Annotated in this window: 52 protein-coding genes, 1 rRNA gene, 2 pseudogenes, 1 riboswitch and 1 other annotated feature; of the genes and pseudogenes, 46 read left to right on the top strand and 9 right to left on the bottom strand. The window is 37.6% G+C overall.

The window, feature by feature from the left end:
• The first annotated feature begins 580 nt into the window (after positions 1–580).
• The 6 genes from N7Z68_RS22320 (at position 581) to N7Z68_RS22295 (ending at position 4,573) form a co-directional block, all read left to right on the top strand.
• Positions 581–955 carry a hypothetical protein gene (locus N7Z68_RS22320; protein ID WP_275120659.1) on the top strand — a complete coding sequence of 125 codons (375 nt, stop codon included), beginning with the start codon at positions 581–583 and terminating at the stop codon, positions 953–955.
• Positions 956–996: 41 nt separating this feature from the next.
• Complete coding sequence (locus N7Z68_RS22315; RefSeq protein ID WP_275120658.1) at positions 997–1,539, top strand: GNAT family N-acetyltransferase; 543 nt, start codon at positions 997–999, stop codon at positions 1,537–1,539.
• Between the two features lie 149 nt (positions 1,540–1,688).
• A complete protein-coding gene (locus N7Z68_RS22310; protein ID WP_275120663.1) occupies positions 1,689–2,123 on the top strand; it encodes an HIT family protein in 435 nt (144 codons plus the stop codon).
• A 106-nt stretch (positions 2,124–2,229) separates the two neighbouring features.
• Positions 2,230–2,751 carry a hypothetical protein gene (locus tag N7Z68_RS22305; protein ID WP_275120657.1) on the top strand — a complete coding sequence of 174 codons (522 nt, stop codon included), beginning with the start codon at positions 2,230–2,232 and terminating at the stop codon, positions 2,749–2,751.
• Between the two features lie 343 nt (positions 2,752–3,094).
• The gene (locus N7Z68_RS22300; RefSeq protein WP_275120656.1) at positions 3,095–3,733 is read left to right on the top strand and encodes a hypothetical protein; all 639 of its coding nucleotides are present in this window, start codon (positions 3,095–3,097) and stop codon (positions 3,731–3,733) included.
• A 153-nt stretch (positions 3,734–3,886) separates the two neighbouring features.
• Entirely contained in the window at positions 3,887–4,573 is a 687-nt protein-coding gene (locus N7Z68_RS22295) for an alpha/beta fold hydrolase (RefSeq protein ID WP_275120655.1), read from the top strand.
• A 78-nt stretch (positions 4,574–4,651) separates the two neighbouring features.
• Here the strand turns inward: N7Z68_RS22295 and N7Z68_RS22290 are convergent, their stop codons facing one another.
• A complete protein-coding gene (locus N7Z68_RS22290; RefSeq protein WP_275120654.1) occupies positions 4,652–4,852 on the bottom strand; it encodes an alpha/beta-type small acid-soluble spore protein in 201 nt (66 codons plus the stop codon).
• Between the two features lie 203 nt (positions 4,853–5,055).
• Positions 5,056–5,278, top strand: a binding site (T-box leader).
• 49 nt (positions 5,279–5,327) lie between these two features.
• Between N7Z68_RS22290 and N7Z68_RS24315 the strand changes: the two genes are divergently transcribed.
• Both N7Z68_RS24315 and N7Z68_RS22275 read left to right on the top strand, forming a co-directional pair.
• The gene (locus N7Z68_RS24315) at positions 5,328–6,578 is read left to right on the top strand and encodes an HIT domain-containing protein (RefSeq protein WP_308447240.1); all 1,251 of its coding nucleotides are present in this window, start codon (positions 5,328–5,330) and stop codon (positions 6,576–6,578) included.
• Between the two features lie 200 nt (positions 6,579–6,778).
• On the top strand, positions 6,779–6,982 hold the full coding sequence (locus tag N7Z68_RS22275) for a cold-shock protein (RefSeq protein WP_275120653.1): 204 nt from the start codon (positions 6,779–6,781) through the stop codon (positions 6,980–6,982).
• A 650-nt stretch (positions 6,983–7,632) separates the two neighbouring features.
• On the opposite strand, the gene N7Z68_RS22270 is transcribed toward N7Z68_RS22275, so the two are convergent.
• Positions 7,633–8,712 carry a Gfo/Idh/MocA family protein gene (locus tag N7Z68_RS22270; protein ID WP_275120652.1) on the bottom strand — a complete coding sequence of 360 codons (1,080 nt, stop codon included), beginning with the start codon at positions 8,710–8,712 and terminating at the stop codon, positions 7,633–7,635.
• Positions 8,713–9,006: 294 nt separating this feature from the next.
• Here N7Z68_RS22270 and N7Z68_RS22265 point away from each other — a divergent pair, with 294 nt between their 5' ends.
• The gene (locus tag N7Z68_RS22265; RefSeq protein ID WP_275120651.1) at positions 9,007–9,219 is read left to right on the top strand and encodes a DUF1540 domain-containing protein; all 213 of its coding nucleotides are present in this window, start codon (positions 9,007–9,009) and stop codon (positions 9,217–9,219) included.
• Positions 9,220–9,436: 217 nt separating this feature from the next.
• Positions 9,437–9,515, top strand: a riboswitch (ZMP/ZTP riboswitch).
• 175 nt (positions 9,516–9,690) lie between these two features.
• Entirely contained in the window at positions 9,691–10,893 is a 1,203-nt protein-coding gene (locus N7Z68_RS22260) for a phosphoglycerate dehydrogenase (protein WP_275120650.1), read from the top strand.
• 371 nt (positions 10,894–11,264) lie between these two features.
• On the opposite strand, the gene N7Z68_RS22255 is transcribed toward N7Z68_RS22260, so the two are convergent.
• Positions 11,265–11,486, bottom strand: a complete 222-nt coding sequence (locus N7Z68_RS22255) for a hypothetical protein (RefSeq protein WP_275120649.1) — start codon at positions 11,484–11,486, stop codon at positions 11,265–11,267.
• 447 nt (positions 11,487–11,933) lie between these two features.
• On the opposite strand from N7Z68_RS22255, the gene N7Z68_RS22250 reads away from it, so the two are divergent.
• From N7Z68_RS22250 to N7Z68_RS22200, 11 genes are all read left to right on the top strand, one after another.
• On the top strand, positions 11,934–13,208 hold the full coding sequence (locus N7Z68_RS22250) for a M20 family metallo-hydrolase (RefSeq protein ID WP_275120648.1): 1,275 nt from the start codon (positions 11,934–11,936) through the stop codon (positions 13,206–13,208).
• 462 nt (positions 13,209–13,670) lie between these two features.
• Positions 13,671–14,039: a hypothetical protein gene (locus N7Z68_RS22245; RefSeq protein ID WP_275120647.1), complete on the top strand. Its 369-nt coding sequence runs from the start codon at positions 13,671–13,673 to the stop codon at positions 14,037–14,039.
• A 365-nt stretch (positions 14,040–14,404) separates the two neighbouring features.
• Entirely contained in the window at positions 14,405–15,433 is a 1,029-nt protein-coding gene (locus N7Z68_RS22240; protein ID WP_275120646.1) for a Wadjet anti-phage system protein JetD domain-containing protein, read from the top strand.
• Positions 15,418–16,929 (top strand): replicative DNA helicase, encoded by a 1,512-nt coding sequence (locus tag N7Z68_RS22235; protein WP_275120645.1) that lies wholly within the window; start codon positions 15,418–15,420, stop codon positions 16,927–16,929. The genes N7Z68_RS22240 and N7Z68_RS22235 overlap by 16 nt, the downstream gene beginning before the upstream one ends.
• A complete protein-coding gene (locus N7Z68_RS22230; protein WP_275120644.1) occupies positions 16,919–17,653 on the top strand; it encodes a DUF6063 family protein in 735 nt (244 codons plus the stop codon). The genes N7Z68_RS22235 and N7Z68_RS22230 overlap by 11 nt, the downstream gene beginning before the upstream one ends.
• A complete protein-coding gene (locus tag N7Z68_RS22225; protein ID WP_275120643.1) occupies positions 17,653–22,080 on the top strand; it encodes a coiled-coil domain-containing protein in 4,428 nt (1,475 codons plus the stop codon). The genes N7Z68_RS22230 and N7Z68_RS22225 overlap by 1 nt, the downstream gene beginning before the upstream one ends.
• A 106-nt stretch (positions 22,081–22,186) precedes the next feature.
• Entirely contained in the window at positions 22,187–22,789 is a 603-nt protein-coding gene (locus N7Z68_RS22220; RefSeq protein WP_275120642.1) for a DnaA N-terminal domain-containing protein, read from the top strand.
• Positions 22,790–23,446: 657 nt separating this feature from the next.
• Positions 23,447–23,728, top strand: a complete 282-nt coding sequence (locus tag N7Z68_RS22215) for a YhdT family protein (protein ID WP_275120641.1) — start codon at positions 23,447–23,449, stop codon at positions 23,726–23,728.
• Positions 23,725–25,179, top strand: a complete 1,455-nt coding sequence (panF, locus tag N7Z68_RS22210) for a sodium/pantothenate symporter (protein ID WP_275120640.1) — start codon at positions 23,725–23,727, stop codon at positions 25,177–25,179. Before N7Z68_RS22215 ends, panF begins: the two co-directional genes overlap by 4 nt.
• Positions 25,180–25,199: 20 nt before the next feature.
• On the top strand, positions 25,200–26,444 hold the full coding sequence (locus tag N7Z68_RS22205; protein ID WP_275120639.1) for a M20 family metallopeptidase: 1,245 nt from the start codon (positions 25,200–25,202) through the stop codon (positions 26,442–26,444).
• A gap of 323 nt (positions 26,445–26,767) precedes the next feature.
• On the top strand, positions 26,768–31,195 hold the full coding sequence (locus tag N7Z68_RS22200) for a leucine-rich repeat domain-containing protein (protein ID WP_275120638.1): 4,428 nt from the start codon (positions 26,768–26,770) through the stop codon (positions 31,193–31,195).
• A 128-nt stretch (positions 31,196–31,323) separates the two neighbouring features.
• On the opposite strand, the gene N7Z68_RS22195 is transcribed toward N7Z68_RS22200, so the two are convergent.
• Complete coding sequence (locus N7Z68_RS22195) at positions 31,324–31,632, bottom strand: YciI family protein (RefSeq protein WP_275120637.1); 309 nt, start codon at positions 31,630–31,632, stop codon at positions 31,324–31,326.
• Between the two features lie 373 nt (positions 31,633–32,005).
• On the opposite strand from N7Z68_RS22195, the gene N7Z68_RS22190 reads away from it, so the two are divergent.
• Complete coding sequence (locus N7Z68_RS22190; protein ID WP_275120636.1) at positions 32,006–32,743, top strand: NERD domain-containing protein; 738 nt, start codon at positions 32,006–32,008, stop codon at positions 32,741–32,743.
• Between the two features lie 322 nt (positions 32,744–33,065).
• Positions 33,066–34,127, top strand: coding sequence for a tartrate dehydrogenase (locus tag N7Z68_RS22185; RefSeq protein ID WP_275120635.1), 1,062 nt, complete (start codon positions 33,066–33,068; stop codon positions 34,125–34,127).
• 137 nt (positions 34,128–34,264) lie between these two features.
• Here N7Z68_RS22185 and N7Z68_RS22180 read toward each other — a convergent pair whose 3' ends face one another.
• Positions 34,265–34,975: an L-2-amino-thiazoline-4-carboxylic acid hydrolase gene (locus tag N7Z68_RS22180; RefSeq protein ID WP_275120634.1), complete on the bottom strand. Its 711-nt coding sequence runs from the start codon at positions 34,973–34,975 to the stop codon at positions 34,265–34,267.
• A gap of 664 nt (positions 34,976–35,639) precedes the next feature.
• Between N7Z68_RS22180 and N7Z68_RS22175 the strand changes: the two genes are divergently transcribed.
• Entirely contained in the window at positions 35,640–35,831 is a 192-nt protein-coding gene (locus tag N7Z68_RS22175) for a BshB3 potential contributor to bacillithiol synthesis (protein WP_275120633.1), read from the top strand.
• Between the two features lie 248 nt (positions 35,832–36,079).
• Entirely contained in the window at positions 36,080–36,505 is a 426-nt protein-coding gene (locus tag N7Z68_RS22170; RefSeq protein ID WP_275120632.1) for a hypothetical protein, read from the top strand.
• Between the two features lie 389 nt (positions 36,506–36,894).
• On the opposite strand, the gene N7Z68_RS22165 is transcribed toward N7Z68_RS22170, so the two are convergent.
• Positions 36,895–37,749, bottom strand: a complete 855-nt coding sequence (locus N7Z68_RS22165; RefSeq protein ID WP_275120631.1) for a methyl-accepting chemotaxis protein — start codon at positions 37,747–37,749, stop codon at positions 36,895–36,897.
• A 531-nt stretch (positions 37,750–38,280) separates the two neighbouring features.
• On the opposite strand from N7Z68_RS22165, the gene N7Z68_RS22160 reads away from it, so the two are divergent.
• The 8 genes from N7Z68_RS22160 to N7Z68_RS22125 all read left to right on the top strand — a co-directional run bounded on the left by N7Z68_RS22160 (position 38,281) and on the right by N7Z68_RS22125 (position 46,785).
• On the top strand, positions 38,281–38,724 hold the full coding sequence (locus N7Z68_RS22160; protein WP_275120630.1) for a hypothetical protein: 444 nt from the start codon (positions 38,281–38,283) through the stop codon (positions 38,722–38,724).
• A gap of 483 nt (positions 38,725–39,207) precedes the next feature.
• Positions 39,208–40,086: a thermonuclease family protein gene (locus tag N7Z68_RS22155; RefSeq protein WP_275120629.1), complete on the top strand. Its 879-nt coding sequence runs from the start codon at positions 39,208–39,210 to the stop codon at positions 40,084–40,086.
• 869 nt (positions 40,087–40,955) lie between these two features.
• Positions 40,956–41,615 carry a DNA alkylation repair protein gene (locus N7Z68_RS22150; RefSeq protein ID WP_275120628.1) on the top strand — a complete coding sequence of 220 codons (660 nt, stop codon included), beginning with the start codon at positions 40,956–40,958 and terminating at the stop codon, positions 41,613–41,615.
• Positions 41,616–41,740: 125 nt separating this feature from the next.
• Positions 41,741–42,088 (top strand): hypothetical protein, encoded by a 348-nt coding sequence (locus N7Z68_RS22145; RefSeq protein WP_275120627.1) that lies wholly within the window; start codon positions 41,741–41,743, stop codon positions 42,086–42,088.
• 473 nt (positions 42,089–42,561) lie between these two features.
• Complete coding sequence (locus tag N7Z68_RS22140; protein WP_275120626.1) at positions 42,562–43,407, top strand: AraC family transcriptional regulator; 846 nt, start codon at positions 42,562–42,564, stop codon at positions 43,405–43,407.
• Positions 43,408–44,109: 702 nt separating this feature from the next.
• On the top strand, positions 44,110–44,232 hold the full coding sequence (locus N7Z68_RS22135; protein WP_275120625.1) for a hypothetical protein: 123 nt from the start codon (positions 44,110–44,112) through the stop codon (positions 44,230–44,232).
• Between the two features lie 106 nt (positions 44,233–44,338).
• Positions 44,339–45,007 carry a hypothetical protein gene (locus N7Z68_RS22130; RefSeq protein WP_275120624.1) on the top strand — a complete coding sequence of 223 codons (669 nt, stop codon included), beginning with the start codon at positions 44,339–44,341 and terminating at the stop codon, positions 45,005–45,007.
• A gap of 458 nt (positions 45,008–45,465) precedes the next feature.
• Positions 45,466–46,785, top strand: a complete 1,320-nt coding sequence (locus tag N7Z68_RS22125; protein ID WP_275120623.1) for a uracil/xanthine transporter — start codon at positions 45,466–45,468, stop codon at positions 46,783–46,785.
• A 100-nt stretch (positions 46,786–46,885) separates the two neighbouring features.
• Here the strand turns inward: N7Z68_RS22125 and N7Z68_RS22120 are convergent, their stop codons facing one another.
• Positions 46,886–47,641: a helix-turn-helix transcriptional regulator gene (locus N7Z68_RS22120; RefSeq protein ID WP_275120622.1), complete on the bottom strand. Its 756-nt coding sequence runs from the start codon at positions 47,639–47,641 to the stop codon at positions 46,886–46,888.
• Positions 47,642–47,988: 347 nt separating this feature from the next.
• Here N7Z68_RS22120 and N7Z68_RS22115 point away from each other — a divergent pair, with 347 nt between their 5' ends.
• From N7Z68_RS22115 to N7Z68_RS22090, 6 genes are all read left to right on the top strand, one after another.
• Positions 47,989–48,474: a CarD family transcriptional regulator gene (locus tag N7Z68_RS22115; RefSeq protein ID WP_275120621.1), complete on the top strand. Its 486-nt coding sequence runs from the start codon at positions 47,989–47,991 to the stop codon at positions 48,472–48,474.
• A gap of 12 nt (positions 48,475–48,486) precedes the next feature.
• Complete coding sequence (locus N7Z68_RS24440; protein WP_275120620.1) at positions 48,487–48,669, top strand: hypothetical protein; 183 nt, start codon at positions 48,487–48,489, stop codon at positions 48,667–48,669.
• A gap of 133 nt (positions 48,670–48,802) precedes the next feature.
• Positions 48,803–49,030, top strand: coding sequence for a hypothetical protein (locus tag N7Z68_RS22105; protein ID WP_275120619.1), 228 nt, complete (start codon positions 48,803–48,805; stop codon positions 49,028–49,030).
• Entirely contained in the window at positions 49,020–49,466 is a 447-nt protein-coding gene (locus tag N7Z68_RS22100) for a GreA/GreB family elongation factor (RefSeq protein ID WP_275120618.1), read from the top strand. The genes N7Z68_RS22105 and N7Z68_RS22100 overlap by 11 nt, the downstream gene beginning before the upstream one ends.
• Positions 49,467–49,541: 75 nt before the next feature.
• Positions 49,542–49,988 (top strand): GreA/GreB family elongation factor, encoded by a 447-nt coding sequence (locus N7Z68_RS22095; protein ID WP_275120617.1) that lies wholly within the window; start codon positions 49,542–49,544, stop codon positions 49,986–49,988.
• Between the two features lie 205 nt (positions 49,989–50,193).
• On the top strand, positions 50,194–50,919 hold the full coding sequence (locus N7Z68_RS22090; protein WP_275120661.1) for a DUF421 domain-containing protein: 726 nt from the start codon (positions 50,194–50,196) through the stop codon (positions 50,917–50,919).
• A 163-nt stretch (positions 50,920–51,082) separates the two neighbouring features.
• Here the strand turns inward: N7Z68_RS22090 and N7Z68_RS22085 are convergent, their stop codons facing one another.
• Positions 51,083–51,250 (bottom strand): imidazoleglycerol-phosphate dehydratase, encoded by a 168-nt coding sequence (locus N7Z68_RS22085; protein WP_275120616.1) that lies wholly within the window; start codon positions 51,248–51,250, stop codon positions 51,083–51,085.
• Between the two features lie 423 nt (positions 51,251–51,673).
• On the opposite strand from N7Z68_RS22085, the gene N7Z68_RS22080 reads away from it, so the two are divergent.
• On the top strand, positions 51,674–52,108 hold the full coding sequence (locus N7Z68_RS22080; RefSeq protein ID WP_275120614.1) for a VOC family protein: 435 nt from the start codon (positions 51,674–51,676) through the stop codon (positions 52,106–52,108).
• An 80-nt stretch (positions 52,109–52,188) separates the two neighbouring features.
• Positions 52,189–52,560 (top strand): iron chaperone, encoded by a 372-nt coding sequence (locus N7Z68_RS22075; protein ID WP_275120613.1) that lies wholly within the window; start codon positions 52,189–52,191, stop codon positions 52,558–52,560.
• A gap of 164 nt (positions 52,561–52,724) precedes the next feature.
• On the opposite strand, the gene N7Z68_RS22070 is transcribed toward N7Z68_RS22075, so the two are convergent.
• The gene (locus N7Z68_RS22070) at positions 52,725–53,441 is read right to left on the bottom strand and encodes a polysaccharide deacetylase family protein (RefSeq protein ID WP_275120612.1); all 717 of its coding nucleotides are present in this window, start codon (positions 53,439–53,441) and stop codon (positions 52,725–52,727) included.
• Between the two features lie 113 nt (positions 53,442–53,554).
• Between N7Z68_RS22070 and N7Z68_RS22065 the strand changes: the two are divergent.
• The 5 genes and pseudogenes from N7Z68_RS22065 to N7Z68_RS22045 all read left to right on the top strand — a co-directional run.
• Positions 53,555–54,085: pseudogene (locus N7Z68_RS22065) on the top strand (hypothetical protein).
• Positions 54,078–54,662, top strand: a complete 585-nt coding sequence (locus N7Z68_RS22060) for a YdeI/OmpD-associated family protein (protein ID WP_275120660.1) — start codon at positions 54,078–54,080, stop codon at positions 54,660–54,662. The pseudogene N7Z68_RS22065 and the gene N7Z68_RS22060 overlap by 8 nt, the downstream one beginning before the upstream one ends.
• Before the next feature lie 65 nt (positions 54,663–54,727).
• Complete coding sequence (locus N7Z68_RS22055; protein ID WP_275120611.1) at positions 54,728–55,492, top strand: HEAT repeat domain-containing protein; 765 nt, start codon at positions 54,728–54,730, stop codon at positions 55,490–55,492.
• Positions 55,493–55,522: 30 nt separating this feature from the next.
• A pseudogene (locus N7Z68_RS22050) lies at positions 55,523–55,687 on the top strand (GNAT family N-acetyltransferase); the annotation flags it as partial.
• Positions 55,688–56,248: 561 nt separating this feature from the next.
• Positions 56,249–56,560, top strand: a 16S ribosomal RNA gene (locus N7Z68_RS22045); the annotation flags it as partial.

The raw sequence follows: 56,560 nt of genomic DNA, 5'->3' as shown, positions 1-56,560 counted from the left end.
CCGTTGGAATATTATTTGAAATGGCAAGCTGGAGAAACAAAACAAGTAGAACAAGCCATGTAGGAATAATTCCTATTGATCGAGATGGACAGATTTCTGTTCGTCTCGATCAATAGGCCAGTAAGCGTAAGCGCGCTAGAAGAAAATGAAAAACTAAATAAAACGAAGGAATCGTGAGTATGTGTCCAAACTTAGGGGGTTGAACCGAATCCATTTCAAATACAGAGAATTTGGTTTTCTTAAAGTTATTCTGATTGAACTAGCAGGTCACTAGCACTGGATTTGGGGTCTTTGACTTTTTAGGGTACTGAGAGGCCGTTATTTGTGAACAAACCAAGGTTTTGCGGGTGTTTGAGCACTCAGAAGCCCTTATTGGATGAAAGTACAGTGGATTTTACGAGAAATCAGGCAAATAAGGTCCTTTCAGGTCCACTAAGTTCAAAAAACAAGCATAATTTTGTAAATAAGAGCCTCTGAGGTCCACAAAACTAAAACTGAACCGTACCGAACTCAAGATGTTGTTGCCGGAGTTTTGTAGCGTCATAACGATTGAAAAAAGCTAAATTAAGGAGGTTTTGTTTTGAGGCCATTTGCGGTTATTTTATTCCTAGGGTTATTCCTGTCTTTGGTGGCTGGATGTAATTCTACTGAGGCCCTGCCTGAAGAATTAGAAGAACTACGCCCAAGCACACCGGGTCAATACTATATTATTGGTTTCCAAAAAAATGATTGGGAATTAGAAGAGCTGCAACAAGAAGTTGAGCGTTTTATTGATGATGAAAGGGTAGTTGGGGTATCCATGTTTTATAAAGTGACGGAAGAGCATAATGTCGTCTTGAAAAAATACAACTTTAACTTAAGTAGCGGGTTTGTTGTATTGGAATATGAAGGAACCCCTTATTATGTATCTAGTTATTCGGGCTTTGAAAGTACAAGAGAAAAAGAGACGCACTAAATCAGTGCTTTACTAATGAACTTATATGGGGAGGGCTTCTCATGACCTATGATGATCAAAAGAAAACAATTACTACTCGGAGGCTGCTGCTAAGATTGTTTCAAACATCTGATGCTGAAGCGGTTACTAAACTTTGTAATAATTATAATATCTATAAAAATACATTGTACTTGCCGTATCCATATGTAAAACAGGATGCATTATCTTGGATGGAACATCATCTTGAGAATTTCAATGCAAATAAATCTTATGAATTTGCGGTTACAGATAAGGAAACAGGAGAATTATACGGGGCTATAGCGCTTTCTCACAACCAAGCGTTTCATCATGGTGAAATCGCCTACTGGATTGGTGAGGAATATTGGGGACATGGGTATGCGACAGAAGCCGCTCAAGCTATATTACAGTTTGCATTTAATGAAAAGCAATATCATAAAGTATTTGCTCGTTACTTTCAGTCCAATCCAGCTTCAGGAAGAGTGCTGCAAAAATTAGGCATGAAACAAGAAGGGATATTTAAAGAACACGTGATAAAAGAAAACCGCTATGAAGATCTAGTGTATTATGGGATTATTCATTCGTAGGTAGGTAAAGGCTGACTCCAAAGGGCACATAAAGTGGCTGGTTCGAGTTGGCTTTTTAATAGTAGATTTATCCAACGGTAAGTGAACTGAATAAAGGTTATTTTATTTCTATTGTTGAGTAGCAGATTTGTCCCTGATGACAACTAAATATAAGAGAGGTCGCGAAGATGGATAATTGTATTTTTTGTAAAATAATCTCTAAAAGTGAAGATGCCTATATAATATATGAAAATGAATCTGTGTGTTGTTTTTTAGACAAATACCCTATTAATAAAGGACACATCCTGGTTGTTCCTAAGAAACATTATCAGGAGTTTATCGAAGTTGAAGCGCCTAGTTTGACAGAAGTAATCCTTGCAGCCCAACAAGTTGCATCTGCTCTTGAAAAGTTACTCAACACAGATGGTATTACTATTATGCAAAACAACGGAATATTTAAAGATGTTGAACATTATCATATGCATATTATACCTCGTTATAAAAATGATGGATTTTCTTGGGTAGAGCCAGAAATTGAAATCTCCCAAGAAGATTTTATTTCTTTAAGTGCTGATATAGCTAAAGTTCTAAATAAAAGCTTCTGAACAAGTGGATCGGTATAACAATTAATAATTAGCCGGTTGGCTGGAAAACATAATTCCTAAATAACAATTAGGATGATGTAAATGAACAAGAGTATGATACTTTTTTATGCTTGTTTTCAGCATTTTTACTTGTGGAGGAAATAGTAAAATTGTAGATGCAAATACAGATAATGAGTCTCGACCTTTTGAAAAAATATATACTGATATAGGATATAAAACAGTTGAAGAAGCTGTAAAAGATTTTGAAAGTCATTTCAACCAAGATGTAAAACTTCCTCTTCGACTCCCGCCGCTAAGATTTACCCATCATTTCGGAAGGCTTAATGATGGGGATGGCGATATAAATGATTCTCTTGAATTGGCGTTCATAAGTGAGAACTTACCACACAATCATTACTTTATTTTTGTCAGACCAACAGAGCAAAAAATTCCAATCAAAGATAAGCGAATTGCGAACGTATACAAGTTAAAAAACGGAAATGAAGCAAAATATATTAACGTTTCGGAATCGATCGAAGCGCTTGTTTTTGAAAAGGACAATTGGCAATACATGCTCAGTATTCCTAAAAAGATTTCAGATAAGGTCACTCCTGAGATGTTAGTCGAAGTAGCTGATTCGATTAACTAGTCTATGTGATAACAATAGCAATGAAACATAACGGAAAATAATTACGACAACCATTAACATAATTATATTTAAAACAGAGCGTTCAACCAATTAAAGGGTTAGCGCTTTTTTTGTTGAAATGATTATGCTAACTGGCAAAATAGTGAAAGAAAAAATTGTACCTATTAAAATTTTTTTCATATAATTTTTTTTACGAATAAAAGAGTTAATGCTATGAAGGGATAGTAACAAGTTAGCACCTATTGAAGCAGCCGGCCAATAAATTGAAACTTATATGAAGCTACAAACGTAAAGGTATTAAGGACAATGGTGAGAGTATCCGTTGAGGGAAGGGGAACTACTGATGAGATGTATAATAAATTTGTTCTTCCTATTGGTAATTGCAACTGTATTATTGGGTTGTCAATCAGATGCGGTCGAATCTGGGGCTGTGCAACCTCCGTTTGATGCTGTTCCAGCAGAGTTTGAGTTTAGAGAATTTCAACTACCTCAAGATTGGGAGATCGTTATTCTTTCAGAGCACTTTCCGGTAGAGTCCATTGCTCCAGGAGGTGTTAAATATACTGAAAACGCGAACGAAATTAGAATGCTTTTTGGAGAGAAGAGCAAAACGAATAAAGTCAACTTAACTGAAATTAACGAAGCGGAAGAGGAAAGGAATGCCGGATTTAGAACCCTCTACCACCATTCACATGAAAAAAAATATGGTGAAATGGCGATATGGAAAGTGCAAGAACCCGTTGAGGATGAAAAAAATGCGTTAGAAAGCACAGTTTTCCAAACATTTGATGAGATGCCTTATGTCGAAGTAGATGGAAAAAAGGTCTATTACTATATTTGGGATGGAAGAGATAATCCCATGTTCTATCTATGGTTCTCCGATGATAAAAAATACCGATATAGCTTCGGACATTATGAAAATGAAAGACTAACGATAGAAGATGCAATGCCTTTTTTAGAAAAACTTACTATCGAACAATAAAGCTGGTAGAAATTTATACGACGTAGTAAATTTCTTGAAGAAAGTTGGATTTTGAGTGAGATATCGTAGGAATCATAACAGTATATATTACGAAATTAAGGGAAGTGGGCATCCCATCCTTGTCCTTCATGCGATGGGAACAGACAATAGGGCATGAAGAGATGGCTGGAACCTGTCTTTAAAGATAAAAAAGGGTTTCAACGAATTTATGTAGACCTTCCATGGCATGGGCAAAGTGCGTGTAAAGACATTGTGTCAACTGAAGGCATCCGACAATTACTTACATCCTATATCACTGAATTGCTTGGTGATCAAACGTTTTCGATTATTGGACATTCTTACGGTGGTTATATCGCTCAAGGTCTTATTAGCGATCAAACGAAAGGGTTATGTTTACTGGCTCCAGCAACCCATCAAAAAGAGAGAAATGTACCGAAGAAAACGGTTTTTAATCGTAATGAGACAGCCCTTACTCAGGTAAGTTTGGAAATTAGGACCGCTTTTGAAACTTTAATGGTTTATCAATCTGCTGCAAACCTTCAATTATTTATAGATGAAATTCAACCAGGCCGTCTTCTTGCGGATCGTGCATTTTTAACTTCAAACTGGCGAGATGCTGGCTACTTCTTTAAAGCAGATCCATTAGCTAAACCATATAATGGTCGCTCATTGCTAATTGCTGGGAAGTTCGATTCCATTTGTGGATACAAGGACTTTTACAGGCTTTACGAATATCTACCAGACTCAACATTTACAATTCTCCAAGCTGGCCACTTACTGCAGATTGAACAAAGAGAAACGGTCCAGTTCCTTATAGGTGAGTGGCTCGTGGAATTGTAATTTTTTTATGAAAAGACCGCTTGATGCATTAGCAAAAAGCGGTCCTATTTGTGGAGGGTTTGTTTGTCCTGCTAAAACTTAACGGTGGCCGCCAAGTTGTTGTTCAGCCATCTGAACTAGACGTTTCGTAATTTCGCCACCTACAGAACCATTGGCTCTTGAAGTCGAATCCGGGCCAAGTTGTACCCCGAATTCAGATGCGATTTCATACTTCATTTGATCTAGTGCTTGTTGCACTCCTGGTACGACTAGTTGATTAGAAGATCGATTGTTTGCCATTGTAAATCATCTCCTTTCTAAGTTGTAAGTATATATTTTTCAACTTGTCCTTTATTTATTCGAAGATGGAACAGGTAATTTTATCCATTGTATTGAGCGTAACTAACGTGAAACCAGAGAAACATTTTGTATAAAAGATATATTAAAAAATCATTGACTGAATCATGTGAAAAATGTATTATAAGTAAAACTTTTCCAAAAATCAAAACGCGATGATTAGGAGTAGTAAGGAACGATTATTGTCCAGAGAGCTGCCGGTTGGTGAAAGGCAGTCAATAATACCCCCAACTCGCCTAGGAGTGGTTAGACTGAACAGATAGGTCTAAACGGTTGACTGCCGTAATCCAGTTTTGAGAGGGTTTGTGCTAAAACGAGGCAAACCAAAAAGAGTGGTACCGCGTGAGGATTAATCCTGTCGTCTCTTTATGAGATGATGGGATTTTTTTAGTTCTGTAAACGAAAAGGGGGAATTATTGTGAGTGAAGGTTGTTTCATTTGTGACAAGCATAAAGGAAATGTTCAAACAGCTGGAAGTGTCATTTACGAAGATAAGTATGTATACGTCGGGCACATTGATAATAATGGAAAGCCCAATTATTTAGGTCATATTATGATTGATTTAAAAAGGCATGTGCCGACTTTAGCGGAAATGAACGCTGAAGAAGCAAAAATTTTTGGTGTAATGATGGCTAGGCTAAGCCAAGCATTAAAAGCGACGGAACAAGCGGAGCATGTCTATGCTTTAGTGTCTGGTAATGCAGTCCCACATCTTCATATGCACTTAGTTGCCCGTTATCCGAATACCGCTGAACAATATTGGGGCCCGTTTGCGGTGCATGATGCGCCTAATGCAAGAATGGGGAGCGATCATGAAGTTACTGAAGTTTGCAATAGAATTAAAAGTTTTTTAGAGAAGGACCGTATGAGTAATAATCCTTTTTTTAGCTGGGTCGGCAGTCAAGAAACTTTTGTAGATGAAATCAACATTCGTCACTTTGAACACGTTGTTTTGGGGCGTTTTGGCGGTAATTCAAGTGCTGGGCAATATAAAAATGAAGACGCGTGTACCGTTTGGGTAGATAAAAGTCGAGATCTGGAATTCGTCGTACTCTTAGATGCGCACGATACAGCCGAAAGCGCTGAATTGGTCTTAAATACGATCCGATCTCTTAAAGATGATCTGTTAATAAGCCTTACCTTTCCAATAAAAGAGACATTTAAAAGGGTATCCAACATACTCCTAGAAACTTTTGAGAGTAGTCACTTTAAAAAGGCTTGTCAAAAAACCCAAGGCGAAACGGCTTTTCTATGTGTCGTGAGAAAAGAGAAGTATATTTGGTGGCTCTCTGTTGGCGATTGTGTTCTCCATTTGAACCATCCTGAATTAGCTATATTAGGAGAATATCAACAAAATCAGCGAAGCTTTTATGAATGGATTGGCAAAACGAATACATTTGACTTAGAAGTCCCGTGCTACAGTATGGGAACGAAAGAGCTGCGTCAAGGCAAAAGCCATCTATTGTTAACAACCGATGGACTGATTGAATGCCCAAATGGAAATTATAACGATCCAAGAGAAATCTTTCGTCGTTTTGAAAGTTCATCAAATGAGCAGGGAGTGTTAAATCTGTTAACGGACATAAAAGAAAAAAACGTCCGAGACAGCACAACGATTTTATCCTGGATGGTTGATAGTAATGGGGTTGGGGCCTTGCCAAGTGGATGATTTTTAGCGGACTAAAAGTGCCCTTCCAATCTCTAACATAAAATTAAATTTGCTTTTCCAGTTTTTTTCTGTTATTCTAAGTAAGAATTATTTTTGTTCGGTTGGTAAACAAAGAGTTAGTTTTAAACTTCGCCTTTGATATCTATTTGAGCAATGATAGTAATAAATCGTGGAAATGATCCACACAGGAGGAAACAAACATGCAACAAGGTACAGTAAAATGGTTTAACGCAGAAAAAGGATTCGGATTTATCGAAATCGAAGGTGGAGAAGACGTATTCGTACATTTCTCAGCTATCCAAGGCGAAGGATTTAAATCTTTAGACGAAGGCCAAAAAGTTACTTTTGACACAGAGCAAGGTCAACGCGGTCTTCAAGCTACTAACGTAAAAAAATCTTACTAATTATAAGTATTCAAAGGACTCTCTCGCAGAGTCCTTTTTTATTTGCCAAAAAGTACGCGCAACAGGGCTGACTTGGTTGTATCGCATCCATCGACTGCAGGTATTAGGTAACCAATAACCGTGAATCGTGAGCGGAAGAGGGAAAAATTAGGAGAAAGCGTGAACGGAAAGCCGTGAATCGTAAGCGGTAGAGGGAAAAATTAGGAGAAAGCGTGAACGAAACGGCGTGAATCGTAAGCGGTAGAGGGAAAAATTAGGAGAAAGCGTGAACGAAAAGGCGTGAATCGTAAGCGGTAGAGGGAAAAATTAGGAGAAAGCGTGAACGAACAGTCGTGAATCGTGTGCGGTAGAGGTAATATTTAGGAGAATACTTGAACGAAACAGCATGTAACGTGAGCGGTAGAGGTAATATTTAGGAGAATGCGTGAACGAAACAGCATGGATCGTGAGCGGTAGAGGGAAAAATTAGGAGAAAGCGTGAACGCAAAACCGTGAATCGTGGGCAGTAGAGGGGAAAATTAGGAGGAATGAGCATCCCAGACCCGAAACTAGCGCACGCACGAGGAAAATGAACACCCAAAACTCCTGGACTTTTGCAAGAACCCCCCTATGCTTACAAAATCAACTTATATCAACCATAACCATTAATATTATAAGGTAATTTTTTTCCCTTCTTTAGCGGATAAACGAATAGCATCTAAAATCAATTGAACGTCATGACCGTGTTCAAAGGTCGGCACGTGGGGGTGAACCTTTTTATCACGAAGCGTCTGAGAAACCATATTTAACATTGGGTAGAATGCCTGGTAATACGATAAGGCTCTTGCTGAAAGGTGAGTAGGTTCTTCCAGTCTAGAAGGAAGTGCCACATCAGCTAATGTTTCGTTCCCGAGTGCAACTTGGACACGAGCATCATCTGTCATCACAAGGGTACCGTTCGATCCATATACTTCCAACCGCCACTGATTGGCTTTATGTCGAGCAGCAGACGTTAACTCAACAGAGAAGGTAGTCCCAGTTTCAAGTGTACCATTGGTATAAAACGCGTCTTCAGCCGTTCGCTTTTCGGTTTCACCATCCACAATAGTAGATGGAACATGAACAGGCAGCTGTCCATAGATGTCCTTCACCTTCGTACTCGTCCACCATAATAGCGAATCAAACATATGCGAGCCAATTGCTCCAAGCATTCCACCGCCAAATTGTTGTTGACCGAGCCAACCACGTTTATTTGTAATTAAAGACTGGTAACCGGTGAACGTACACTTGTAATGAATATGTAAGAGCTTCCCTAGCTGGCCACTTGCTAAAATTTCCTTCACTTTTTGTCTTGCTGGTAAAAAGCGCCATTCAAAGTTTGTAAACCCAAATACACCTGTTTGATCTTTTAGTTGTAGCATTTCCTTCGACTCTTTGGCGTTAAATGCTAACGGTTTTTCACATAAAATATGTAAGTTGCGCTTCATCCCTTCCATGGCCATTTCGAAGTGTAAGTAAGGAGCCGATGCGATCGAAAGAAGATCTAGCGACTCATTATCAAGCATCTCTTTCCAATGATCATATACAGCTTCGACACCTGTTTCTTGTTTGACTTTTTCTAAATTGCCCCGGTGGACACTGGAAATCGCGACTACTTCAAAGTTGGGGTGGTGTTGCATAATCGGTGCATGAACGTTAGCTCCAAATCCTGTACCTATTATACCTACTCGAATTCTCTGATTACCTGTCATCTTATTTCTCCTCTTGTCTTAATAAAAACATCGCTTGTAATCGGTTATTTTTATTATATTTGTAGCTTAAGGATAACATAAATTTTCCTGAAATAATAAAGGTTGGTCCTGTTTAATGCGCTTCATTAGGGGCTTGAAAATAAGGACAGTGAAAAGGGAAGAGTTCGAATATGATAAAGGAATTAGCCTCATTAACCATAAGCGTAAATAAAATATCCTTCCATGAGTAAAATAACCAACCTTGCGAAAACTACATATTGAAACAGCTTTGACTTTAAAATAGGGGGTTTTTACATGCCAAAAGTAGAAGTGTCTTGTGCGATTTCCAACTGTACGTACTATGGGGAAGGGAATATCTGTAAGGCAGAGAAAATCATGGTTGAACTCGACAATCATGCAAATTACAACACTGAAATGGCAGAAGACCTAACAGAAAAAAATCACAAAGATCAGGCGTCTCATTCAGCGGAAACCTGTTGTAAAACATTTAAACCGAAAAAGAAATAAAAAACAAACGTGCCATCTTTATACAGGTGGTGCGTTTTCGTTTTCTATTGGCAGATAAAATCTTCTAGATGTTCTAGGATGCAAAAAAACAGGTGAAGAAATCTGTTAAAATCACCCAAATAATAATGAAGAAAAAATTTTTTGAAAATAAAAACGCTTACATCTAAAAAGGTGGTTGAAGGTCACTGAAGAGTCTGATAAAATGAAATCAAATTTAAAGACTATGTGTAACTGGCGAAACGCGGATAACCGTGAGGGAGCACATAGTGTCGCAGCCGTTCGCCTGGGCAGAGGTAAGGGAATTTTACAAAAAGTTCCTTTACCTCTTTCTGTTTATTAGGAGGGGATATTCAAGAGTTAGCATTTCTTAATTTCAGATTTTTATGAAAAAGAAGAAAAAACACTTGATTTCATCTGCCTTAATAGATTAATATTTTCAAAAAACATAAAAAACAAAGGGGAGAAATGAACATGAGCACAACTGTATTAAAAGACCAACAAAAAACGATTAAGACGTTAAATAATATTGCGGAACGTGGTTTAAAAGTTTTTAATAAGGAAAATTTTACAATCGATAACGAGAGTGAAAATCCTGATGCGATCGTTGTTCGTAGTTTTAATATGCATAACATTGAATTAGGTGATAACTTAAAAGCAATCGCACGTGCTGGAGCCGGTGTTAACAATATTCCAGTTGACAAATGTACGGAAAGAGGAATTGCTGTATTTAACACACCAGGGGCAAATGCAAATGCGGTTAAAGAAATGGTACTTACTTCTTTAATGGCATCTTCTCGTAACCTTTTTGCAGGTGTAGTGTGGACGAAGTCACTTGAAGGGGAAGGCGATCAAATCCCGAAGCTTGTTGAAGCAGGCAAAAAGCAATTTGTTGGTAAGGAAATCAAAGGAAAAACGTTAGGGGTTATCGGTTTAGGTGCGATTGGTGCACTTGTAGCCAACGATGCACTTGACCTTGATATGGATGTCATCGGTTATGACCCTTTCATTTCTGTTGACACGGCATGGAGCTTGTCTCGTAATGTACAACGTGCAATGACAATTGAAGAGGTATATGCTGAATCAGACTACATTACAGTACACGTTCCATTAACTGATGATACAAGAGGAATGTTTAATAAAAATACATTTGCGACGATGAAACCAGGTGTTCATATTTTAAACTTCTCACGTGGAGAGCTTGTTAACGAAGCTGACATGGCAGAAGCGCTTGAAAGCGGAGTTGTAGGAAAATACATTACGGACTTCCCGAATGAAAATGTATTAAAAATGAAAAATACGGTTCCAATTCCGCATCTTGGTGCATCTACACAAGAATCAGAAGAAAACTGTGCAGTAATGGCATCTCGCCAAGTAAAAGAATTTTTAGAAACAGGAAACATTAAGAACTCTGTAAACTTACCAAACGCTTCTCTTCCTTATACAGGGAAAAAACGTGTGGCCGCGTTCCACAAAAACGTACCAAACATGGTAGGTCAAATTACAACTGCCATTTCAAGCCACAACTTAAACATTGCAGACATGGTGAACCGAAGCCGCGGTGAATACGCGTATACAATGGTAGACATCGACAGTGAAGTAAACGGAAATACAATTCCTGCAATTGAAGAGCAACTAAGACAGATTGAAGGAATGGTTACCATCCGCGTAATTTAATTTTTCTCTTGGTTTAAACTCTTTATTATTTGATATCAGTAAACATAAGAAGGACCAATTCTAATTGTAGGATTGGTTCTTTTTTTTGGACGTGATAGGGGGGAGAAGACAATGTAATGTAACGTTGGGAAAAGCGATCGAGTATTTCCCCTAATTCTTGGAGTGACCTTAATCCATTTGTTCTTTGTTTTAGAAGGAGGACTGCGTTATATGGGTCCAGTAGGTATAGGTCTTTGTTTAGGGCTTTAATACGTATGTGCCCGTTGCACCTTCCGTTTGGGAAAAAAAACAACGAAAGAATAATGACGTAACAACAAACGAAAGGAGCACGTTGAATTCAGTGCTCCTTCTTACGAGTTTCCAAAGAAAGATTAAGAATTCACATCTGAATCAAGTTGTTTTTTTAGTTTTTCAATTTCAACTAGAGATAAGCCTGTTAGGTCGGAAATGTCGTGAGAAGGAAAGTCTTTGAGGATCATTTGTGTAGCAACCCGTTCTACCCCTTGGCTGATCCCTTTCTCAATTCCTTTTTTAATCCCTTTTGCTATACCTTTGTCAAAGCCCTTTTTCTCCCATGAAGTCATCAGTTCCATAATGTGCTTCACCTCATCATTTGGAATTTGAGTCAAAACCTTTTTTAGCTGTATTTCTTCTTGTTTAGAAAGTTTGTTCTGGTTTATTTTTATCATAACTAAAAATAGCAATGGGGACAATGGGACGCTTATATTTTTCATATAGCCTGGAGAAATAGAAGAACATACGTTGATAGGAGATGGAAGTCAATAATCCAATGTGACAAGGTGACCAAACGGTTTACAATTTGTTTAAAATAGTAGAACTTTTATTTTACATTGTGTGAAATGTGAAGTGCGTTTATTTTTGCTATAATAAGTCTAAAGATATGCAGTTGTGACCTAAAGACCTTTTTCAGACTATTCCTTACGACATAAAATAGAAGGGTAGTTTTTTTGTTTTTGTTTTTCAGAATTTTTAAAAAGAAATACTCGTTCATGTAATTATTGAAGTGACAGGAGGAACATATGGGAAAATTACAACCTGCAAAAAACTTACAAATTAATCATGATCGGTTGGAAAAAAGATTAAGGAGCCTTGCGAAAATTGGACAAATTGAAGAAACCGGCGTATGTCGCTTAGCGTTATCAAAAGAAGATAAAGAAGCGGTGTTACAAGTAGAGCAATGGATGAAGGAAGCGGGGTTATCGACGCGGATCGATTCGTTTGGAAATTTGATCGGACAATGGAAAGGAGAGGATGATACACAACCGATCCTATTAGTCGGTTCCCATATTGACAGTCAGCCGTATGGAGGGCAGTTTGACGGGACGATTGGTGTGCTTGGGGCGATTGAAGCGGTCCAAACGATGAGAGAACAGGGTTTTCAACCAGAGAAAACGATTGAGGTCATTGCTTTTTCAGATGAAGAAGGGTGCCGTTTTGACAAAGGGTTATTTGGTTCACGAGGCATTCTCAGTCAATTGGAGGAAGGAGAATTAGATCGACAAGATGTAGAGGGGATTACTCGTCGCCAAGCCCTGCTTGATTTTGGCTGTAATTTAGATGAAATGGAACAGGATGTATATCCAGAAGGACGAATTGGTTCGTTTTTAGAAATGCATATCGAACAAGGTCCAATCCTTGACCGCTTAAATCAGCCGGTAGGGCTCGTTACTGGTATTTCCGGTCCACTTTGGTTAACGGTTGAGTTGAAAGGCTTTGCCGGGCATGCCGGGTCTGTTCCGATGTCGTACAGACAAGATGCATTAGTGGCAGCAGCAGAGATTATTACAAAGCTCCGTGAACTAGCGACCGAAGATCCTAACGCACCAACCGTGGCAACCGTCGGGAAAATCGAGTCGTTTCCTAATTCACGTAATATTATCCCAGAGCACGTTCGTTTTACGATTGACCTTCGTGATATCGATATGGAACGTCGCAGAAGGATTGAAAAAAAGCTGTTTGAGGCGATGGATGAAATCTGTGAACGACATCAGGTGTCCAAAACGATTCGAATAGATACCGAAAGTGATGCACGATATTGTGCAACAGAAATAATGGATGACATCCGCGCAGCAGGTAAGGCATTATTTACCGAGCCCCTTCCAGAAATGATGAGTGGTCCATTCCATGACGCCTTGGCAATGTCCTCGATTTGTGATTATGGAATGATCTTCGTTCGCTGTAAAGATGGAATTAGTCATAATCCGAAAGAGAGTGCCCGCTACGATGACATTTCATTAGGCACAGAACTTCTCTATCGGACGATGTTGCTGAGGAGTGGGGCTAAGAAGGAGTAAGAAGAATTAACCGATTAGTCTCGGACGTTCGGTTAATCTTTTGCGAGGGATTTGGTGCAACTTAAAAATGCAGCAGGAATGGTTGAATAAAAAGTAATCTTTGCGGACTCACAGGCCCTTATTTCTGGCTAAAGCCACTCTATTTGACATTTACCGGACTCACAGGCCCTTATATCAAAGAATTTAGACTAAAACTAGTTAAATATGACCAAATAAGGGCCTCAGAGTCCTCTTAGCATGCGTTTTTACTAGATTTAGATGAAATAAGGGCCTCAGAGTCCTCTAGCATGCAATACTACTAATCTATAATGAAAAAAAGACGCCAGAGACCTTTTAAAAGTTTTTGCTTCCTTTGGTTTTCTATTTTAAGATAGAAGTAGTCTCGTTATTGTTGTTATGGAGCTATAACTGAACTAGTATCGGTATTATTATTTTCAATTAAGGAAACAGGTGTGTGTCGTAGTGAATAGAATGGAAATCTCTCAAAAAATGAAAAAAGCAATTGATGGAATTGTGAATCGTCAAGGCTATGTTAGTTTTATAGACGTTTTAATGTCGTTAAATAAACTGACTCAGGACGACTACCAAAAATGGAGAAACGGTGGGGTTTCCTATTTAGAAAGAGTCCTTCGCGGGAACTTAAATCAATTGAACTTTGTGCTGAAGGAGTTTCGCTCGTATTGTCTTAAGCAAGGGTTAAAGCCTTCTTGGACTGGGTACTATGCTCGAGGGAAAGGCAATAAGAAGCGGCTTCAATTTAGTAAATCTGGAAGTAAGTTTGTAGAAGAGGCTTATGCTACGCATTATGTTAAAGAAAAAAAGGATAAATGAGTAAGTTAGAAGGGAAATGTTAGCCATCTTAATTTGGGGACATTCCCTTTTTTTATTGGATTTGGGCTTATAGTTACTTTTTAGTTGGTTTAGATGGACACCTGATCATTGAAGCTTACCTAGGAAATGTCGTAATCTAAGTTAACTAAAGTTTTATCTCTATGAAAGGACAAGCTCGCTTTTTTATTCGTAAAGAAAATATAAATTGTAATTAAAGCAGTAGATTCTACATAGTAAACAATTTAGAATTATGAATAGATACAACTACGCTTCTTTTCGCTTAAAAGCTCGCCAATCCGTGAGTTTTATTTTTATAATAATAGTATCCAATCTGTGGAATTTTTCATGAAAGATGAGTGATTGATATGGAGAATAAATTGATTTCGTACCTCGAAACGGTTAAAAAAGCGACAGTGTCACTGCATGATTTAGAACAATTGGCAGGAGCCAATGATACATATGAGGATTTTGCTGCAGCTGTATTTTCTTTGTTAGATCGAGGATACCTTCATGCCGTAAAGAGCCATGACAGCAATTGGAAAGGGCTGCCGCATACGTTTCGAATTCAAAAAGGAAAAGTAAAACAATCGCTCTTAGATTCGATCCAAAAGCTACAATTTCAGGTCCATCCAGACATTCAATTACGTGCTTACTACACGGCTTCAGAGCATGTTTGGGTTAAGGATCAACCATGGATTTTAAAAATTAGTGACTATTTAAATAAGTATGGGCTGCCTGTTATCGAAGCGAATAGTTCACAGCGTTCCTATGAACTCGTTCAAGATGAGAAATGGATAGATGAAAAAGGCGGCAGGGCGCTATTAGAGAAAATCAATCTAGCAGATAAACTTAAAATAGTTAAATCTCCTGATCCACTCATGTTTTCACTCAACCCTAATCGTTTTACCTCCAATCAAACCGTTCACAAACACCTCATTGTGGAAAATAAAGCGACCTATTATGGGTTAATCGATCTCCTGCCTGTAACCGGGTGTACAAGTTTAATCTATGGGGCAGGCTGGAAAATAGCATCTAGTTTAAGCCAATTACCCCAACAACTTGGGCTGCAAAGTGATGATATTCAACATCTAGTCTACTATTTTGGCGATTTGGATTACGAAGGAATTTCGATCTACTATTTTCTTTTTGAAAAATATCAAGTACAACTTGCTACTGAGTTTTATCAAACATTGATGGACAAGCCTTATTTTAAAGGAAAAGAAAATCAAACAGTCAATCCAACAGCTATGAACCATTTCTTACAACATTTCAAGAGCGTAGAACAAGAAAAACTGCTTAACCTTTTTCAAGAAAAAGGCTACTACCCTCAAGAAGCTCTATCGAAGGACGAGCTGCAGAACGTATGGAGGAGAGCAAAATGGGCTCAGAATTAAAAGGAATTACGGAGAATTACCGGGAACGAATTCAAAGACTCGCATTATTTGATCCATTATTTCGATTAGAAAATAAGCGGGAGAAAGACGAGAACAACGAACCTATTGATTATTTCGGTTACGGCTTGCTTTCGCTTTTATTCTTTTTTGAAAATATGCTAATGCGAAATCATAAAACGAGTGTACAAGATTTGGCCCTTTATTTATACGAACTCAATCAAGGAAAAACGGCACTATCCCTTGAAGGTTTTGAAAAGGTGGCACGGACGATCGTGGAAACCTTTCGACCCCCAAGTGGAAAACGGAATGAAAAAGCATTTTATAATTGGGAAACGAGAGAATATGAAACGGTCCATTATTCGTTGTTAAAAGCGGACCGCGCGGATGTAAAGACGAATACACAATACTACAAATTAGATGAACAAGGATTAGAGCTGGTTTTTGCTACAAAAGAGTATTTTACAGAATTTCAGCTTTCGATTAACCAGCTCGTCCTTCGTAAGCAGTTAGAAAAAGGTGAATTTGTCGGGGCGCTGCGTCAAATTGATGAGATGCATATTGATGTGGAATCGTTACGAAAGCGAATGAGTGTCGTCAAACATGAAATTCAACGAAATATTATTTCTGATGAAACCTATACGCGTTATAAACAAATGGTAGAGGACATCAACTCAAGGTTAACTCGTGAAAATGAAGAATTCAGCGAGCTGCAAACATTTGTAAAAGAAACGAAAAATAGGCTCGCTTATGATATGAACTCTGAAAAAGATCGAAAAGCGTATGAGCTCATTTTACAAATTGACCGAGAGCTTGGCGAGGTCCATCATGATCATACGATGTTACTGAAGGAAAGTATTGATTTAAAAACAACCGCCTTACATGCAGCCCAAGAATCCCTCTATTATGTTGGAATTGATTCGTTTAATTTTAAACAAGAAATAACGACCGCATTAGTGAGTAAGCCGTTACCGTTAGAGGCTTCTAAAAGATTGGTAGAGCCTTTTCTATCGTTAGAGCAATGTGAAACATGGTCGCCATTAACGATTTTTCAAGAACAACGCATTGAAACGAGAGAGGGTATAGAGCGAACGACCGCTTTTGATGACCTTTCAGAGGATGAGCTCCAACAAATTGAAAATGAAAAAGTCCGGCAAATTTTTGGGGATTTGATGAAACTGATCCTAAACATCATGGGAGATAAGGAAGAAATCACATTAAACGAAGTCGTCCATGCTTTGAAAGACGACGAAAAAGAATGGCTGGATCGGCGAATTTTTTATCAATTTTGGTATGTGATGCATCAACGCTCACCGATCATGTATGAAAAAACAGAAGACTTGAATGAATCATTGTTTGAACAAGTATTAGAGTTAGTAAGTGATCGATACAACCGTATCGAAGTGAAAGAAATCCAAGAAATAATACAAGTGACGAAGCGATATTCGATTCAAAATATGAAACTGCGATTAATAGGAGGTGATGAAGATGGATTATAGTCAAGAAGAGGTTATGATGGCTTTTCAAATCTATGCAAAAATTAGTCAAAAGGGGTATAGCGAAGGAGATGAACTGAGGCTTTATTTAGCGGAAGATAAGGTGAGAGGATTAGTGGATCAATTTGCGAGAGAAGTAGATTGTACAATTGTTTCAGTCGGGGAACGTCTTTATTTTATTCCGCTGGCAGTGAATTCTCCTTTTCACATTTCTAATGATACGTTAAAGAAGACGTATTTCACGGGGAAAACAATCAATGCTGACATCTATTTTATGTATGTGACGATTATCATTTTATTTGGCGAATTTTATGACAGCTATCAAACGACGGAAGCGACTAGAGATTTCATTTCGATGAGTGACTGGCTTGAACAAGTTAATGAACGACTGGAAACGTTACAGGCCATTGGTGACGAGGAGTTAAAGGAGCTTGAAAAAGAGTATGAGTACAACTGGAGTGCGATTATTGAAAAATGGTCAGACTTGGATGACCTAAAAGAAACCGCGAAAGCACAAACAGGAAGAACGATCAGTAGATTGAGCTTTCTTCATACGGTAAAGCGATTTTTAGAAGCGCAAGAATTAATTGAAGACATCGGGAATGATGAGTTGCAGCTGACGGAAAAAGCAAAGGTCATCGTGCAACGATATTACATGGAGCTCGAATATAATCGCGGGATATTAGAGTTTATTTATTCGTTAGAACGAAGAAAGGAGGAAGCATAATGCCATCGATCTCTAAAATCAGGTTCACAAATGTCGTCTATGAAGGCGGGGGAAAGCGCTACAATGACGATATTTTCTTATTTGACAGCCACAATGGAGCGATCCTCCTTGAGAATGGCGGCGGAAAAACCGTCTTTATCCAAACAGCGATTCAAGCGATTCTTCCTAATGTCGAGCTTGCTGAGCGCAAAATGAAAGATACGCTTTCGCTAGAGTCTTCGAGTGCCCACATCGCGATTGAGTGGATTATAAATGAACGGCCTAGACGTTACGGACTGACGGCGGTGACATTATATATGGCGAAGGAAGGGTTGAAATCGTATCGTTATACGTATGAGTATAGTGACGGAGACAAGCATCGGATTGAGAAGCTCCCATTCATCGTTTCAATGGCCGATGGAAAGGTTCGTCCTGCCAATCGAGATGAAATGAATGACTATTATACAACGATGAAAGCGAATCATCCTTTAACTGCACACACGTTTGATACCGTAAAAAGTTATCATCAACACTTAGAAGAACGATTTAAGATCATTGCTTCGGAATGGAAAAAAATAACGGTGATTAATAGCTCAGAAGGTGGCGTTGAGAGCTTTTTTGACGGCTGTAAAACGACTTCACAGCTGGTCGACCAACTACTGATTCCGACCGTTGAAGAGGCCCTTGCCGGTAAAGGTTCAAGCGATTTTGTCCAAACATTTGAGAAGCAGCGAGAGCATTTTAAAGCCCATAAACGATTGCGACGAGTGATCGAAGAAAACCGACAAGTGGAAAAACAAATCGCAGGCTATGTGTCATCGTTTGAACACGTCGATCAAGCAGAAAAGAGATTAGAGGAGCAAAAAATAAAAGCAAAAGCGTTATATCAGTTTACCCAACAGGAGCAATCAGAAACAAAAAGTCGTTTAACGGACTTGGGAGCTAATCTCGATCACTGGGAAAATGAACAGAGAGAATGGCAGCGAAAAGATAAGTCGTACGAACTGGCTGTACTAGAGAAAAAGAGAGATGAGGCCAATGAAAAGTTCGCGGAAGAAAAAGCAGCATTTGACCGCCTAGTCGCAGCGCAAACGGAAAATGAAATGCGTTTATCCCAACTAAAGGTTGCTAAAGTAAACAAAGAGTTGCAAGCGAATGAACAATTACAGCACCATTTTAAAAATCAATTAGATTTACTGGAGAAAGATGATGAGTCCGTTGAATTAGAAGCGAGATTGAAAGAGAATGCAGCTTTCCTAAAAGGCTATTTTATAGAAGAGGAAAAAAAGATCCAACAAAATGTTGATCAAGTGAAACATCAACAAGAACGTAAACGAGAAGATAGGAAAGAGGCTGAAAAAGAGCTCGAAGAAAAACAAACCTTTCTGAAAGACCTTCAATTACATGAGAGGGAAATGGAAAGTCAAAAAAATTATTATGAAAACGATATGCAAGAAATAGCAAACACGATTTTATCCAATCCACTAAAGGAACGAGTGGAAGATGAATTGCCCAAATGGGAAAAGAAAGCGGAGCAGCTAGATCAGGAAATCATCTCGTTTCAATCCCATATGAAACAGCTTGCTCAAGAAAAACAAGAGCTTCAAGAAGTCATTCCGAATGTTGAAAAGGCGTTCCAACAAGCACACGATGAAGTAACGACCTATAAGCATCAACTTCAATTATTACAAGACACGCAAGCAGAAGTTTTAGAGGAGTTAAAAGTATTAAAACCTCAGTGGGCCCATTATGAGTCGATTTATGAAAAAGAAGAAACGATCCTCCACCAAATCGAAGAAAAAGTCGAACGTCTGCTACATGAAAAAGAAGTACTTTTTTATAAAGAAAGACAAGCGACTAGATTTTCGGATGACTATGAGAATAATACATCGTTCACAGCCGATCCGAAGCTAGAACGGTGGAAAGATAGTTGGCGAAACCAATTTCATTATCTCGAATTAGGAACAAATTTTGTTCAACAGGCCGCTCGGACACTTGAAACATCAGAAGAAGCTTACTATGATAACTACCGGTATTGGGCGATCACGTTCGTAGTATCGGAAACGGAAGTGACGAAACTGCGGGACAAGCTTCAGTCTGTTCGTATGGAGCTTACTCACCCTGTATACATTTGTACAGAAGAGGAAGCGCGGACGTTGATCCAAACGAGTATGGAGGAAAAAGATAACAAAGTCTTTCCAAACGTGTGGAAGGATAATCTGTCGGCTGTAAAATTTAAAGAATGGAAAGCACAAGTTCAGCAAGAAGCGGTGGAAGCGAAATACAATCGCACAAATAAAGAAACGGAATTGCACCAATGGAACACGGCACTCACAAAGCTTCGGGAGTTTTTAACAAAATACTCATACGATCACTACACCGAACTTAAAGAACAGCTTGCCACAGCTACAGATGAGGAAGTGAAACAAAAACGGACACTGCATGAAATCAATGCCAAGCTTCTTAAAATTGATGAAGAACTGCATCATTACCGCAGCCGCTTAACAGAAGCAATGGACATACACAATGGCTTATTAAACAAAATGAAAGAAGGAAGAAAATATTTTTCGAAAAAGAAGGAGCTTGAATTTGTTGTAAAGCAGCTCAGGGATCATCGTGAAAAATTGCAAGAAGCAGACCGGCATATTCAAAGAATGAAGAAACTTGTCTCCGGCCTGAAAGAGGAATGGAGTGCGCTAGACGAACAACTAAAAGAGGCGAGTTTACCGTTATATTCGTTACATGCGGACTTGTTTTATAAAGAAGTAGCAGCTGTGGAACCGAAATTCACTTCGAAAAGCTATGGGGTGTTAGTCAGTGAACGTCATTCGTTGAAAAAGAAGCTAGAGGATAAACAGGAAGGTCGAGATGTGATTGAAACACAGTTGAAAACGGCTGAAACGAAAACCATTGAACTACAAAAGGAATTAAAGCTGCTAGAAGTTCAATATGGAAATGTAGAGCCCGTAGCTTTTCCAGCGCATGGAGAAGATGAGATTGAACGCCTTAGTATAGACATCCAACATTTAAAAGAAAAAATCCATTCTCTCAGTCCTAGAATAGATGAGTTGCAAAGTCATTGGATGTCAGCAAAAGAAAAATTTAACATTCGTGAAGCCGACTTTCTTCAAATCTATCAAGAGCGAGAGATTTTCCAAACGTCACTTGCAGAAATAAGAGAGCAGCTCGATGTGGAAAAGGAGAAGTTGCAAGCGCGGTATGCGTTTTTAGTTAAGGAACAAAAGAGACATCAGTCGAATGATGAAGCCATATCGAAAGCAATCGTCGAGCTCGAAAAATACGATGTTCGTTTTGCGTTCTTGCATGAAGACGTAAGAAATCAACTCATAGATGACGAAACGAAACAAAACTATGCCTATGAACGCATGAACTGGATTACTCGTCTTGTTGTCGCAATGACGAATGCCGAGGAACAAATGAGATCCAGGAAGAAGCAGCTCAACACGGAAAGATCATCGTTTATTCGGTTCTGTACAGATACGATCTCAGACATTAAACTGCGCCAAACTTGTATTTCCGGAATTGAATATAAAGAAACGTACGAGCATGTGATTGAATGGCAGGAGAAAATGAAGGACCGGATCAACCGTACGGTACTCATTGCCGAAGAGGATATACGGGAACACGACAAACAGTTGCAGCAATTTATTGCGCATCTGCACTTATATCTACGAACGATTACCGATGAATTACGGTTAATCCCGAAGCAAACCCGCGTAAAGGTCGACGATAAATCCAAAGATATCTATGTGTTTTCTGTACCGGAGTGGGATGAGCAAGAAGGAAAAGAAGAACTGCGTCGCCACATCGATTGGATGGTTTTACAACTGGAAAAAGACGAATTTAAAGATGATGAAGGCAAGGAAGACGAGTCGCTAATACGAAAACAGATCGAAAAATGGCTCCATACGAAGCAGCTCCTTAAAAATGTCATGAAAGAAAAGGACATAAGTGTGAAGTGTCGCAAGGTAAGTAATGACGGTAAAGTGAGTGGGGCCCTGACAAGTTGGGAAAAATCGAATGCCTGGTCTGGAGGAGAAAAGTGGAGTAAAAACATGACACTATTCCTTGGTATTCTGAATTATTTAGCTGAAAAAAGAGTTCCATTGCAAGGAAATCAAAAACGGCATCGCACCGTTATCGTCGATAATCCATTCGGTAAGGCTTCAAGTGATCACGTCTTAGATCCAGTATTTTTCATTGCCGAACAATTAGGCTTTCAAATCATTGCACTAACCGCTCATGCGGAAGGAAAGTTTATACGAAAATACTTCCCGGTCATTTACAGCTGTCGACTACGCGAATCGGCAAGCGGGGAAACTTTGATTATGACCAAACAAAAAGAAATACGCACGGCCTTCTTTAAAGATCATGATCCGGAGGCAATGGCTAGGCTGGGAGAACAGGAACAGTTGGCGCTGTTTTAACGAAGTAGTTTTAAGAGTATAAGCGATGGTTTGGTAACAAGGTTGTCAAGGTATCATAAAAGTGACGAATTGGCACGGATGATTTCATGTGAAGGAAGGGATATTCATGAATAAAGACCAGCCTTATTTAATGAATGGACGAGACGAAATGGGTCAAGACAAATGTAATAGGCAAAATAATTCCCACCCTTTAGAATTGAAGATGGAGCCGCAGCTTGTAGATTATGATACAGCTCAACATATGCTCCCAGAGAAATGGGAAATGCCAAGAAACGGGAAACTGCTTTATGATGACGAAGAGGTGCAACAAGTATTGAAATTGCTCGTCTATCAATTAGGGGTGGAAAAGTCGCTAGATACCATTCCACGACACCTTATTGAACAATACTTGTCGAATTCACGTTCCCATTCAAAACCTGTTGAGAGGGTTGAGGTTGCTGTAGAAGATGTCGCTAATTTCGAAGATGCTTCTGATTTCTTCAATGAAGTGTTAGCCGTTGCAGAAAAGAAAATTTCAAAACCAAGTTTTGAGACTTGGTTGGCTCATTTAACAGCCTACAAAGAAAAAGATACCGATACATTGATCGTTGTTGCAAAAAACGAGTTTCAACGAGATTGGGTAGAGGTTAGATACTGCAGTTTCATTAAGGAAATTGTAGAAGAATTGACTGGACGTAATTACTCTCTTAAGTTTGTGACAAATCCATAAACGATAGGGGATGTTAATCTGAATAATATCTATGTCAAGGGGGCGGCCTGTAGTTGTGGACCGTCCCCTATTTAGCTCTGCATTTGCCTTAATTCGTTTGATAGCTATGAAATACAAACTTGAACCAAACATCATTTTCAATAGTTTGTAACTACACTTATGAAAGTGATAGATGCCGATCCATTACACATAATTAGGAGTGGACCAGTTGAAAATTGACTTACGTGTTCAATTCATCTTGTTCTAGTTGATCCTTTAACCTTTCAATTTCACCGGCGGATAGGTTTGTTAGATCCTGGATCTCCTTCATTGAGTATCCTTTTACGAGCATCTGTAATCTATTCTAACCTTATGTAAAATGAAGCCCATTTTGATTTTCACGTTTTGTCTAATGCGTTATATGGACGACTAGTTTAAAATAATAGTTAAAATATTTGTAAAATTCATACAATTATACTAAAATTCAACCAAAGTGGTTGAAGGACATTTTAAAATTTTTGTATTAAAAGAAGGTGTTCGATTAAGCAGAATAGTAATATATCATTATCGGAATTTTTCCACAAATTTGTCTGCAAAAATGATTGTCATCCATATTTTTGTTTAATCCAGCTTTTCTACTATTTTAATAGTCAAAATTTTAGGTGAAGGAGTAGAGATATGAGTAAAATTGATCAAAATGATCCTCGATTTAAGATTGCAAACCGTGAAGCCCTTATTGGTGTTGGTCTCGTTATTTTTAATTTTGTATGGTGGTTTGGTTTTGCATACGGTTTAGGGTCTTCCCCAGTTGAAGAATACAGTTATGTATTTGGCATGCCTGCGTGGTTTTTTTATAGTTGTGTTGTTGGTTTTGTTGTAATGGCTATTATTGTCATCATCATGGTTAAAAAGTTTTTTGTAGAAGTCGACTTTGAGGATGAGCAGGAGGGGACGAAATGAATTGGCCTGTCATTATTCCATTACTCATCTTTTTAATTGCGATCTTTATTGTTGGTTTTTGGTCTTCTGGACATCTAAAGAAGTCGAATGACTTTTTACAAGAGTACTTTTTAGGGAGTCGTGAACTTGGGGGCTTTATTCTTGCCATGACCATGATTGCTACGTACGGTAGTGCTAGTAGTTTTATCGGGGGCCCTGGTGTTGCTTATACTCAAGGGTTAGGATGGGTTCTTCTAGCAATGGCTCAAGTAGCCACAGGATATTTTGTATTAATGGTTCTCGGTAAAAAGTTCGCCATCTATGCCCGAAAATATAAAGCAATTACACTCATTGATTTTTTACGTAACCGTTATGACAACAGTAAATGGGTCGTTTTATTATCTGCTTTTAGTATTATTGTCTTCCTCTTTGCGGCAATGGCTGCGCAGTGGGTTGGCGGTGCTCGATTAATTTCCTCGTTAACTGGATTGAATTATACTTCGGCTTTATTCATTTTTGCTGTGGCGGTTCTCATATATGTAATTATCGGTGGCTTTAGAGCGGTAGCCGTTACCGATTTACTCCAAGGGGTCGTCATGTTTGTCGGTACGTTAGTTATCCTCGTCGGAACGATCATTGCTGGTGGCGGGATTTCAAATATTATGGCAGACCTTGTGGCTGAAAACCCTAATCTTGTCACACCATTTGGTCATGATGGTGGGTTATCACCCGCTTATGTTTCTTCCTTCTGGATTTTAGTTGGTGTTGGGGTTTTAGCTTTACCGCAAGTAGCTGTTCGTGCCATGTCCTATAAAAATTCAAAGGCAATGCATCGTGCGTTAATTACCGGAACCATTGTTGTTGGTTTCATCATGTTAGGTATGCATTTAACAGGGGTATTTGCAAGAGCCGTCATGCCAGGAATTGAAGTTGGAGATACCGTTATGCCGATGATTGCAATGGAAGTATTACCTCCTTGGCTGGCAGGAATTGTACTAGCTGCGCCAATGGCTGCCATTATGTCTACGGTAGACTCCCTATTGTTACTCGTCAGTTCGGCAGTCGTAAAAGATGTGTACTTGAACTATGTCAAACCGAGTGCAACGATGCAACAAGTCAAGCGAGTCAGTTTTGGTGTGACTGCTGTTTTAGGAATTCTTGTTTTTACGATGGCGTTAAGTCCTCCTGATCTACTCATCTGGTTAAATTTATTCGCATTCGGTGGCCTTCAAGCAACTTTCATTTGGCCAGTTGTTATGGGACTGTATTGGCAACGAGGGAATAAGAATGGTGCCATTGCATCGATGGTCGTTGGGATGAGTGCTTATATCGTTATTCATACGTACTTCCCGAATGTCTTTGGTTTGCATACGGTCGTATTTCCTATCGTTCTCTCTTTTATGGCTTTCATAGTGTTTAGTTTATTAACGAAAAAAGCATCCATCTCTAATGTAAGTGAGTTGCGTGCGTAATACAAAAGAGGAGGAATTTCATGCCGCAATCGTTAGAAAACATAGAAAAAAGAAGAATAAGAGATCGTCAAGAGGTCATAGAGTTAACTCAAAAAATCGTTCAAATTCCAAGTGTGTACCGGCCGGGGGTTGAAGGGGGGAATGAGGAGAAAGTCGCCTTATTTGTTGCTGATTACTTAATGAAATTGGGTATTGAAGTACATGTGGAAGAAGTTGAACCTGGAAGACCAAATGTCATAGGGATTATCGATTCCGGGAAACCGGGTCCTACTCTTCTTTTTGAAGGGCATACCGATGTGGTAACAGAAGGTGACATTGATGCTTGGGAATATGATCCGTTCGGTGCTGTTATTCAAGATGGACGGATGTACGGTCGAGGAACGAACGATACGAAAGGTAATTTAGCATGTATGATCACAGCGGTTCATTCGCTTCTTCGAGATCAAGAGGAATGGTCAGGTAAGATCATTCTTTGTATCCCATGTGATGAAGAAGGAATGATGATTGGCATCAAACATTTTATAAAGCAAGGTTGGGCAGAAGGTGTGGACGGGGCGATTATTTGCGAACCCGAAGAAAACCAACTGTGTATTACTCAAAAAGGAGCCATGCGTGTAGTCATTCGCGTCCAAGGAAAAATGGCTCATGGCGCAATGCCTTTAAGTGGAATTAACCCAAATACTCGAATGGCGAAAATTATTTGTGCACTCGATGACTACGAAAGTCAAGAGAAAACGCGATTAGGTCGCCACGAATTCCTTGGCTGGCCAAGTATTACCCCGACGATCCTGCAAGCGCCTGTAAAAGGCGACGCACAAATTAATGTGGTTCCGGATCAATGTATGACAACCCTAGACATTCGAACCATCCCGGGACAATTTCATGATGAAATCGCAAGAGAAATTCAAAGTATACTAGACAATCTGGCTAAAGAAGATCCCGACTTCAAAGCTGAGTTTGAAGTGATAGAAGATCGTCCTTGGACCGAAACAAGCAAAGAGGACCCCGTAGTTCAAGCATTAGCTGAAGCGTACCAAAAGGTTACTGGAAAAGAACCTTATTATAACGGGGTACCTGGAGCGACAGATGGAACGTTTCTTCATCTAGAAGGTATTCCTATCGTTACAACTGGGGCTGGAGATCGCGAAGTTCCTCACCAAATCAACGAATATGTGGATATTGAAGAGCTAGCCGAAACGACCGAAATCTATCGAACAGCTGCGTTGATTTTTCTGAACGGGAAAAATTATAGAGGTGACGAGTGAATGGTAATTTAGAAGTAAATAACCATTCCATGAAATGGGAATGGTCATAGGGATAGTCATAAATAAAGCAACAAAAAAGTGTAAATATACGGACTTCCTCACGAAACAGCATCTTCTCACCGGAAATAAATGCAATTTGGAGTGCTTTATTAGTACTTACCTATTTCTAGGTAAGTACTTTTTGTTAGAAATTTACAACCCATTAGTTTGATATATAAAGTATAATGTACACATTGGATATTATTTGGAAGGTGCGAATGGTTTTTTTACGAAATAAAATGTAAAAAGGTTCAGCGCAAAAAATGAAGAAAGGGGACAGTTACTTGAAACGAAAACAGTCAGGCTTTATTTTGTTTTTAATTAGTTTACTAGTCTTTCAGTCTTTAGTTGTGTCCGTATCAACGATTAAGGCTGAAGAAACTGGTGATATCTTATTAAATGCAGAATATGTAGAAGAAGAGGGAGTTTTATTGAATTGGTTATTAGCTGAAAGTTTGAATATAGAAAACTTTTCAGTAATTAAAAACCATCAAACTATCGACATATCAAACAGTCAGCTTGAAAGTTCTACTGAGGAAGGGTACCTTTTGCATCAATACCTTGATCAGGACGTATCTGAAGAAAATACGTACACTTATGAAGTGATTGGGTATTCAGGGGACGAAAGCGAGGTTTATAGTAACCAAGTGAGGATCTCTATTTCCAACAAGTCACAGGGAACTAGTTCAGATGATGAGAAGGAAGAAGCATCAAGTAATCCAAAGTATGATGAAGAAGAGTCTCTAATATGGATCAATATAGCAAAGTTGACTGAAAAGTCGGCACTCGTTCAATATCATAGTGATTATAGACAGAGTGTGGTAGGGCACTATCGCTTATTTCTAAATGATGAACTTCTACTGACTACTTCTGACTTTGAGGATAATGAGTATTTGCTTACTTCATTAGAACCATCTACAAACTACACCATTACTTTCATAGCCTATGATAAAGATGGTGCCGTGTTAGAAGAAGCTGCTCAATCATTTACAACATGGGATGAAACATCAGGAGAAACCGTCGACATCCCTGACCGAGCGCTATATTTGGAAATCGTTGAGACACTGGGAATTAGTGAGAGAGACCTAACCACATCCGATATGAAAAAGTTAACTACATTACGAGCTAATCGTTTAGGGATAAGGGATTTAACTGGATTGGAGTTTGCACAAAATTTGTCAACACTTCAACTCTCCAATAATTCCATCTCCAACTTTCAACCGCTTGAAAGTTTAACCGAATTAAAAAATCTCGATGTGAGTCGTAACGATCTAACGTCTATTGAATTTATTACGGATTTAAATAAACTTGAAAATCTAAATCTAGTGAACAACCAAATAAACAATATTGAACCACTTTTAAATCTAGCTAACTTAAGGTTTGTCTCTATATTAAATAACCCTCTTGAACCGACAGATGATACAACGATGCCAGCAATCGATGTCATTAAAAAGTTGGAACAGCAAGGTGTTAGTGTAGAGTATGGTGACGAAGACTTTGATAATGGTGGAGGAGAAGAGGAGGAAGAAGAGCTTCTCTATATCCATACGAGGAATATTACAGATTCTTCGGCCACTATTTCATGGCATAGTGAACAACACTATCCGAAATATGTACTTTTTGTTAATGGAGAAGAACTAGCAACCTTTACTGATGAAGAAGACTATGCCAATTACTATCATCTGAAAGGTCTACAACCGGCTCAAGAATATGTTGTGAGAATAGTTGCATTTGATAACGAGGGGTCTATGGTAGCTGAAAAAGAGGTATCTTTTACTACATGGGAAGCGCCATCAGGGACAGTTGCTTATATCCCGGATGATCAACTACGGCATGCTTTTAGACAAGCTCTTGGAATACAAGATCGAGAGTTGATGACTTCTGATCTATTACATTTAGAGCGTTTTGAACTCTATCATGAGGCCATTGAAGATTATACAGGGCTAAATTTAGCCGAAAATTTAACGTCATTAACGATTTATTATAGTGAAATGGAAGACTTAACTCCTGTAGCTTCATTGAAAAATTTAACCTATCTTGAGTTAATTGGTAACAGAATTACGAACCTAGAGCCATTATCGGAACTATCGAACCTTCGTTGGCTTGATATGACCGATAACCGTATTTCTGATGTAAATCCAATTAGCCGATTGACGCAGCTAGAATATCTAAACCTTGGCGGTAATCAAATTTCTGATATTGCGCCTTTAAGAGAGTTAAAACAATTGTATGATTTACACCTTAGTAATAATGAAATCGAAGAAATTACTATGTTATTGGATTTACCAATGCTATCTTATGTCAATTTAAGTCATAATCCACTAGATATGTCCAATCAATCTGAAGCAGTAGAGATCGTAAAAGCTCTATTAGAAAAAGGAGTTCATGTACAAATCATTCGTTATTTATTTAATATCTCGGAAATCACCGAAACGTCTTTCACTCTTGCCATGGCAGGGTCTGATGAGAATTTGGAAGAGCAAATCAGTGACGTTCAAATTTTTATTAATGACGAGTTACATTCTGTGCATGCTCCCAATACACACTACACGATTACGGACCTTCACCCAGACTCCGAATATGACGTCATGATCAAATACTTTGATCTCATTTTAGAGCAGTGGAGACATCATTGGTTTTATGTGTATACTTCTGCACAGCCATCAGGTGAAGAAGTGATTTTTTATGATAAGAACCTTGAAGAAAATGTACGGGATCATTTAGGTATCTATGACAGGGCTATCCGTGAAAGCGATATGGAAAACCTAAATTACATTAATCTTTCAAATCAGGAGATCGTTGCTTTAAACGGTTTAGAATATGCAATAAACCTCCAGTCTCTTTACGCCAATGGAAACCAAATTAAGGATTTAACACCTATTACTGAATTAAAAGATTTGAGAAATATTGATCTAAGTCAAAATGAGTTAGTAAATATCATTGGCTTAGAACAATTAAGTAATGTAACCAGTATCTTCTTATATAACAATCCAATTGATTATTCTGAAATAGCTAATCTAATGACAATGAGAGCATTGCTAGATAAAGGGGTTCATCTTTACATTGATCGTTCGAACTCAGAGGGGTTTAATGTAATTTCGGAAGAATTGGTGGACTCGATTAACCTGCAATGGGATCATAATCTTGAAAACATTAGTCATTTTGAACTGTTCTTAAATGGACAATTCGTCGCACAAGTCGATGCAGCTACTGACACTTACACATTTGAGCAGCTAAATCGCGATCAAATGTATATGGTAGAAATAAGTGTACGTGGACAAAATGACGAAGTAATTGGATACTACGTTGGGAATCACTACACTCATTTTTCTTACAGCTTCTTTGTCACGAATCCGACAGAAAGTACAGCAACCTTCAACTGGTGGTATCCTTCTCCTATAAAATCTGTAGAAATAGTACTCGGTGATAAAACAATAACAACTATAGAAGCTAATAAAAAATCGTACTTCATGCAAGGCTTAGAGCCAGATCAAACATATGAGCTTAAAATACGAGCGCTAAATGAAAATAATGAACTCATTCAAGAGCATTACTACACATTTTCGACGAACTCACTGCCTACTGGCGACGTTGTGAATGTCGCAGATGAAAACCTGAAACAAATGATAAAAGAACATCTCGGAATTTTTCATCGTGAACTTTATGAAACCGATATGGAGCGTCTTACTTGGTTACATGCCGCACATAGACAAATTACCGATTTAACAGGATTAGAAAAAGCCGTCAATTTAGAAGGACTAGTCTTATGGAATACGGGAATTAAAGACTTAAGCCACTTAGAACAACTGACTCACTTAAGGATATTAGAACTGAATGAACCGAATATTAGCGATTTCAGTTTCTTATCTCAACTTGAGAATTTAGAGTCTTTATCTGTAAAACGATCAAACGTTAATCCGCTACCGTATATTCATGAGAACGTAACGATCCTAAACATTAGTTTTTCGAATGTAGATAATTTCTCAGGATTAGAAAGATTGATAAACTTAAGACAAATAAATCTATCGGGACTGCAAATAGAGGATTTATCCTTCTTAGGGGATTACCCCCAACTAGAAGCCATCCATTTAAGTCATAATCCGATTACTGATATTTCCATCCTACTTGACTTAGAGCATTTGCAGTATGCTCGATTAGCTAGGACGAAGTTAGACTTAACGGATGGATCTGAAGCTTCAAATGTGATTGATCAACTCCAACAGCGCGGGGTTTGGGTAAGCTTAGGGGACTATTTTTCAATCGAAATAACCGAAGAAGCAGTCACTGAAAATTCAATAACGCTTGATTGGGATATCCAATTAATCGGAGATGGTTTTAGTGCCATCCTAGATGTAGAGGTTCACCTAGATGGGCAACTTATAGATGTAATCGATTTCGATTTTGATAAATCGTCTTATACGTTGAGCAACCTTGAACCGGGCCAGGAATACATGATAGAGATTATTATTTTGGTTCACGGAGAGCCTGATGGTTCTACTAGCCAAACCGTAACAACACTATCAAACGAAAATGAACAACCCGAAGTGCCAGACAAGAAAGAGAAAAATAAGAAAAAGGATAAGAAACCAAATTCGGGTCTAGGAAAGGGTAAAAATCAGCCCAATGTTCAACCTGTACCTCCAAGAAATCAAGTGGCAGTTGAGCGACTAAAAGAGCTTAATACAAATAGTAGACTTGTAAGAGAACGATAATAGCATGTCCCTCGTTTTTAAACGGGGGGCTTTTCCTGTTAGAAACCTTCGTTGACAATTAAAGGGAAAAGTAAAAAAGTACCAAACGATTTTATTCGTTCAGTACTTCTTTGCGATGAGGGCAACCTTTACCCCTCATAAAGCTTCATAAAAGTTGGTGCAACTTTACATGGCTGTACATCAATTTTTTGCCATACGTTTTGAATGACATACGGTTCCACCTTCAACCATTCATCCAGCGCCTCTTTTGATGGATAGTCAACAACCATAACAGAACCAATCATTTTTCCTTCATCATCCAGAAGAGCAGCCCCATATAAATGCTCTCCTTCTTTAAATCGTTCCTCTACACCTTGTAAATGCTCATCCCTAGCACCTAATCTTCTTTCAAGGGCTTGTTCATCCGTACCGTCATAAGCAGTAATTATAAATTGCATCGGTTAAAACTCCTTTACTAGTTTTTTCTATGTATTTCTAGTTCTTCTATTCTATTTTACAATAAAAAATTACTTTTGTATGAATCAACGTTATAAGAATAATAATGAGTAATTTTCTTGAACTTTTACAATAACTTTGACGAAAATTTACATGAAATGCCTTTTTATTACAGTTACAGAACGGTATAATGGGACTAGTTTTAATTGGGTATGTTTTCCTAAAAATATAAAAATACTCTTTTCATAGACACTTATCATTAAATAACTATTGCAAGTTCGGGAGTTAAAAGAGTATGTGAACTAGCGGGACTAGCAAAATTGGTCCTAAGACTTGTACTTGTTGTATTCTACTAAACTTGGAAGGTTGATTGGATTGGAAATTCTAATTCCTGCATTATTTATCTTAGCTATCGTTTATGCACTATTTAAACCACAGATTAAAGGCTACCTAGGTGAAAAGGCTATTGCTACGTTTCTAACTCGGTTAGATTCAGAAAAGTATACGGTTATAAATGATGTTGTATTAAATGTAGCTGGCAAAACATCGCAGATTGATCATGTTATCGTTTCGAACTATGGTGTTTTTGTAATTGAAACGAAAAACTACAAAGGGTGGATTTTTGGCGATGAAAAAAGTCAGTACTGGACCCAAGTTATTTATAAGAGAAAAGAAAAATTTTTTAATCCTTTGCGCCAAAACTACGGTCATATAAAAGCACTTGAAAATGCTCTCATCAACTTTGGTCAACTCACCTACATACCGATAGTCGTTTTCTCAGTAAATGCCACACTGAAGGTAAACGTTACGTCCGATGTCGTATACAGCGTAAATCTATTGAAAACGATTAATAAATATAAAGAAGAAACGCTTTCAAACAAACAAAAACAACAAATTGTGAACCAACTGAATGCAATAAATAATCACAAAGATAAAGCTTTAAAGAAACAACACGTCCAAAGCATTAAAGACAATCAAAAAACAGTTCAACAACAAGTGAAAAATAACATCTGTCCAAAATGCGGAAGTCCCTTAGTAGAAAGAAAAGGCCAAACAGGTCCATTTAAAGGATGTAGCAGCTTTCCAAAGTGTAGATTTACAGCAAGTGCATAGTAGGAGTAGGAGATTTTTTTATAGTTACACTAGTTATAAGGTCTGTCTCAATTAGTAGAAAAGGGCAGATCTTTTTTTTATCTTAAAAGAGTTTAGTATAGTCGTTTCGTTAAAACTTTTAAATCTAGCGAAATCACTTCAGTCTTCCTAGAATAACTAACCCCATGCTATAATAAAAAATATCCGATCTTTCGATAGCCGAAACAATATAGGCTAAAAGGCGTTTGTTTTGATTGAGTGCTGAAATACATAATCTAAGGAAAGATCCAAATCATGGCTGTATAGAAAAAAAGAAAACACTTAATTGGCAGGGGGAGAAGAGATGAAAAAAATCAAATTATCTGTAATACCGGGGGATGGGGTCGGGAAGGAAATTATGCCCCACGCTGTTCGAGTAATGGATACAGTAGCAGAAATTCATGGTGGATTATCGTTCGATAAGGTTACATATCCTTGGAGTTGTGAGTATTACTTAGAGCATGGAAAGATGATGCCTGAAGACGGTTTAGACCAATTAAAAGATAGTGATGCCGTCTTTTTAGGGGCAGTTGGTAATCCGCAGCTTGTTCCAGACCACGTGACGTTGTGGGAATTACTAATAAAAATTAGAAGAGAGTTTGAACAGACTCTGAATATAAGACACGCAAAGCAAATTCAAGGTATTCAATCGCCGATTACGAACCCAAATAACTTTGATATTATTGTTGTTCGTGAAAATAGTGAAGGGGAGTATAGTGAAATCGGTGGAACGATGCATAAAGGACCAGATGAAATCGCAGTCCAAAATGCGGTCTTTACACGAAAAGCCTCCGAAACGGCAATGAGATATGCGTTTGAATTAGCCAAAACGAGAAAGAACCATGTCACGAGTGCAACGAAATCAAATGGGATCGTCTATTCGATGCCGTTCTGGGACAGAGTGTTTAACGATGTAGCTAAAGATTATCCTGAAATCGAGACCGCTTCTAATCACATTGATGCATTAGCGGCGTACTTTATTACTCGCCCGTCTAGCTTCGATGTGGTTGTTGCAAGCAATTTATTTGGTGATATTTTAACGGATATTAGCGCAGCTATTATGGGCAGTATCGGGATTGCGCCTTCCGTGAATTTGAATGTAAATGGCAAATACCCATCGATGTTCGAGCCGGTTCATGGGTCAGCACCTGATATTTATGGAAAAGGGATTGCTAATCCGATCGGACAAATTTGGACAGGTAAAATGCTTCTCGACCACTTCGGAGAACACGAAATGGCTGATCTCTTAATGAAATCGATTGAAGCCGTCATTGCAGAAGGTATTAAAACTCCGGATCTAGGAGGAAGTGCATCAACCGAAGAAGTGGCTGATGCGATTGTTGCTCAGTTGAGAAGATCTAATTAGAAAATGCTTGAGAGCAATGCAATAAGGAGACCATCCCCAAGTAATCGAGGGGTGGCCTCCTGTTTTTATGGCTTATTTTTATAGGTTCCGTTAATACGGATTGTTGCTGTACATGCTATTTTAAGTCATTTGAACGATTAATCTTGTTTCGACTTTTTCTCTAATTTGAAGTTAAAATGGCAGACGCCTTCTTTTAAAACGTATTGATCATGATCGACTTCAAAGTTGGGGTTATAGCCTTTCGCAACAGCAGGATCAATCATCTCACAATATAAAATCCCATATTCGTGCATGTTATCATCGGCCCATTGCTGACCAAACGGGCATTTCGTAAAGGTTTGCTCAATGGATTGAGGTTTGAAGATGTTCTCAAATTCAAACAGCTCACTTCGACCCATATCATAGTTTGATAGATAATTTTCAATCGTATTCGGTTTCCCGAGATGTGCGGCCCTGTGTGCAATTCCCTGGCCACGTTCTTCTCCAAACGTACGAACACCTTCTCTGATTATATCTTTACCTTCATCCCCATACACATCTACAACGGCTTTAGTAATTTGCGCAAATAACTTTGCCATTAGACTATAGATAGTTAGGTCGTCATACTTATGCATTTGATCAAACTCTATTGGAATATAATCCGCTAACACATGAACTTCGCCTTCGCGTGTCGCTTGTTCCGCGATATCGTATGCCTCTTGATACCCGAAGCTTTCTAAGCCTTGTTGCAGCAACGATTTTCCCTTTGTACCGTAAGAGGAAGTAACGGATTTCTCTATGTGAGTAAACAGTTTTGCTGTAATTCGATACATCGATAACGGTGGTAATGGAGTCTTGTTTGTTTCCATCTCGCTTTAGCCTCCTAGCCTAGTTAGTTATTATTCTATTATATCTTTATCATTTAAATCATTCAATTCATATAAAGATTAGAGGGATTGATTGGGGTTTTCATTATTAAGTCAAAAATAGGGGGGAGCAGTTCTCCTTATTAGTGGGAAACAATTATGGGAATTGCATCTTTCGGGGGGGACATGTTTTAATGAAAGAATGTAGTTACGAAAAAAACAAATTCTAGCACGACTCGAATGGCAATAGCAGAGTATGAACGCGTCATCATTGCTAAGAGGACTCTGAGGCCCTTATTTGATCAAATATGAACACTTTTTACTGTTTAGGGGACTCAGAAGCCCTTATATCTTAAAATCTAGCATGAAATCACATAGATTAGCTAAAATAAGAGCCTCTCAGTCCGCTAAAGTCTGGAAAATGCCCGATTCACCGAAAATAAGGGCCTGTGAGTCCGCGTAGAATTGGTCAGTTGAGAATATTAAAATGGTTAGTTGAGACGGTTTAAATTTGTTGGTTTATTCATAAAAATAGGTAACATCAGGCACTAGAATTTGTGGTCTTCAAATAGTGCTCGATAAATAGTTTCATATGCATTAGCAATCTTTTATATACATGAGAAATCATTTTGAAAAAGTAATCTTTTGGACAGGTGGGTGAGGCGATTTGGGTATTTTAATAACGATCATTATTATTATTTGTCTTGTTGGTTTTTATATGACGATGCAAGTGACGAAAGAAGATGGTTCCAGTTACAATAGTGAAAAGTCTGCGAGAAATATGACGTACGTTTACGTTTTAGCACCGGTGGTAGTGTTAGTTTTAATTGTGATTATTTCATTAACTGGTGGTTTCTAGGGGGCTAGCTTCTTTCTAAGCAAATGTTACCTTTAGTTTTTTTGATAATTTTTGGCTTCTGTTTGCGCCATACATCGAAAAGTAATAATTGCTCAATGAAAATTGCGAGATCGCTCCAGATAGAGCGGTCTTTTTATGGTGAACAGGATACATTTCATACAATATAAAATTTACCAATTGGGGCACCCTAATGCCATCAATAGATTAACGTTAGTACTAAACATACTCATAAAGTGAGGCGTATTTTTATGAAGGTGAATGTCAAATGGCTGTTTATAATGATTGTGGCTTTCAGTTGTTTAAGTGCCTATACTGTAAGTGCGGAAGATTCAAATGGTTTTGGGCGACCGAAAGCGATAACTTTTACAGGAGAAAATCAAAATTGGCTTGTTGTCCACCAAATGTACCTGATTGGAACTGAAGTAAAAATTCAAACCCAAATTAACTATAAGGGCGATGATGAAAAAATAAAAAATCGACCTTTATTGCACTACTCGATCTTTGATGAGGGAACCAATGTGTTTGGAACCTTTTCGTTGAACCATTCAAACATCTATCAGAGTGAAAAAACGGAATGCAGCGGTTGCAAATTTTTAGATAAGAAAAAAGAAGTGACATTTATCATTGGGGAGTGGGAAGAGTATGAAGAGCGAATAACTCTTAGACGAGAATAGTTCAGAGTATAATACCATTTCGACAACGGCGGCTGCTACGGTGGTCGTCTTTTTGTGATTAAAAGTCTTTTAAGATGGATGTAACTTCATATGGAATACCAACGTCTAAAGTTATAGTTTTAGCCAAGTTGTAGGATGGGCCCTTTATGGTGTGGCTTTCGTTATAACTAATTTATTTGTCATTGGGGTTTTATATTTCGTAAAGAAGAGAACAAATACCGTATAACCAAAGGGGAACAAGGAGATGGAAATAAACGTAGGAACAGACCATAGAAACGGTCACTGTGATATCCCCATATGAATATAGGAGCTGCCCCATGTGTTTATGATGAGGCAGCTCTGAGCATTTGTTAATTTCCGCGACAAATTTTATTCTGTTGCGCTATCTGCTATAATTCCGATGCATATTTGTTAAGTTCTTTACTCATTTTTTCAATATCATCAATGAAAGATGAGATTTCTTCTGTTGATAACGCCTGTTCACGTCCTACAGTAACGACCTTCTCTATTGCTGTTGTAATTCCATTAATCGATTGCTTCATGTTTGTTAATGTATTACTAATTTTTTCTGTAGATGAAACCGTTTCGTTTGATAGTTTTCTAATTTCTTTAGCTACTACATCAAAGCCTCGCCCTCTATCGCCAGCGCGTGCTGCCTCTATGGAAGCATTCAACCCTAATAAATTTGTCTGGTCAGCAATCTTTTTTATAAATTTGATCACTTCATCTGTACTCTCCATTTGCTTGGATGCTTGATGCGACTGGTCAAGCAGTGAATTACTTATATCAGAAAGGCCTTCCGCGCTTTTTGATATTTTAGCAATCCTCTCGTTAGCCTGAGTAATTGAAGTCAAGATTTGATCTGCAATGCTTCGTAATTCTTTTTCATTTTGTTCTTGGATTTGAATAGCTAGTGCACCAATAACTTCATTTTTTACAACGATAGGTGCGGCTAATCCTTTAAATGGAAACCCAAAAAATTCAGCAGGAACCTCTTGTTCAATGATTTTATTATTCTTGATACAATCGGCTAATGGTTCCTCAGGGTTAATTTTTATTCCCTTTTTTACTCCAAGATTAATTTTTCGCCCAGGAAAATAGGCAATCCATTCCTCTGTATTGGATATCCCAATTCCTACATCAGGGAGCATGGAATGAATTAGGGGAATTACTTCAAGGTATGCTTCTAATTTTGCTGAGTGTTCTTCCGTAGAGTTGTTTTTGACTGTCGTTACTATTGTCATAAAATAACCAATTCCCTTCTCGTACTTTAATACTATTATATTATAACTATTTAGGTAGTTTTGGCTAATAAAACGAATGATAACGATGACATTGAAACTTTTTGTTAGTCCTATCCGTAAATTATACATATATTAGAAGATTGTATGTTAGGGTAAGAATTAACTAGCGAGAAAAAGTTGATGGGTAAAGGGGAAGAGTAACTTGAAACAATTTTTAATCAAAGTATTGGCAATTTTAGCCATTATAGGTCTATTTTCACTGATGAATTGGATTTTTATGACACAAGGGTGAAGCGATGGAATAAGAGAGTGTTTCTTGTAGTGAATGATTGAATAATTGAGGATTGAGCTAGTTTAATAGGGAAACTTTAATGTTAAAGGCTGAATTTTTTAATTGCAGTTCATAATAAAACGGTTTATTTTTGGCGTAGTAATCTTAATTGATCTCTGGTTTGGGATAAAAGAAAGCTCCTTGCCAGAAGATCTTCGAATGATAGAATGAAAGACGCGGCGAAGGAGGAGGTAACGACCATGGTCTATGGAATAAGACCGCTTAGACTATCAATGATTAGTATGATTTTTGTTCCCCTTTTATGGAGTGTATTAGTCCAGTATTATGGATGGTCTTTTTCTACATTTTTCTCGGTATTATTCATAGTGGTTGCATTAGGTTCCATTCGATTTAAATTAGAAATTAACGATAATCATTTAGTATATGAGGTCTTCATTCTTTTCAAAATATCCATTATAAAAAAAGAAATACACCCTTCGGAGGTCGCTCATTTAAAATTTACACGAGTCGGATGGGCTAAAAAAGCCGCCATATTAAAAACTAACAAAGGAAGCAATATTAGATTAGTAGTTTTAGAACCACCTGAAGCCTATGAACATTTAATGGAGTTCGCAGTCAAGCATGATCTAGACATAGTTAAAACAAAGGATTACTTGATTTTGGAAAGGTATTATAAAGACTGAAATTAGATGCTTGCATGGCAAATAAAGTATTAGTGAAATTTTAGGGCACTGAGAGGCCCTTATTTTAATATATTTCACCATTTTTGAGATGTTGGGGTACTCACAGGCCCTTATTTGCTACTAGTGAGGGGGAAACTATAGATTTTTTGCTAGATAAGGGCCTCTCAATGCCTTATCAATGTCAAATCCTTGATTTTTGCACAAATAGGGTCCTCTCAGTGCCTTATTATTGGATGAACATTGATTTTCTTACAAAATAGTGTTCTCAGTGCCTTTTCTTTGTAAATCATTAACTTTTCAGGGATAGCGTCCTCTCAGTCCGCCTAGCTAATATCATCGCTCAATCCTCGTTGACCTCTAATCTCCTATTTAATTCAATCCGGATAATATAGTATGATATAAAAATGACACTTACAAGAGATACCTAGAAAAATAGATGGGTGTCATTCTTAGCATACATTTTATAGGGGATTGGGGTAAAAGATGAAAAGAACCGTTTTACTACTTTTTACTATTCTATTTTTATTAGGGTGCAGCGAGATACCAGAAGCGGAACCCGTTGAAAAAAGTGCGGAAGAGGTGCAGGAACAAGTTCAAGAAGACGCACCGACAGAAGACGAGCAAGCTGAAGACCAGAGCGAAGAAACTATCGATAATACCACAGAACTTTCTGAAGAAACGACTGCGGATACAGAAGAAGGAAAACAAGGCTTCATTCCAGCACATGTCGTTCGCGTTGTTGACGGTGATACGGTTATTGTAAAGCTAAGCAATGGTCAAGAAGAACGGGTGAGGCTGTTATTGGTGGATACGCCAGAGTCGGTTCATCCGAATAAACCCGTACAACCATTTGGTCCGGAATCAAGTCAGTTAGCGAAAGATATGATGCCGGTAGGAGAAAAAGTCTACCTCGAGATGGATGTCGGTGAACGAGATCGCTATGGCCGCTTGCTGGCCTATGTGTGGGTAGGGGACAAGATGTTCAATGAACTGCTCTTGGAAAAAGGGCTTGCCCGGGTTGCCTATGTGTTTGCACCGAATACAAGGCATGTTGACCGTTTTTATGAAATCCAGAAAAAAGCCCAGCAACAAGCTATTGGTATTTGGAGCATTGAAAACTATGCAACCGACCGCGGCTTTGATGAAAGTGTAGTAGAAGAAAAGAAAGAAACCGCTCCAACTGCAACACCAGCTCCAAAAGCGGGCTGTGACAATCCAACGATTAAAGGAAACCACAGTTCAAGCGGTGAATTCATCTACCACGTACCAGGCGGGCAATTTTATGACAGAACCAATCCAGAGGAGATGTTTTGTACAGAAGAAGAAGCCGTAGCGGCAGGGTATAGGAAGTCGAAGAGGTAAGTTTTATTATTAAGTATGAATATGAAAATTATAAAGGTCATAAAAGTAGGATAGAAGTTATCGGTTTACTTTTTTGATCGTTCAACGGGACTGTCTTCATAGGGGCAGTCCTTTTTGGTGTTTCACTTGCAATTTTCTTAAACTCTTTTGCCTAAATAAAGTCTAATGATTTATCTATGGACGATTTTGTCAATAGCATTTTACTTTTTTCATACATAAAGGGCGATCTGATTGTAAATGTTACCGAAATGTTAGCGGGTATATCTTCAGTCAGTCTAGTAAAAGTAGAGGTTGAGCGTGACGTCTTTATTTTAGGGTACTGAGAGGCCCTTATTTCACCTGAAAACGAATAATTTAAGTCATTAGGGCACTCAGAAGCCCTTATTCCCTATTAATCAAGGGAATTTTATAGATATTTTGCTAGATAAGGGCCTCTCAGTGCCTTATCATTTTTAAATCAATGATTTTTTCACGGATAAGTGCCTCTCAGTGCCCTATTAATTGATAAACCATTGATTTTTTCACTTATCAGGGCCTCCCCAGTCTAGATAACTCAAAAGGACGAGAGAAACTAGCAACAAAGATCAATTTCGACGAGAAACAAAAAGGTGGTTGGAATTGCATATATAGGTAAGTATAAGATGCTATTTTGATAAGTAAAAGATAAAATAGTATAAACGGTGTGGAACATTTTGTTAAACAAAAGTATACGGTTGTCAAATAAAGTTCTCTTTTTAAATAAAAATAAATGAATTGAATTAACGAGATGAAATACTGGAAGAGCTGGGTGTCATTCCGTAACAGCCCTCTTTTTGATCTAAAGGTCAGAATAACACAATAACATAATGATGGTATAGGAGTGGTACTTGATGAATATTCAAGACATAACTAGCGAATTTAAATTAATGGAGAATAAGGAAAAAGCAATAGGTATGTCAGCATATATGAGGAATCGGTTTGACTTTTTAGGAATTCAAACCCCAGAAAGAAGAAAGATTACTTCGAAATTATTCAAAGAGTGGCTAGTAGGTAAGAAACCTATTGACTGGAATATAGTTTTTGACCTTTGGGGGCAGTGCGAGCGGGAATACCAATATGTTGTGATTGATTATTTAGTGAAATCCAAGAAATACTTAGTTGCTGATGATTTAACACAGCTAAAAAGAATGATAACTTCAAAATCTTGGTGGGATACGGTAGATTCCATCGCGAGTGGTGTTGTTGGGCATATTGTAAGGACATTTCCTGAACAGGCTAAGTTCATGGACGAATGGATTGAAGATGACAATATGTGGGTAAGAAGGACAGCCATCTTGCACCAACTATCATTTAAGGAAAATACTGATGAAGAACGACTGTTTTATTATTGTGAAAAGCATGCAGATGATACGGAGTTCTTTATCGCAAAGGCAATCGGTTGGGCATTGAGAGAATATGGAAAAACCAACCCACAATCCGTTATTACATTTGTTGAAAAAACTCCGCTTCAAAAACTTAGCAAACGTGAAGCACTTAAGCATTTGTGTTAAGTTCTAATTTTAGTGTGACTAACGTTGAATAGAAGAAAGTTCAAATCTATTTTTCAAAACAATTGATCAAATGGTTGTAACCTATGAATAGTCATTTTTGTAGGGATTCCTCTTAAAAATAACGGATGTATAGCGTAACAACTGCTATCGCTTATCGTGCTAACGAAGAGAAGATTTTAAATAAAGGAGGAGATTTTATCTATACAATAATAAATAGAATTTCAATTGCAGTGATTTTACTGATTCTAGCTTTATTTTTAGTAGATAAATCAATTTTAGGATTTAATTTTATAGGCGTTATCCCTTTTGTTTGTTTCTTCTTAGTAATTATATATATTAATAAATTAGAGGAAAAAGCTGAAATTGATAAAAAGGTAAAAATAATTGGTTGGATTTGTTTTTGTGCAACTGTATTTATAGGATTATTGCTAATCCTTTCGCTTCCTGAAATTTTTAATACATATCGATTTTAAAACAACAGGAGACGGCATTAAAATGATACACATGAGGATTGAATAGTTTTATTGTCATAGGTATGAGTGAATAAAATAATATTCTTCAACTATCGGTAAGCCTTTCTTAAATTATAATTAAATGAGAACATGATTTTAATTGTGGAGATAATTTCGTGTTTAAATACAATGTGTGTTTTTTAAAGAGTAATGACCGTATATTGTGTTGAATCGTGAAAAACCACCAATTATAGTTTTGGTGAACTCGATTGGGAGGGGATGAACGAAACTAAAAAGTTTCCTTTAACGAACCCTACTATCTAGGATGGAGGGGTTCTTTGCTCTAATAAATAAAACTTAAGAGAAAGCAGCGTCAAGGTATTCAATTTGACTGTTCGACCATAATAGCTTTCAACCCTGCAGAAGTGTGCACCGATAGTCGGGTCCCGTTTCTCCATAATTGATATTCTATTGTAGAAAGGGAGGTTATTACGATGGATTCGCTGGAAAATATGAATGGAGCCTTAAACTATATTGAAGAAAATCTAATAAATGAAATCGATTTTCAGGAAGTGTCGAGAATTGCGCGATGCTCAGAATACCATTTTAAACGGATGTTTTCATTTTTAGCTGGTGTGTCACTTTCTGAGTATATTAGACGACGTCGAATGACGCTTGCTGCTTTTGATTTGAAGCATGGAAATGAAAAGGTGATTGATATAGCCTGGAAATACGGCTACCATTCACCGGATGCTTTTACACGAGCGTTTCAAAGTCTTCACGGAGTTACTCCAACAGAAGCACGTCGCGATGGCCATTCACTCAAGGCGTATCCCAAAATGACCTTCCAATTAACGATTAAGGGAGGAACAGAAATGAATTACAAAATAGTACAAAAAGATGCTTTTCGAGTGGTAGGTTGGAAAAATAGGGTTAATTTGGTACCTGCAGGGACGAACCCAGAAATATCGGAAAGGTGGGAGTCAATTAGTGATGAAATATATACACAAATTGAAGGTTTATCTGACTTAGAACCAAAAGGTATCATCAATGTATGTACGAATTTTTCTGACGAACGTAGTCAAGATGGTGAACTGGATTACTACATTGCCGCAGCTACGACGAAAAAATGCCCAGAGAATCTGGATGAGCTTGAAATTCAGGAGTATACTTGGGCGGTGTTTGAAGTCGAGGGTGATTGGGATAAAGTGCAAGATGCTTGGGAAAGAATCTATTCGGAATGGTTCCCTTCCGCTGGCTATGAGCATATAGAGGGGCCGGAAATTCTGGCGAGTAAAGAGAATAAGAGTGAGATTTGGATGACAGTAAGGAAAAAATAGAGTAGTTGAAATAGATGGATGGAGGAAACCCGATACCCAACAGGTGGTCTTTGTTGTTGTAAACGGGTTTTCTTAAGTTATTCTAGCATTAGTGGTGACAGCTAAGCAACAGTCGTGGTTTCGACCTAAAAAATGAGGCTAGTCAATTTATCGTTCACAAGGTTAGATCTACTAGAAATTGCTATGGTAAAATATCATCACATTTTTCATAATAGCTTCATTTTTTTATTTCAAGTCTTATGTTGATAGAAGAATACATTATAAAAGAGGTTAATGGAGTCCGGCGAATTTTAGGGTACTGAGAGGCCCTTATTTCACCTAAAAACGAGTACTTTTAGTCATTAGCGGACTCAGAAGCCCTTATTTCCTATTTCACAAGGAGATTTCATAGATATATTGCTAGATAAGGGCCTCTCAGTCCTCTAACCTTGTCAAATCATTGATTTTTTCACAAATAAGGGCCTCTCAGTCCGGATAAGTCAAAAGGATCGTTGAAACGAGCAATGGTCAAAGCTAATTCAGGGACCAATCACAATATAAGATGGTATATATGTTAAAATAAGTATAAACTGCTAATCAACTATAGGGCACATACTGTAATGAATAAAAACGCAAGTCGAGCAATAAGATTACTTGTTAGTAGAATTCAAGTTTTCGAGCCTTGGGTGGCAATCGAACAGCGCTAGAGATAGGAGGATGATTATGTGGATCTTTTTGGTCATAATTATTATCGGGCTCGGGACCGTGATTGGGTACTTACAAGAGCAAACCAAACAAAATAAGAGAATAATTGAGCTTCTTGAAGACTTAAATAGAAAAAATTAATAACATTCTGCAGGTGCCGATGGGGTTTAACTTTTGAAAAACAAAGGCAACGATCGCAAGTCATTTAGAATAAACCATCTTCATTTACTTTTCTAGAGGTGATATTTTGACCATTTTAATACCTACTTGGTTAGGTCCTATTCTTTGGATCATCTGGAACTCCATTTTTATTCTATTGTATTTATATATTGTTTGGAAAGTCTTTCAATGGCTTAAGATCAAAGCAAATCATTGGGTGATCGGCGGTATCACACTTCTTGCGCTAATATGGACGAGTAATGTTCTTGAGGGTCAGTATAGGGTATTTTATCCTGCTGAACATGATCTAGTAATTAAAGGGGACGGAAGTATAGTAGAAAACGCTGCGAATAAGCGACTGATTACTACGGACAAAGGTTTATTTGTATTTATTCGTGCTAGTATCCCATTTGAAGATACCATGTCCTATTCATTTGAAACAAAGGATGGACAAAAAACAGATTTCGAAATCATTCTATCTTATTCTGAAACGGATGTAATATCCATTATTCAATCCTTTCAAGCATATAAAGAGCTGGTCGATCTAGAGGATATCTCTTCAATGAAGTACTTTTCCAGTACCGGTTATTACATAGATGTCGTAGAAGAAACATTTACAGAATTAGTAAGCCAACAGATACAACAATATAAAGCCGAAGAACTTACGAATGAAATACGGATGGAAATCGTTAAAACCTTCGAGTCGGAGGTTTTAAATGACCATGAGAAGAATTTGTTTTCAATGGAGTTGAAATAGGTTATTCAAGTATCGTCATTGTGTTTTTCGGGGGGGCGTTCGTGCAAACAGAAAATACGATGATGGGGACGATTACTATTGCCATAATAAATAAAACAAAAGATGCGGATCGCACCTGGCCAGTTTTATACTCGAAGTTATCCTGCTCTATCCTTTTTAACTTTCACCTTGTGATAATGCTAAGCATCACTATTTTTTAATACAGGGGCAAGATCCTCATCTTCCTATTATGAAGCAATACTAGCTGCTAGTAGTTGCTTCTTTTAGTGATTCCGTCGCTTTTCGTTTAGGGGTTGTTTGAATGGTTCCTCCACTTTTTCAAGTAGGGTTTCTTTGACCGGGACAGACGTTTTTTCAACATAACCTAGTATTCTCCTAACTAGCTATAGACGAAATTACAAATATTTGGTATTATGCTAGGAATTTATGTTTTACTTCAGGTGAAAGGATGTCAGGTAGTGAATAAGTTACCGATTAGTATTGCCTTCTTAGGTGGGTTCCAATGGTTATTTTTTATGTTTGCTAATACTGTAGTCATTCCTATTTCCATTGGGGCTGCATTTGACTTAGAACAAATTGAAATTGTGTCTGCTATCCAACGATCGTTTATTTTTACTGGTATCGCTTGTATTTTGCAAGGGTTGATCGGACATCGGTATGCTTTAATGGAGGGGCAATCTGGATTATGGTGGGGTGTCATTTTAAGTCTTGCTGCAACGGCTAGTACATTAAATGTCGAGTTGACTACAATCGGCGGGAGTATCGCTGTTGGAGCGATTATTTCGGGTCTGATCGTCTCGATATTAGGAGCGTTGGGGCTTGGTGAATTGTTGAAGAAATGGTTCACGCCAGTGGTAATGTTCGTTTTTTTATTACTGCTTGCCAATCAATTGATTTATATCTTTTTAAAAGGAATGCTAGGATTAAATGAGAGTGAGTATATTGATGTCCGTGTCGCTAGCTTTTCATTTGTGATCGCAGCGATAACGATTTTTCTGAATGTGAAAGGGAAGGGTGCCATCAGTAATCTTTCCTTACTAATCGGAATGGCAATCGGTTGGATTGGCGCGGTGTTCCTCTTGCAGCATGAAACCGTCAGTTCTGTAAAAACAACACCTTTTCTTACGTGGTTTCCGTGGGGGGCACCGAGTTTTGAATGGGGGATTATCCTGACGGTTGTGATCACTGGGTTACTGAATACAACGAATACGATCGCGACTTTAAAAGGGGCGGAAGATATTTATGAGAGGGAGACTCAACCGAAGCAATATCGGGCGTCTCTCATGCTGTCTGGCGGCTATACGTCAGTTTCAGGGATGTTAGGACTTGTGCCTTATGCACCTTATGCATCTTCACTCGGTTTTTTACAATCGACCGGAATTAAAGAGCGGTTACCGTTTTTCATCGGTTCAGGCCTATTTATCATCATTGGGGCTATCCCCGCATTAAGCGCGTTCTTTTCGACGATTCCTCATAGTGTAGGGAATACGATTTTGTTTGTCGCTTATTTGCAGCTGTTTCGATCGGCGCTTAGAAATATTGAAGGTTTGCAATTCACATCAAAAACGATTTATCGCATTGCCTTTCCGGCTTTGTTAGGGATGTCCATTATGAACCTGCCAGCTGAGGCATTTACGCAAATACCAGTACTCGTTCAGCCACTTGTTTCAAATGGATTATTAATGGGGATCTTAGCAGCCTTATTTAGTGAATTCATCTATTATTTATCACAATCGAGAAAGAAAGTGGTTGAACAGGGGCACCGTTTAGAGCAATAAATACATGTTTATAACAAACAAAAAAAACGAAGCTTTCTTTTTGAAGAAGGCTTCGTTTTAGTATTATTGGGTACAGTTAATGCCGAATGTTCCCCAGGTTTTAAGGGGTATGATTTAACTTCTCGATCATAGACCTTAAAAACTGATGAACTTCAGTGAAATGCCTTTCGATATTAAGGCTCAAAGAAGTAAACTTCCTTTTACCCAAATCAGTCACTTCATATTTCCGTTGTGATCGAGTATCCTCGTCAAGCCACGTACCGTTAATCAAGCCCTCTTGATTCATTTCTCTCAACACTTGATAAAAATAACCGTGGTTATTCATCCATCCAAACCAAATGTTCATTTCTCCATAAAGAGCACCGCCGTGATGGTTTCCTTCGTGAATGAGACGGTAAAGTGAATACCATTGGATCAATGCTTTTACATTAATTAATTTGCTGAGGTATTGTTTATCATCATCAGTCAGTGAAATATCAACGGTTTGAATTTTTCGCTTGGTTATTGTTTCCCTCATATGTTCAACAATGGCAATCAGTTTTTGAAGAGACGGATCAACTCTTACTTTATGATCTTTTAAGTATTTAGTTCCTTCCTGACTGAGGGAAAACACTTTCTTTCTCCCTTGTTTTTGAAACTCGATCAAGCCGTTTTGTTGAAGTTCTTCGATCGTTTTATACACATAGGTTCTCGAACGAGTAGAACTTAAATGATCGTTCCTTAACGCTTCCGATACTTGTCGATAAATTTCTGCAGGATGTGAAGGCGTCTGATTCAGCGACTGTAGGATCATTATGTGGAGAATATCTTTTGAGGAAAGACCTAGCTTCTTCACTGATATAGAGAGTTTTGTCATCGTTTCACCTGCCTTATTTTTTGAGTATTTTTATTTTAACACAAATTAATGTACCTTTAACAAGTATTATGTTACTATCAATATATGTACATACAATATTTTACTGTTCTGCCGATGATGGCTAATTAAAGTGTTTAGTTCATGACACCAGGTAAACAGAATAACCTGGTATTTTACATAGGCTGTGTTTCATCTGCTTTGTTGCTTTTTGACCGTTGTTTTTTATGTGTGAAAAATTACTATCTATGAGAATAGAGACTTACTATTAAAGGTGCGTGTAAATTGAAGGGGGTGGTTCTCTTGCCGAATGATCACTTTTCTCTAAAAAATGGAAAGGAGAGGTTGTATTGTTTCAGGTAGGGGATGAAGTTGTTTATCCGCCGTACGGTGCTGGTTATGTAATTGCTATTGAGGAGAAAACAATTCAGGACGAAAAAGAAAAATTTTATGTCATTGAACTTTTACTTAATGAGCTTAACGTTACATTGCCGTTCAATCTTGTGAACAAAAGAAACATAAGGAGTGTTTTGAGTTTCCGAGATTTAAGTGATGTATTTACTAATCTAATTCATGATAAAACAGAAGTTTCCTTGTTTCCTTTGCACCAAAAGCTTAAGAAGTATGAAAACATCCTAATTAAAGGAGAAATGACTCCAATTGCAAAGGTTATACAAGCGTTAGTACGAAAAAAAGTAAAAAGTAGTTTAAATTCAACTGAACGGGAGCTTTATAACAAGTATTTCAATATGGTAGTTAGCGAGATTATGATTTCCAAAAAAATTCTGACTGAGGAAGCAGAAACATTACTTTATAAAATGTGTAAAGATGAATAGAGGGTGAGTTAGGTGGCTACAACTACTCGTGGAAAGGTATTACGTGAGTTAGAAGGTCGTGGTAGGGGAACCTGCCCATTGTGTAAAAGGAAACGAATTAAATTATTATACGACAATACAGATAAGAACGGACAAACAATAAAAGTTTGTAAGTGCTGTCGTCCGAAAAAAATACTAAAGAAGAAGACTAACTAACGATAATGTATTTATTCTAGTGGAGATTGCATTCCACATCGTAAATTAGTAGAATCATTCGGTTTTAGTGAGGCGTATACGATGTACGACAACGTCTCTATACCAAGTCTCTGTTTTAGAGAGGCTTGAATAGGTGGATAAAAAATCTGAGAGGTTGAATGAATTGGCTAGTAAAGAATGGTTAGAGTGGCAAAGAAAAATAATCTTTGATGAGTATATAAAACCAGAGTTGCAAAAGGATCATAAGGTAAAAAAGACGATTGAGAGCCCCTTAACAAAAAATATTACTGAGGAAAAAAGCATGATGATATTTCCGACCCAAAAGATATACGGTAAGAGAGGATTTATCAATGATCCTTAGAAATGCAGTTATTAATTATTGGATGAAGAATAGAGCTGTTGCTCAGATACATTACCTAAAGAAAAACAAAGTGCAGATTATTGAGGACTTTAATGAGGAAGAAGTTAGTGTTCGAGTAGAACAGTTTTTAGTTAACTATATTGATAGCCTATTAATATACAGTTTGAAGGGTAACCATTTTAAAGAGTTCCCATCACTTCCGTTTGTAATGATTGATAGCAGGGTTACTCTCTATTATCTCAATTCGGAAACTCAGGTTATAACCATTTGTATGCCTGAATATGAAAATGAGGAAATGGGCTATTTCTCCTTTCTATCCCCAATTGGTCTTCAACTATTATTAAAACAAGTAGGTGATAGTGTTACCCTTGGCGAGTGCTCTAAACTTCAAGATGCAACAATTCAAAGTATAGAATTTAGTTCAGTAGAAAACTAGCTTAAAGGCCCCGTAATGGGGCCTTATTGTATAAAGAACGAAGAGGTGTGATCTTCGGAAGGAGGAAGTTCTTCTATGAATGAAAATTTAGCATTAATCGGTGCACGATCTAAGTTGATTAATCAACTGGTTTATTTTGATGATGAGTTAGAACAATTTCTAAATGTATTTGTTACAGCGCAAACCTACAATAAAAGTGAAGTGGAAAGGCGTATAACCGAGTATTCGATAGCGCTTGAAAAACTAATAGCAAACTTTAGTGAAGAGAGTTTAACTTCTATAGTACTTATTGGAAGTAAAATTGAATTACTTTATCTAGATGAAAACGTTATTGAAACGTTTACTATTGTTTTCCCTTACCAAGCGAATGCTGAACAAGATTTAATTTCTTTTTTGTCTCCTGTAGGTTTTCAACTATTGCTATCCCAGCTAAATAAAAAAGTTATACTTCAATTACCTAGTGGGGAGACCGAAGTAATGGTGAAGAAAATTTCCTTTGTAAATAGTGGTTTAGTTGGATAAAGTCTAATAATCTATTATAACGCAATAAGAAATAAGTCAGCATGTCTTGATGCTGGCTTATTTTGATTCCTTTCATAACTAGTTTGAAAACTGTAATTAAATTTTCAACTCCATATTTCTTATATGAATAGAAAATTACAGAACGGTAATAGTGGTAACAATGTTTGACCAACTAATGTAAACAGAATGGATAAAGGGGAGTTTTATTGTGGAATTTTGGAATGGAGCAGAAGATTTACCGATTTATGGCTACTTGATACGAGCAGCAGTTGTTTACGTCTATATTTTTACGATTATAAAAATTCTTGGCCAACGTTCGATGGTCTCATTTCACCCGATTGATTTTATTTTTGCTGTGATTATTGGGGATATTGTCGGTGAACCTCTATCGACGGGTGACCTGCCTCTTGGCGGTCCTTTAGCCGCGGCATCGTTAATAGTTGCCTTACATTTATCCCTAACTTTTCTAGCACTCAAAAATGTGAAAGTCCGACGGGTAGTTGAAGCTGAACCGATTGTCATTATTAATAAGGGAGAAATCCTAGTAGACCAAATGCGTAAGGCGAAACTAACGGTGGAGGCATTATTAATGGATTTGCGACTAAATCAAGCCCATGATATTACAGAAGTGGATTATGCGATATTAGAACCGAATGGGCAAATTAGTGTCATAAAAAAATCAAAATATGACGCCCTGACCCCAAGTGATCTTGATCAGAACCCGACTGAAAAAGGATACCCGTCCGTATTAATTTTAGAAGGCGAAGTCAATCATTCCAACTTAACGAAATTAGGTCATAACATGGCTTGGTTAGAAGAAATAGTTCATCAACATGGCTATGAAAGCATTCAGGAAGTCTTCTTATTAACTGCAGATGAGAGAAGTGATAAGGTTTATGTAAGTGGCCGTACAGTAAAAAGAGTAGTGTAGCAAGTACTGCGTTTTTACATAGAACTTCGTCACTTCCGGCGGGAGAAAATAGTAACCAAGTGGCAAAGGTTGATACCCGTTTACGCAGTATAAGTCGAAAAATTTTATATAAAGACTGTCCTTCGTCGAATGAAAACATGAGCGCAACGAAGGACATTTCATTTTAATGATTGTTTGGGTGTTTTAGTTGAGACTTGCTGCCACGTCTTGAGTTGTATTCATTACCTTTGTTGTTGTCGCCAATTTCGCGGCCAAATTCAGTGTCTAATTTTCCGTGTCTTTCCGGAGCGCTTTGGTTTTTACTGCCACCTTTATTATTACGCTTTGTCATATGTACACCTCCCATCGTTTACAGAGGTTATTATTCCAAGGTTTTCTCGTTTCATGACTACAACTTATAAAATGAGTATGTAAGGGAAGAAACAGGTTCATAAAGAGCAGTTCTGAACCAATATTTCCAGAATGAGGAAGAAACGGGATCATAAAGCGCGATTCTGATCCGTTATTTCCAAAATGAGGAACAAACGGGATCATAAAGCGAAGTTCTGAACCAATATTTCCAGAATGAGGAAGGGACGGGATCATAAAGCGCGGTTCTGATCCAATATTAAGCTATACCCTCAAAAAGTATTTAGAACACGAATACCATAGTTATTCGTGTAATTATAGCGAGTTTAGAATAATTAAATTGAAAAAATACAGACGAAATTCTGATGAAAAGAATATGATTTAACTGTAAAAGGAGTTGTGCATTATGGTTGGAGTAGAGCTTAATATGGTTGTGAAAGACAGTTTAAAAGCATTGGAGTTATACGAAAAAATATTTGAGGTCGAGCGAGTGGAAGTTTCAGACTTTCCTCGTGGCGAAAATGAGGCAGTTTTTACTCTATATGGCTTTCAGATTCATATGTTAGATGAAAACCCGCAATTTCATTTGATTGCACCTAATCCTGACGACCCTAAAACGAGTTGGGTGAATGTGACTGTACCAGATATTAAGGACATCTATACTAAGGCGATGGGATTAGGTTGTACAGAAATTCAACCGGTAACTGAGATTGCTGACTACGGGGTATCGAACGCCATTTTCATGGATCCTTTTGGTTACATTTGGATGCTGCATCAAGTACATAAAGAGGTTAGTCATGAAGAACGAATAAAGCTTTGGGAGGAAAAAAGGGACAAGTAACAGTGGGGCGGTTACAAGTAGATAGGTAGTGTTTTATTAATTTTTGCTGTAACATTTCATTTTATTTAGGAGAGAAGAATATGGACGTTTTTGCAGAGTATTTAACAGGTATCGATCACCCTGAGCATCGTGAACGAACAGAGGAAGTTTTGTCGTGGATTACAAATAAATTCGCCAATCTTGAACCACAAATCAAGTGGAATACGCCAATGTTTTCAGATCACGGCACCTATATCATCGGGCTTTCCATAGCGAAGAAACATATGAGTGTTTCACCCGAAGAGGTTGGCATTACCCATTTTGCCGATGACATTGCACAAGCTGGCTACAGTGCTACCCCAGGTTTGTTTCGAATTCCATGGAATAAGCCGGTCAATTACGAACTACTTGAGAAAATGATTGAATTTAATATTCAAGATAAAGCAGAATATACAAGTTTTTGGCGAGAATAAAAAACACATTGTAAATACAGTAGTTAATAAAATCATTCTTTACTATTTCAAACGAATATCAAAGTTTGTTGACCTGGTAACACAAAAAAGGATAGATAAAGCAGATAAAACTGCCTTCCTATCCTTCTTTTTATCTTAATTACCGGAGTATGGATATCACCTAATTATTGTTGATCGTACTCTAACAGCTCTGAAACTGTTAAAAAAGTATAGCCTTGCTCTTTTAACGAAGTAATAATACCTTCTATGGACTGAAGTGATTCTCTTCGGCTTTCATACATTACATGCAATAGAATAATAGACCCAGGTTCTATATTTTCTACAACATGCTCTACAATTTTATTGGCATCACTAGCTATGTCCGGATAGGTTTCAGGTTCTATATTCCATAATACCGTTTTTCTTTCGTCTTTTGATAAATAATACGGCAGCAACACCAATCTTCTTCCAAAAGGAGGACGAAATGTAATTTCACCTTCATAACCGGTCAGGCGGATCCATTCATCTGTTTTCGCGATCTCATCTTGGATAAAAGATGGTGATTTAAAAACCATACGTTGATGTGAATAGGAGTGATTACCAATTTCATGCCCATCTCGTACAATAGTTTCCGCTTTAGTAAAGTAGTTTTCAATTTCATATCCCGTTAAGTAGAAAGTACCTTTTACATTATGTTCTCGTAATATATCTAATACTTCCCCAGTGTTTACTCCAGGTCCATCATCAAAAGTCAATGCTACTACTTTTTCGTTTGTTTCTACACTTGTAATCAGACCTCCGAAAAATTGAAAAGATCTTGATTGAGATAATTCGTTTAAAAAGTAACCTATACCGATAAGTAGAATGATTGCAATAGAGACACTTATGATTATCTTTTTCATATATCCTCCAAAAAAATGACTTTTCGTTCGTATAATACTAAATTAGAATCATTTGGTCTACAACTGATTGTTCTATTTGTATATCTTTATTTTTATCCTACATGAAGGGGTGAATCGTTTTGGAACAAAAGATACTTGAACGACTTAACGATCTATATCCAGTTGATTTTATTAAAGTTGAACCAGTAACAAATGAAATGTTTCGGTGCACTGCTGAACACGGATATTACTTCGCAAGAATTACAAACTATAAAAGTTTGGACGAACAGTTAGAAGAAGTTAATTATACAAATTACTTATGTAACGAAGGATTAGGTGTGCCGCCAACGATTGGCATGAGAACGAGGAATATGCTTTTCTCCACTATATTCCAAAAGAAGAATCGGCGATCAGAGAAATTGCCAAAGAGGTTTTATCGACTATAAAAGAAATCCCAAAAAGCCATTATCGTTGAATATGGACAGGAGATTACAAAAGCAATCATTGAGGGGTACCAAGAGGAAAATGACCTAACCTCGGAAATGCTAGATAAACTTCCTCTTTTTATTAAATTAAAAGAAATATTTGAATACAGCTTAATGCACATGTACTGGAATAAAGAAAAGTTAACAGAAGAACAGATCAGAATTATGAACCATTTATGAGTTGTTTAATGGATGTAAGACCATTTTATCTGGAGAGCATGATGCTATTTTTATCTTTATAGAAACGATGGATGAAATGGTGAATTATACTCGAAAAGTGATTAATGACGGCCAATTACAAGAAAAAGGTTATTTATTTTTTGCTTATCCGAAAAAAGGCAACAAACGCTATACTACATACATTCACAGAGACGAGATCTTTCCAGCTATGAAAGTTGACGAAGATGGATACGTGGAAAATAGTGAAGTGAAATTCTCACGAATGGTGAGTATGGATGATGTATTTACTGTCGTTGGATTAAAACGTGAAAAAAGGAAAACTAAAAACTCGTCTGCTGCTAGTCAGTGTGTAGCCGATTATGAGGATCATGTGAAAGATGTAGAAAACTTTTTAGGGGATCACCCAAAGGAACTAACGTTTTATCAAGAACTAACACCAGGTTACCAAAGAGATTGGGCACGTTATATCTTTTCTGCCAAGCAACAAAAAACGCGTGAGAAACGTCAAGAACAAATGGTCGATATCTTATCACAAGGGTATAAATCAGTTGATTTATTTAGACAAAAAAAGAAGTAGAATTAAAGTTGGAGCACTGTTGGACCTAATGAGTCATAAAGTCTTATATGTAAAGGAGTGATCCAATGGGTTATTATGACCTTACAAAAGAGGAACGTGTTCAATTTTACAACAGCATGAAAGACGAGATCTTAATTGATATTACAGAGAATAATCTCCAATACATTCCCATGTATTCATCCAATAGTGATACTTACATTCGAAAAAATACGTATCTTATACTGGGGCGCTTGTATGATACAAACCCCTCATTTCAAAACAGAATCATTCAAATCCTTAGGGAATTAATGAAGAGTGAAAATGAAAAAGTTAGACAAACAGCAGTGAACGGCCTTGGTGAAATTGGTAAAAAGGATGCAGGAATGGTTCTGGAATGTTTTGAAACTGCTCTAGTTGATCAACATCATTCTGTAAGAAATGCTGTAATTGGTTCCCTAAAAAAGATGGGACAAGCTAATCCAAAACCCATACTGTCTTTTGCCAAAAAGCATCTGCATCATCCTGAGGCAGAAATTCGAAGAGAAGTTATTCATGGAATAGAGCTAAGAGGTAGAACACACCCAGAGGAAGTATTACCATTACTTGAAGAAGTGCAGTTTGAAAAAGTAAAACGTGTAAAAAATATGGTAATCCACGTATTTGGTCAAATCAGCTATAAAAAAGGATGCTTAGAAAAGGTCGTTTCTGCTCTTCTTAAATGGGAGAACAAAGAGCTTGTGAACGAGGCATTGGTGGAAATTTTAGACGTCCATGTTCGCTATCAGGATTTTAGTGATAAAACATATCAAAAAGCAAAGGAGTATATTGATAGCCATTTTAATTTATATTAAAGGAAAAGGATAAAAGGAAGGATATTATGAACATTTAAGGACCAGAACTCACCCGAAAATTTGAAAGCGTATTTGGCAAAGGCGTTTAACTGAGAACAATTAGAAGATTAACTAGAAGATTAATTACTTATTAGTTCTTCGCAAACTTATTTTGTTCATTTTAATAATGAAGTTGCTGGATATTTAAAAGTTAATTTCTTATGATGCCAGTCTGCAAAGATGGAAATAGGTATTGATAGTACGTTAATAAGTTGTGTAATAGAACCTACGTAAGACTTAAACTTCATCAACAGCTTGTTTTTTTCTTTATACTATGATAAATTTATAAATCTGTCGCATAAAAAGTAAATATTATTTTTAGTGATTGCGCAGAACTTTGTAATGTGATAAATTATTTCTTGTCGTCATCAAACGTTGTGCTTTTAAGTTTAGTTAAAGCAAAACGAGCGGATAACTTTTTAAATAGTACTTGCGATGAGAATTATATTGTGGTAAGATAACAATTGTCGCTAAAATAACGAAGGTTAACGATTTGAAGTATTAATAGTTACAGCAATAACTTATCTCAAAAAGATGTTGCGCAGAATTAAATGTTATGTTATGATAAGTCTTGTCGCTGACAAACGACATGCAAAAAGTTCTTTGAAAACTGAACAAAAAGCCAAGCGAAATAAATGAGATACATGATATCTCGTCAATCAACTTCATTATATATGAAGTAGTCACTACGGTGACAAATGAGCTATATCAAACACTTTTATGGAGAGTTTGATCCTGGCTCAGGACGAACGCTGGCGGCGTGCCTAATACATGCAAGTCGAGCGGACCTCATAAGAGCTTGCTCTTATGAGGTTAGCGGCGGACGGGTGAGTAACACGTGGGCAACCTGCCCTGTAGACTGGGATAACTTCGGGAAACCGGAGCTAATACCGGATAATCAATGACACCACATGGTGTCATTGTAAAAGTTGGGATACTAACACTACAGGATGGGCCCGCGGCGCATTAGCTAGTTGGTGAGGTAACGGCTCACCAAGGCGACGATGCGTAGCCGACCTGAGAGGGTGA

The sequence above is a fragment of the Alkalihalobacterium chitinilyticum genome (assembly GCF_029028005.1).
Lineage (GTDB): Bacteria > Bacillota > Bacilli > Bacillales > Bacillaceae_F > Alkalihalobacterium > Alkalihalobacterium chitinilyticum.
The sequence above is the reverse complement of the archived record's forward strand: the minus strand, read 5'-3'. Positions and strand labels throughout refer to the sequence as shown.

What these genes read in the sequence shown, in the direction of transcription:
- N7Z68_RS22315 (WP_275120658.1), top strand. Translation starts at nt 997, where the DNA reads ATGACCTATGATGATCAAAAGAAAACAATTACTACTCGGAGGCTGCTG.
- N7Z68_RS22305 (WP_275120657.1), top strand. Translation starts at nt 2,230, where the DNA reads ATGCTTGTTTTCAGCATTTTTACTTGTGGAGGAAATAGTAAAATTGTA.
- N7Z68_RS22300 (WP_275120656.1), top strand. Translation starts at nt 3,095, where the DNA reads ATGAGATGTATAATAAATTTGTTCTTCCTATTGGTAATTGCAACTGTA.
- N7Z68_RS22295 (WP_275120655.1), top strand. Translation starts at nt 3,887, where the DNA reads ATGAAGAGATGGCTGGAACCTGTCTTTAAAGATAAAAAAGGGTTTCAA.
- N7Z68_RS22290 (WP_275120654.1), bottom strand. Translation starts at nt 4,852, where the DNA reads ATGGCAAACAATCGATCTTCTAATCAACTAGTCGTACCAGGAGTGCAA.
- N7Z68_RS22275 (WP_275120653.1), top strand. Translation starts at nt 6,779, where the DNA reads ATGCAACAAGGTACAGTAAAATGGTTTAACGCAGAAAAAGGATTCGGA.
- N7Z68_RS22270 (WP_275120652.1), bottom strand. Translation starts at nt 8,712, where the DNA reads ATGACAGGTAATCAGAGAATTCGAGTAGGTATAATAGGTACAGGATTT.
- N7Z68_RS22265 (WP_275120651.1), top strand. Translation starts at nt 9,007, where the DNA reads ATGCCAAAAGTAGAAGTGTCTTGTGCGATTTCCAACTGTACGTACTAT.
- N7Z68_RS22260 (WP_275120650.1), top strand. Translation starts at nt 9,691, where the DNA reads ATGAGCACAACTGTATTAAAAGACCAACAAAAAACGATTAAGACGTTA.
- N7Z68_RS22255 (WP_275120649.1), bottom strand. Translation starts at nt 11,486, where the DNA reads ATGGAACTGATGACTTCATGGGAGAAAAAGGGCTTTGACAAAGGTATA.
- N7Z68_RS22250 (WP_275120648.1), top strand. Translation starts at nt 11,934, where the DNA reads ATGGGAAAATTACAACCTGCAAAAAACTTACAAATTAATCATGATCGG.
- N7Z68_RS22240 (WP_275120646.1), top strand. Translation starts at nt 14,405, where the DNA reads ATGGAGAATAAATTGATTTCGTACCTCGAAACGGTTAAAAAAGCGACA.
- N7Z68_RS22235 (WP_275120645.1), top strand. Translation starts at nt 15,418, where the DNA reads ATGGGCTCAGAATTAAAAGGAATTACGGAGAATTACCGGGAACGAATT.
- N7Z68_RS22230 (WP_275120644.1), top strand. Translation starts at nt 16,919, where the DNA reads ATGGATTATAGTCAAGAAGAGGTTATGATGGCTTTTCAAATCTATGCA.
- N7Z68_RS22225 (WP_275120643.1), top strand. Translation starts at nt 17,653, where the DNA reads ATGCCATCGATCTCTAAAATCAGGTTCACAAATGTCGTCTATGAAGGC.
- N7Z68_RS22220 (WP_275120642.1), top strand. Translation starts at nt 22,187, where the DNA reads ATGAATAAAGACCAGCCTTATTTAATGAATGGACGAGACGAAATGGGT.
- N7Z68_RS22215 (WP_275120641.1), top strand. Translation starts at nt 23,447, where the DNA reads ATGAGTAAAATTGATCAAAATGATCCTCGATTTAAGATTGCAAACCGT.
- panF (WP_275120640.1), top strand. Translation starts at nt 23,725, where the DNA reads ATGAATTGGCCTGTCATTATTCCATTACTCATCTTTTTAATTGCGATC.
- N7Z68_RS22205 (WP_275120639.1), top strand. Translation starts at nt 25,200, where the DNA reads ATGCCGCAATCGTTAGAAAACATAGAAAAAAGAAGAATAAGAGATCGT.
- N7Z68_RS22195 (WP_275120637.1), bottom strand. Translation starts at nt 31,632, where the DNA reads ATGCAATTTATAATTACTGCTTATGACGGTACGGATGAACAAGCCCTT.
- N7Z68_RS22185 (WP_275120635.1), top strand. Translation starts at nt 33,066, where the DNA reads ATGAAAAAAATCAAATTATCTGTAATACCGGGGGATGGGGTCGGGAAG.
- N7Z68_RS22180 (WP_275120634.1), bottom strand. Translation starts at nt 34,975, where the DNA reads ATGGAAACAAACAAGACTCCATTACCACCGTTATCGATGTATCGAATT.
- N7Z68_RS22170 (WP_275120632.1), top strand. Translation starts at nt 36,080, where the DNA reads ATGAAGGTGAATGTCAAATGGCTGTTTATAATGATTGTGGCTTTCAGT.
- N7Z68_RS22165 (WP_275120631.1), bottom strand. Translation starts at nt 37,749, where the DNA reads ATGACAATAGTAACGACAGTCAAAAACAACTCTACGGAAGAACACTCA.
- N7Z68_RS22160 (WP_275120630.1), top strand. Translation starts at nt 38,281, where the DNA reads ATGGTCTATGGAATAAGACCGCTTAGACTATCAATGATTAGTATGATT.
- N7Z68_RS22155 (WP_275120629.1), top strand. Translation starts at nt 39,208, where the DNA reads ATGAAAAGAACCGTTTTACTACTTTTTACTATTCTATTTTTATTAGGG.
- N7Z68_RS22150 (WP_275120628.1), top strand. Translation starts at nt 40,956, where the DNA reads ATGAATATTCAAGACATAACTAGCGAATTTAAATTAATGGAGAATAAG.
- N7Z68_RS22145 (WP_275120627.1), top strand. Translation starts at nt 41,741, where the DNA reads ATGTATAGCGTAACAACTGCTATCGCTTATCGTGCTAACGAAGAGAAG.
- N7Z68_RS22140 (WP_275120626.1), top strand. Translation starts at nt 42,562, where the DNA reads ATGGATTCGCTGGAAAATATGAATGGAGCCTTAAACTATATTGAAGAA.
- N7Z68_RS22135 (WP_275120625.1), top strand. Translation starts at nt 44,110, where the DNA reads ATGTGGATCTTTTTGGTCATAATTATTATCGGGCTCGGGACCGTGATT.
- N7Z68_RS22120 (WP_275120622.1), bottom strand. Translation starts at nt 47,641, where the DNA reads ATGACAAAACTCTCTATATCAGTGAAGAAGCTAGGTCTTTCCTCAAAA.
- N7Z68_RS22100 (WP_275120618.1), top strand. Translation starts at nt 49,020, where the DNA reads ATGATCCTTAGAAATGCAGTTATTAATTATTGGATGAAGAATAGAGCT.
- N7Z68_RS22095 (WP_275120617.1), top strand. Translation starts at nt 49,542, where the DNA reads ATGAATGAAAATTTAGCATTAATCGGTGCACGATCTAAGTTGATTAAT.
- N7Z68_RS22085 (WP_275120616.1), bottom strand. Translation starts at nt 51,250, where the DNA reads ATGACAAAGCGTAATAATAAAGGTGGCAGTAAAAACCAAAGCGCTCCG.
- N7Z68_RS22080 (WP_275120614.1), top strand. Translation starts at nt 51,674, where the DNA reads ATGGTTGGAGTAGAGCTTAATATGGTTGTGAAAGACAGTTTAAAAGCA.
- N7Z68_RS22075 (WP_275120613.1), top strand. Translation starts at nt 52,189, where the DNA reads ATGGACGTTTTTGCAGAGTATTTAACAGGTATCGATCACCCTGAGCAT.
- N7Z68_RS22070 (WP_275120612.1), bottom strand. Translation starts at nt 53,441, where the DNA reads ATGAAAAAGATAATCATAAGTGTCTCTATTGCAATCATTCTACTTATC.
- N7Z68_RS22055 (WP_275120611.1), top strand. Translation starts at nt 54,728, where the DNA reads ATGGGTTATTATGACCTTACAAAAGAGGAACGTGTTCAATTTTACAAC.